Raw genomic sequence first — 53,175 nt, forward strand, 5'->3', positions numbered from 1 at the left:
AAGGACAATAGGTCGATTCACGTGCCTCATCATCGATATTACCGACATAAACGTATTTTAATCCAGCCTCTTTACCGATCTCGTAAGCACGGCGAAGGGTTGAGGAAGGGGTACGGGGGGTATCCATCATCTTATACATTGGATGAAATCCGCTGATATGCCATGGCATAGAGGGATCAAGAGAAGCCTGAAACTGAGCGATAGCACGTATCTCTTCATCCGAGTCGTTCAGCCCCGGGATCAGAAGGGTCGTCGTTTCGATCCATATCCCTTTTTTATGGGCATATTCGACCGTATCCAAAACAGGTTTGAGCGATCCGCCGCAGATATCTTTGTAAAACGATTGCGTGTACCCTTTTATATCGATATTCATCCCGTCCAAAAAAGGTGCTATCGTATCGATTGCTTTGTGAGTCTCATACCCGCTGGTCACATAGATATTTTTCAATCCCGCTTCGTGAGCAAGTTTTGCGGTATCGTAAGTATATTCGAAAAAAACAACCGGCTCGTTATAGGTGTAGGCGATGCTTTGGCACTCGTGTTCCAACGCAAAATCGACAGCTGCTTTAGGGGAAAGGGGACGTCCGAAAATTTCGTGACGATGCTCTTTCGGATATTGGGAAATATCGGCATTCTGACAAAATTTGCACGAAAAATTGCACCCCACCGTTCCGAACGAAAAGACGCTTGTCCCCGGTAAAAAATGAAACATCGGTTTTTTTTCGATCGGATCAATATTGACGGCGGCCGCAAGGCCATACGTGAGGAGGTAGAGTTCACCGTTTTCAACTTTACGGATACCGCAGATACCGTACTCACCTTCGGAAAGTTTGCAATGCTGATTGCACGCTTCACATGCGATTCGTCCATCGTCAAGTTTGTGTGAGAGCCACGCGATCGATGACACGGCTATTTCACTTTGATCTGTTTTACCGACTCGCCCTTGGACTCTTTTTTCGGTAAAGTGATCTCTAACACACCGTCTTTATTTTCGGCATGTACATTTTCAGCATCCACATTTGAGGGCAAAGTAAAGCTACGGGTAAAACTCCCAAAACTGCTTTCGCACTGATAATAGTCCTCTTTTTTGACCTCTTTTTTGCTCTTTCTCTCCCCTTTGAGAGTCAAAACACCATTTTCGACTTTCACACTGATGTCCTCTTTTTTGACACCCGGAAGATCGACGTCGATGTGGTAGGCAAACTCCCCTTCTCGCGTGTTGACAGATGGAGTGAAGCTCGAAAACACATCTTTTGTTAAATCGGATGAGAATGCTTCACCTATGCGTTTTTCCAACGAACGCAACTCTTTAAACGGATCAAATCGTGTTAACAACATAACAAATCCTTTACGAGTGATTTTGCAGAGAAGCAACCGCACATTTCAGTCAATCTCTGCTTCTTGTTATTCTAGTTCTGTACACATTAAAAGATACATTAAAAAACAAATTAAATGAAAATCTATCGTAAACTTAATCCCACTTTCCCTTTGGCAATATCCACCTCGACAACACGGATAGAAGTGAGTTGTTGATTGACACTGAGCACTTCGAGCGGATGGGATATTCGCTTTTCCGACATCTGGGAGATATGGATCAATCCGTCGTTTTTGAGTCCGATATCGACGAATGCTCCGAAATCGGCAATGTTGCGCACGACGCCCGAGACGATAGACCCCTCTCGAAGCTCTTTGATGTCGGTGAGATCGGAGCGAAACATAATCGGCGGCAAGCTCTCACGGGGGTCAAATCCCGGTTTACGTAACTCCGCGATAATGTCACTAAGTGTTGCTTCCCCTACTCCCAACTCTTGCGCAATTCGAGGAATTTGATCTTTGGTGATCGATGGGAGATCATGCCGTTTTAAAAGGGTATTCGCCGCCGCATAGCTCTCAGGGTGAACCCCCGTGTTGTCCAATACACTATTACCGTCTCGTATCCGAAAGAACCCCGCACATTGCTCGTAGGCTTTTGCCCCCAGCCCTTTAACTTTGAGAAGCTCCTGCTTGGCTTTGAACGCCCCGCTCTTTTCGCGGTGTTCCACGATTGCGCGAGCAACTTTTGCCCCCACTCCCGCAACGTAGGAGAGGAGTGATACCGAAGCGCTGTTGGGGTCGACGCCGATGCGGTTGACCAAATCTTCGGTGACACTGCCGAGCTTCTTCTCCAGTAGCTTTTGATCGACGTCGTGCTGATATTGCCCCACCCCTAGCGATTTGGGATCGATCTTCACCAATGCCGCCATCGGATCGCGAAGTCGCTGAGCAATCGAGATCGCTCCGCGTATCGTGACATCGAGCTGCGGATACTCCTCTTGGGCGATTTTGGAGGCGGAGTAGACCGATGCCCCCGCTTCGGAGACGACGGTATAAGAGAGGTTGAGTCCCTCATCGCGGTTTAGCCTCGCGAAAAACTCCTGCGTTTCCCGCGACGCCGTTCCGTTACCGATAGCAACGGCATTGATCCCATAGCGCGCTGTAAGTTGTTTCACGACCTTTGCACTCTTCTCATAGTCACTTTGCGGCGGGGTAGGATAGATCACCGCATGATCCAAGTACATACCATTCTCATCCACTACGGCGAGTTTACACCCCGTCCGATAGGCGGGATCAGCTCCCAAAATGGCACGTTTCGTCACCGGTGGTGAACCCAGAAGCTGGGAGAGGTTTTTGCCGAATGTATTGATCGCTTGGATATCCGATTTCTCTTTAATCATCGCGTGCACTTCCCGCTCCAATGAGGGAAAGAGTAGCCGTTTGAAGCCGTCAATATAACTCGCCAACAGCAGACTCTGCGAACTTTTGGCACTGCGTGGAATACGATAATTTTTAATCGTATTCTCCACCCGATCCATATCGAGGGTAATCTTGACGTTCAGCTCTTTTTCGCTCACCCCTCGCATAATCGCGAGATAACGGTGAGAAGGGATGGAAGCTATCTTTTCGCTCTTTCCTGCGAGCTTGGCAAATAGTCCCTCCTCACTCATCCCTTTAGTGGCTTTGATCTCAAACGAGGAATAATCCAGTATCTGACGTCGCCAGTGGTCGCGCTCTCTTGGGTCGTCACTGTAGCGCTCCGCGAGTATGTCCTGCGCACCTTTTATCGCATCCTCACGCGTTGTGACGGAGCCTTTGACAAAACTCTCCGCACGTTTCGACAATTCTCCCAACTCTAACTGCGCACGTTCCAGCAGATCGGCCAATGGCTCCAATCCCGCCGCAATAGCGGCACCGGCACGGGTGTTTTTCTTCTCTTTAAAAGGGCGGTAGATGTCTTCGACCTCTTGGAGCGTTGCAGCGTTGCTCAACCGTGTACGCAAGTCGTTATTCAACTCGGAGCGCTCCGCGATGAGACGGGAAACCTCCTCTTTTCGCTCCAGCAGTTTTTTCGAATAGCCGTAAATGCTCTCAAATTCCCGTAACTGCTCATCGGTAGCACCCCCTGTCATCTCTTTACGGTAACGGGCGATAAAAGGGATCGTGGAGCCCTCTTCGAGGAGTTTCAGGATATTGGTAACGGTTTTGGCAGTGAGTCCCGTTTTTTGGGAGAGCAGATCAATCAAAGGGTTCATTGGTTTCCTGAACCTTTTGCATTTTTGGCGGCGAGTTCTCGGGCTTTGTCTTTTTTACTCTTCCCTTTCCCCTTGATCGGATCGGGTCCTTTGACTTTGGGCGGAGGAGTCCCTACGAGTTCAAACCCCTCGATCTGCTCACGCGGTAGTTTAATGGAGGAGCGTTTTTCGATCAAGGCAAAATGATCCCTCTCGGCGAATCCGATAAACGAAATCGCGAGACCCGATTTGCCCGCACGACCCGTCCGTCCGATACGGTGGATATAATCAGAGGGGGAGCGGGGAAGATCGAAATTAATAACGCAGGTGATATCATCGATATCCAAACCGCGCGCGGCGATATCGGTGGCAAAGAGGATACGAATTTTTTTCGCTTTGAATTGCTCCAACACATAGGTGCGATCGGCTTGGAGGAGATCGCCGTTAAACGAGTCCGCCGAAAAGCCGTATTTGCGAAATTTCGCGGCGATATTGTCGGAGGCTCGTTTGTTCGCCATAAAGACCAACACCTGTTCCCATTTTTCGGTTTCGAGGAGGTGGCGAAGCAACGGCCCCCGATTTTCAGGATTCACCTCGATAACGCGCTGATGGATGCTTTGTACCGTCGGCAGCTCTGCTTCGAGTGTGACATGGATCGGGGTTTGAGTGATTTTGGAGGCAATTGCTTCCATCTTCGGCGGATAGGTCGCGGAGAAGAGGAGGTTTTGACGCTTCGCGGGGATCGATTCTAAAATTAGCTCTAACTCTTCGGCGAATCCGAGGTCGAGCATCTTGTCCGCTTCATCGAGGACAAAAAACTCCAAATGCGACAAATTCATCTGCTTTTTTTTCAAAACGTCGAGAAATCGCCCCGATGTTGCGACAAGAATGTCGCACCCCTGTTGAATCGCGTAGAGCTGATCGCCGATACTCTCACCTCCGATGACACTCACCACTTTCGGTTTTGTCGGAAGATAGTTTCCCATACTCTCGAACGTCTGCGCTACCTGCAGTGTCAATTCCCGTGTCGGAGTGAGAACAAGGGCTTTAATTTTCCCTTTCCCCTCGCCGCGCGTCTGTGACCAAAGCTCTAAGATCGGTAATACGAAACTCGCACTCTTACCGCTTCCCGTCTGTGCACGGGCAAGTACATCTTTGTGCTCTAAGACGAGAGGGATCACTTTTTCCTGAATGGGAGTAGGCTCAGTGTAGCCGTTTTCGCTCACCGCACGCTGAAGGGGAGATGAAAGAGAGAGTTGTGAAAATAGCATAAGGGGTCCTCGTAAATAGTAAAAAGAAGTATATTTTGTATTAGTAGTCAAGCGGGTTAAAAACTCATTCACTCTTGTGCTATACTCGTTTTATGAAATACATTTACAATAAAACCCGTTTTAGTATTACCAAAATAGGTCTTGGTGGACGATGAAGGGATTCGTTTTTCTCTTTCTGGTCTTTAATCTTTTTACGTTTTTAGTCTTCGGATACGACAAATATTTAGCCCGTACCAATCGTCCACGGGTCCGTGAAAAAACACTCCTGAATTTAGCACTGATGGGCGGAAGCGTCGGAGCCGTATTCGGTCAAAAGATCTTTCGCCATAAAACAAAAAAATCCCGCTATCGCTTTTGGATTATTTTAGTCGTCCAATTTGCTCTATTTGAACTGATGTGGTATTACGCTCCGGTGTTGGCTCAAATATTCCGAAGTTTGTGGGCATAGGAAACTCATACAGCATGATTTAAACCCTTTCTTAGCCATTGACACTTTGACTAGCCTACCGACAGATGCTGAAGCCAAAATTTGATCGTAAAAACTATAATTCGATAGCCTTTTATGCTGCCTATCGTAACTCCGCGCACAATTCTTCATTCTAATAAGTTATATAACTATCGCTATTTCACCGCTATTTAGATTCTATATACTTCCCCGCAGATAAGCTTAAAAAGGATAACCATGACCACTAAATTAAAAATTGACGGTGTAACCTATGATGTTACTGTTGATGACGAAACACCTTTATTGTGGGTACTTAGAGACCATTTGAACCTTACCGGAACCAAATATGGATGCGGCGCTGCTCAATGCGGGGCATGTACTGTTTTATTAGACGGAAAAGCGATCCGAAGCTGTGCAACCTTTTTAAAAGAGATCGGCGATAAAGAGATCATGACGATTGCCAATACAACCGATCCTCTTCTGAAGAAAGTACAAGAGGCTTGGGTTGAAGAAGATGTTCCTCAATGCGGTTATTGCCAATCAGGACAAATCATGAATGCGACAGGTTTGCTAAAGGCGAACAGCAATCCTACCGAAGAAGAGATTTTAGCTGAGATGAATGGCAATATCTGTCGATGCGGTACCTATAACCGTATCAAAAACGCTATTAAAAAAATAAATGCAGGAGCTTAATCATGGGACTCTCACGAAGAACTTTTCTTAAAAATACCGCCATTGTCAGTAGCGCTTTTATCGTCGGATTTTATTTACCGGTAAAAGCCCGTGCCGATGAAGCAACCAAAGAGACGTTGCGCCCTAATGCCTTTATTCAAATTGATCCAGACAACACCATTACCTTTTTGATGGGTCAAGCTGAAATGGGTCAGGGAACGTATACAGCTCTTGCAATGTGTATCGCCGATGAGTTGGATGCGGCTTGGGACGCGGTTCAATTCAAAGCAGCCGATATTGACCCTGTCTATAATTCTGTCTTCGGGCCATGGATGCTGACGGCAGGTTCCACTTCCATCAGTACCAAACAGCTCGAAATGCGTAAAGTCGGTGCTGCCGTCAATGAAATGCTCAAAAAAGCGGCTGCAAAAAAATGGAATGCGGCTCTCTCAGATATCAAAACCAAAAACTCCCATGTTATCAATCTAAAAACAGGGGATAAGTTCACCTATGGTGAGTTGGTCGCAGATATTAAAACAATGAGCATTCCGGAGAATCCTGAGCTAAAAGCACTGAAAGATTGTTCACTCATCGGTAAACCTACCCGAAGACACCCGAGCGAAGCATGGGCAAAAGTGACAGGACAAACAGAATTCGGAATCGATGTGAGAATGGACAATCTCAAATATGCAGCCGTTTTGCATCCGGCCGTTTTCGGGGCCACTATCGTGAGTTTTGATCCCTCAGAAGCACTCAAACGCGACGGGATTTTAAAAATTAAACAAATTCCGACAGGTATTGCCGTTATCGCAGAACACTGGTTCCAGGCAAAAGAGGCATTAAATCATATCCATGTTGTATGGGACAAAGGGGAGTTTGCTAATGTCAGCAGCGACGATTTACGAAAAGAATATGATACTCTTTTAAATACGCCGGGTGCTTCTATGCGTCATGATGGCAATACGGCAAAAGCGTTCAAAGAAGCGCATAGCATCATCTCAGCAGATTATGAATTCCCATTTTTGGCCCATGCTCCGATGGAACCGTTAAATTGTACGATTCACCATACAGGGGAGAGTGCAAAAATGTGGACCGGAGGACAAGTACAAACTGTCTATCGAAAAGTTTGTGCAGATATATTGGGTCTTAAGCCTGAGGATGTGGAATATAACAATACCTTTTTGGGTGGAGGATTTGGACGTAGAGCTGCGGCAAACGCTGATTATATCAAAGATGCCGTCTACACCGCAAAAGACGAAGAGTGGCCGATTATGACGCTCTGGACCAGAGAAGATGATATTCGCATGGGGAACTATCGTCCTATGTATAAAAATAAAGCCCGTCTCGCGCTGAACAAATATGGTGATATCACTGCCTTTGAAGCCAAAGTTGTCGGACAGCCGGTTGTCAAAGATACGATACTCGGATTTTTATTTAAAGACGGAGTGGATTGGGCGCAATGGGATGGACTTACCGATCATCCGTATTCGATTATGAATCATGATATGCAGGCCCATTCACCGAGTTCTCCGATTCCCGTATTATGGTGGCGTTCGGTAGGACATACGCAAACGGCTCCTCTCGTGGAAGGTATCGTGGACGAAGCGGCGCATAAAGCCGGAATCGATCCTATCGCCTACCGAATCAGCATGTTGGATGATTTACGATGCATCAAATTATTATTAGACGTCCAAAGAATTTCCGATTGGAAAAATCGTAAAAAAGAGAAAAATGTCGGTTACGGTGTTTCAATCGTCAAATCATTCGGCTCTATTGTGGCACAGGTAGCAAAAGTCAAAGTTACAAAAAATGATTTTAAAGTTGAAAACGTATGGTGCAGTGTCGATTGCGGTTTTGCGCTCAATCCGCTTAATATTGAGAACCAAATGATCAGCGGAATCAATTTCGGACTTGCCGCGACAAAATACAGTGAAATTACGATCAAAAACGGTGAAGCGGAACAAAGCAATTTTTATGATTACCTGGTGACGAGAATTTCCGATGCTCCTGAGATCAAAGTGAGTATCGTCAATTCAGGAGAAAAAATCGGCGGTATAGGCGAGACGGCAGTTCCTCCTATCTTCCCGGCAGTAGCCAATGCGATATTTGATGCGACGGGAAAACGATACCATTCACTGCCAATTAAAATAAGTTAGGCATATCATGTTTGCTCACAAAGATTTTATCAAGTTCCTACAACAATCTAAAAACGATAAAAAAGATATCGTCTGTATCAATGTCTTGGATACGGAAGGTTCCGTTTATCGTAAAAGCGGTGCGACTATGATGGTAAATTCCGACGGCGAATTCATCGGTGTCGTCAGCGGAGGCTGTTTTGAAGAGGACATAGTCCATTGTGCCAAAGAAATCCTCTCAAAACACGAAGGCAAGTATGTCGTCCATGACTTGCGAATGAAAGATGAGACATTGGACAGTTGGGGTAAAGGGGTTGGATGCAACGGGCTGATCAAACTATGGATGGAGCCGTTTTATTACACTCAAAACTACGGTGCGATCGGTATCGCACTGGAGTATGCTTTAAACAGAACCAAGAAAACCCTGATCCGTTCCACAGAGCAAAAGGGTTTTTACGGGTTTTCATCCGAAGAGCGCACAGAAGAGATCTTTTATGATGAAGAATCGCACCTCCGACTCATTTATCAAAAAATTAATTCCCCTTATCGATTATTGATTTTGGGAGCAGGACCGGGAAGTGAACCGTTACTCTCCATGGCAAATACGCTTGGGTGGCAAACCTCTATCTGTGATACAAGAACGTCAAATCTTACCCATGTACATTCCGCCGATGAAACACACTTGTTAAATAACTGCGAAGAGGTAGATGAGATTTTAGAACGAGATTTCGATGCGGCTGTCGTTATGAGTCATAATTTTAACAGCGATGCCGTCTATTTAAAAGCATTGCTTGATTCAGAGGTCTCCTATATCGGTATTATGGGACCGCAGAAGAGAACGAAAAATATTATTGATTCTTTCAGTCAATTTGGCGAGAGTGTTTTTATGGATCCGAGATTGCATAATCCCATCGGATTGGATTTAGGCGGAGAGTCACCTGAATCCATCGCCTTATCTATCTGTGCTGAAATTGAAGCACATCGAAACCGATCTACTCCGATGTCACTGAGAGAGAAAAAAAGGGTAGCAATCCATGCTAACTAACCATCATCTTGAGATTCTTGTTATGGCGGCAGGAACGTCAAGTCGCCTAGGAGAGCCCAAACAGCTATTAGAACTGAACGAGCATACACTTTTGTGGCATGCTGCGGTTCTGGCATTGGAATTTACACCCAATGTCACTGTTGTATTAGGACATAAACATGAACAATGCAGTGACTCTATCAACAATCTCCCTGTAAAAACAGTCGTTAATACACGTTATGAAGAGGGGCTTGGAAGTTCTATTGCCTGTGGTGTTTCGACATTGGAGGAGTGCGATTGCGTTTTGATCATGCTCTGTGACCAGCCCTTAATCCCGCGAATACATTATAAAAAATTGATAGAAACGTCTAAAGAATTTCCGGATTTGATCATAGCATCACACTACGATAAAAGATCAGGCGTACCCGCCGTCTTTCCAAAACACTATTTTCCCGCACTTCGAGAATTAAAAGGAGATAAGGGAGCTAAAAGCTTACTGGAAACAAATATCTATCAATATATTCCTCTGAGTAACAATGAATCAAAAGATGTTGATACCCAAGAGGATTGGGAGAGAATACGATCTGATTTTTCATAGTCTCCCCTCGATGATCGCATACTCTTCATCGGTAAAGATTCTCGACTTCGTGATAAACTGATACCCCAAATCGATCTCTAATGAAAACGAGTTTCCAAAAGCACTTTTTTCCTCTTTGACATCGATAGTAATCTGAGAATGTCTAAAATATTCAAATTGGTCTTTGTCGATAAAAAATTCGCATCCGCATATCTCACCGAGTTTTACATTTCTGCTGGGGACATAAAAATCACCTTTCTTGTAGCACATCGGAGCTGTTCCGTCACAGCAACCGCCGCTTTGGTTAAAAACCAATTCACCATTCTCTTGTTTTAATTTTTCAATGACTTCTGCGGCTTCGGGTGTAACGGATAATCGTTCTATGTTCATTTTATACCCTCTGTGCAGGATCAAAACAATTTTGATCCCGCTCGAATTTTTCTGCTATCGATTAAAAAAATCCCATAGCGCTTTTGTTGTACGACGTTAAGATATTTTTCGTGTGTCGGTACGAGTTCAACATCATCATGTGCGTCTCTCTGCCGAGGCCCGATTTTTTGTATCCGCCGAATGATGCGTGTGATGGGTACATATGGTAGCAGTTCACCCAAACACGGCCGGCTTCGATTCCTCGGCTGATTTTATGCAATTGATGCGCATCGCGTGACCATACCCCTGAACCCAATCCATAGATGGTATCATTAGCAATGGCTAATGCTTCTGCTTCGTCTTTAAAGGTGGTGACGGCAAGTACAGGCCCGAAAATCTCTTCTTGGAAGATTCTCATTTTATTGTGCCCTTTGAATACGGTCGGTTGGATATAAAATCCGTTCGGATACGTTGCAGACTCATACACCTCTCCACCGATGAGACACTCAGCCCCTTCTTCTTTACCGATTTTGATGTATTCGAGGATCTTCTCTTTTTGGTTGAGTGAGCATTGAGCCCCCATCATGTTGGCGACATCCAAAGGATTTCCTAATTTGATCGCTTCCATTCGCTCTAAAACACGCTTCATAAACGGCTCGTAGATCGATTCTTGGATCAATGCGCGTGAAGGACACGTACACACTTCACCGGAGTTAAACGCGAATAGAATCAACCCTTCAATCGCTTTGTCAAAGAACTCATCATCGGCAGCCATAATTGATTCGAAGAAAATATTCGGAGATTTACCGCCCAATTCCAACGTTGTAGGGATGATATTCTCGGTTGCATACTGCATGATCAGCTGACCTGTAGTCGTTTCACCGGTAAACCCGACTTTTTTAACATCCGGATGCGTTGATAGATATTTACCGATTTTTCCGCCGGCACCGTTGATAATATTGACGACCCCTTTTGGAAGGACATCTTGGATCGCTTCCATCAACAATAGAATGGACATAGGGGTAGCGGAAGCCGGTTTCATAACGATACAGTTACCTGCCGCCAATGCCGGAGCCAATTTCCATGCCGCCATCAATAACGGAAAGTTCCAAGGAATGATTTGTGCGACAACACCGTACGGCTCATAAATCTCTTGAGAAATCGTCGTTTCGTCGATATCAGCCACCGTACCCGACTCGGCTCGGATCACAGACGCGAAATATCGGAAGTGATCCACAACCAAAGGGATATCCGCGAACAAAGTTTCTCGAATCGTTTTACCGTTATCCAAAGTCTCTGCAATCGCTAACGCTTCCAAATTGGCTTCGATTGCATCGGCAACTTTATTGAGCATAATACTTCGCTCTACGACGGAAGTATGTTTGTACGACTGAAATGCTTTATTTGCGGCTTGAATTGCCAGTTCGACATCGGCTTCATTTGATCTTGGAATTTTTGTTAAAACTTCACCGTCAACGGGAGAGATATTATCAAAATACTCGCCACTTTGTGGAGCTACCCACTCTCCAGCAATAAAGTTCTCATATTGAGATTTGTAAGTCGGTTTTACGTATGCCACTTTTTTTCCTTTGATTCAATTTTGTGAAGAAACTTGGCGGAAGTCTTAACCCGCAGTTTTTTCTCTGAGCATACTTTATACTACTTCTATAGCTTGAAAATAGCAAAGGGTTTTAGCTATTTTGATGCTATTTTGATTTTATATACTTCACTTAGGTATAAGTATGAATAAATGGTTATATTAGTCGATTCTAAAGGAATAGTATGTTCGGTCTTTTTAACTCTAAGGATACGCGTAAAGATGTGACAGCTCGAGGTGAGAAGGGGATGATTTCGATCACCTTGCGAGAAAACGATATTAAGAACGGAAAACTTGATCGTCTTGAAATTACACCGAAAGTGGTTATCGGTTTCGTCTCTTCGGCACTTAATTTTTCCACGATATCTTCTCTATTAAAACAAACACTTCCACCCGATACGACCTTGATTCTCTCAACAACAGCCGGAGAACTGTGCAGTTTTGACAAATCCGATCCTATCACCAATCTCTACTCCCAATCGAATGTAGGAACGGGTGATAATATTGTATTAATGTTGTTTGCCAAAGAGATGATTAGCGATGTTTATGTCGCTTCTGTTCCACTAAAAAGCGAAGATATCGGGTCAAGTTCCAAAAATGCCGCGACCCGAGTTTCAGCTATTTCCAACGAGCTTCGACAAATTCACGTACCCTTTAAAATGAACCATGAAGATACGCTTGGCTACACACTGATTGATGGCCTTTCTGCCAGTGAAAGTTTCTTGATGGAAGCCGTTTATAATGTTGGTAAATTCCCTTGTCTGCTCGTCGGCGGAAGTTCGGGCGGAAAACTTGACTTTGAAAACACCTATATTTTTGACGGTACACGTGTATTAAGACACCATGCCGTCATCACATTTATTAAATTCACACCGGGCTATCGATTTGGGATTTTCAAAAGTCAAAACTTCAAAAAATCGGCCGTAAAGTTTACGGTATTAGCCGCTGATCCGATTAAACGGATTGTTTCTGCTTTTATAGATACCAAAACCAATGCGCAAATCAATGTCATCGAAGCATTATCCACTCATTTCGGTTGCTCTCCACAACAGCTTGATGTGAAACTGGCAAATTATACTTTCGGGATAGAAATAGACGGTGAAATTTATGTTCGATCGATTGCTTCAATTGATAGAACTGCCGGTGTCATCCATTTTTACTGCGATATCGAAGCGGGTGAAGAACTGATACTGTTGGAAAAAACAGACTTCGTTCGAACCACTTCAGAACATTATTCGGAATTCAGCTATAAAAAGCCCAAAGCTATAGGGGCCATTTTCAACGACTGTATTTTACGTCGCTTATTTAATACAAATGAACTCAATAGCCTTCGTTCATTTCAAGACATTCCGGTAGCAGGCTTTTCGACATTCGGTGAACTTCTAGGTGTTAATATTAATCAAACACTAACCGCGATCTTTTTCTACCGGATCGGCAATGAACCTTTCCATGATGAATATATCGATAGTTTTGTTCAAAAATATGCCGGATTTAAAAGCTATTTTCTCCTACGAAAAATTAATCGTCAGAATATGATCGATAACATCAACAAGGCTATGTTGAGTCAGATGAAAGAGAGCATGCCTGTTATTGAAACCATTGGAGATACCATCAATCATGCTGTTGATTCGATTGATACTATTGGAAAACAACTCTCAACGGTACAAGATCAATTTTCAGTTTTTTCCATTCATATGGAAAAAAGCAGTGTAGATAATGCAAATCTCTCTTCGGATGTAGAAAATCTTACGAATAATGTTCGTGAAATACGTGCGGTTCTCAGTGTTATATCCGATATAGCAGACCAAACAAACCTTCTTGCTCTGAATGCCGCGATTGAAGCTGCCCGTGCAGGAGAACACGGCCGTGGATTTGCAGTGGTTGCAGATGAAGTACGTAAACTGGCCGAACGAACTCAAAAGAGTCTCTCCGAAACCAACATATCCGTTAACACGATTATTCAGGCTGTTGAAGGAATTAGTGAAACGATGAAAAATGTGAGCACAGGGCTTACGACTATGTCATCAAAAAGTTTAGTACTCTCTAACGAAATGGAAGTTCTCTCAGATAAAAGCCTAAGTATTTCCGACGAACTTCGATCTCAGTCACTTTTAACGCAACAACTCAATAATGAGCTCAATAAGCTTCAAGTGTATGAAAAAACATTAGACATCTTAAATGGATGAATGGATACCCGCCTGCGCGGGATTATTCACCTTAATCATTTAGGTCGTTCAACCATATAGCCTATTGATCGAATATTGATAATCATATCTTCTTTCAAAACATTTTTGATTCGGTTTAACTCTGCCCTTATTGTGGCATTATCGATCATATCATCATTCCAAACATAGTCTCTAAACATGTCATACGTCACGATTCTGCTTCTATGCTGAGACAAAAGCTCTATGATTTGAAGTTGTCTTTTCGGCAGAATCTGGGGTTCGTTGTTAAACAGCAGCGTCATCGTTTCACTGTCAAAACTATACGATTTAGAGAGCCTTTTATGCGCTTGCGGAACTTGTCTGGATTGTAATATTTTATCGATTCTAAGACTTAATTCTTTCAGATGAAACGGTTTTTTCAAATAATCATAACAACCTAAATTAAAAGCTCTTGATATATCTTCAATATCGATTAGCGCTGAGATAAAAATCGTAGGAATCTGTATTTTCTCATTATGGGTAGTCTCTAAAAGAGTTAACCCATCCATACCGGGGACATTGATATCCAGAAGCAGCAAATCAAAATTACTGTTATGAATCTTCTCCAATCCTTGTGTCCCGTCTTTAACCAACTCCACAACATGCCCTGTGGCCTGTATGTATTTCGATATGGCTTCGCCCAGCATAATATCGTCTTCGACTAATAAAATCTTCAAAGGTATGCCTCCTTAAATTCATAGGTAAATGAAGTCTCTTCTTGCGTGGAATGCAATTCAAAAGCGACATTCTCATTATTACAAATCTCTTTTACGAGATTTAGCCCCAATCCAAATCCTTCTTGCTGAGAACTTTCTCGGTAAAATTGCTCGAATATCTTATGAGGATTTGCTATCTCCGAAGATTTGCTTTTAAACGTAACTTTACACGTACTTTGATCATGTTCAATCACAACGTAAATTGGCTCATTCTCTTTCGTATATTTGATGGCATTGGTCAGATTGTTATCGATGATCCGTTGCAGCTGAGATTCATTAAAATAAATGATGAACTCTTTTTCAGGACTCGTAAAAACAAAACTGACATTCGATTTTTTGGCCACAATATTAAAAAACTCAATCCGGCTTCTTACATAATCCACTAAATCAATCGTATGCTTCGTATATTCGATCGTCTTGTTAATGAGCAAATACGACAAATCATCGTATATGGTACAGACATTTTTCATCGCCGCTTCGATGTTACACAGGTATGGATTTTTACCGTATTCCGCTTCGTAAAGTTCAACATTGCACATGATAATACTCAGCGGAGTATTGGTTTCATGTACTGCGTATTTGATAAACAGATCTTGAGATTTTAATAAACTCTGAGAATAGAGCTGTTCCTCTTCCAACTTCTTTTTCTGCTGTTCATAGTCGTCCGCTGATTGTGATATGAGATGAGCCAATGCACCGACGGTTATGGCATAGTCGTCATTTTCCAAAGGGATCGTTTTTGGCTTATTTTCAAGGGCAGAGCACTCTATGCAATCGGATTCGCATAAGCCGACGACAGTGAAGGTTTGGTTGAGCAGTTCATTGTGCCCTTCATGATGATAAAACTCGGCATAGCTGAAGAATCCTACTGTCGGTGCGTTCTTAACAAAAGGCTCCATTTCTATATTAATCAGACTGGGCATATACCTTCTGCGCGCCATACACGAATAGACAAAATAGGTTTGCATATTTTTACAGGGTGCCTGATACGTGTTGTCAAACGATTGCTGGATAATCAGTTCTGCGTTTCCGAATCCCAGCCGTACCTTATCTCCGACATTGAGATTCCCGGCAAAACTCATACTGCCGTCATTATGCTTGGCAATAACGGCGCGTGCGACTTTCAAACCGTTTTTATCCACAATCAATGGAAATTCAATCCCTGTTTTCGGGAGCGCCTTTGCGACCTCTTCCCCTAAATATTTTTTGTAAAAATCGACGGCCGGCATACCGGAAATCTTATACACCCGATTTTCTCTGATTTCATCAATCGTATGCTCAATTCCGATGGGAGACCAGTCAAATTTATAATTGTTGTAGACACTTAGCTTATCCGAATGCAAAGCAACACCGACAGCACCTTGTGCAAGAACCGTTTCGTTTTCACAAATATAGGTCTGAACAAATTGACCATTGTCTCCAGCCATTCCCCCGCAGACCATGACGGTATCGTTAACGGATTCAATCCCTTTTAAAAACACTTCACCGTTGCTGGTAGTACCGTCGGTAAAGAGGATCAGCAGTTTTGTGTTGGGTTTAATAAGCTTTTTTGCAAGATCGACTCCGTTTTGAAAACAATCTTTTCCATTCACCGATGCGCTGGTAATTTCTGTTTTGCTAAAGGTAGAGACTGCGATGATCGTTGAATGGGTTAAAATATCGCTATTGTTGATTTCCCCGTCCGTGGTCGTACCGATAACGACACTGAAAGGAAGTCTTTTTTTAATTTGTGCCGAGGCTTCTTGGAGTATCTCTTTTCCATCACCGCAAAAGATTTGAACTAAAATATTCTGTTCATTTTTTATCTCATCCAACCACTGTTGCTGCGATAAATCCGTATACTCAAATGTGTAGGTTTTCATGGCCTTTATTCTATCAAAAATATTAATAAAATAGAGACATTTTCGATGAATTTAATATAATCTATTCATATAATTTGCCTAAATTAAGCTATTTGAACTGTTTATAGCTTTGAGTGGAATTATTGAGTAATATTTTTCAAAAATTGCAAGATTAATCGAACACCTGCGCCGCTGGCACCATAGGGATTATACCCCCATATTTTGTGGGCATACGATGCTCCTGCCATATCGAAATGGAGCCATTTTTTCTTGTTCTCATCTTTGATAAACCGGTCTAAAAAGAGACTCGCTGTTATCGCACCGCCGTTTCGTGAAGAAGCGGTGTTAACCATGTCGGCAATCTCACTGTCGAGATCATTCTCAAAATATCGGTTGTAAGGCAAAAATCCGACTAACTCGCCGCTTTGCACTGCTGCCGTATTGATTTTATGCTTTAAGATCTCATTGTGTCCCATTACCGCTGTAGTATGACTCCCTAACGCGATAATAGAGGCTCCCGTAAGGGTAGCAAAATCAAAAATATAATCAAAATTTTCGATCTCGTCCTGAGCATAACAGAGACAGTCTGCTAAAACCAATCGACCTTCGGCATCCGTATTTTTCACTTCAATACTCATACCGTTTTTAGCCCGCAGCACGTCATCGGGTTTATAGGCGTTGCCTCCTATCATGTTCTCTACTGCACCGATAATCCCATGCACTTCACACTCAATATCCAGTGCTCTCAACGCGCTCATCACCCCTAATACAGCGCTCCCGCCCGCTTTGTCGCACTTCATGGAGACCATAGAATCGGCCGATTTGAGACTCAATCCCCCACAATCATACGTCAGCCCTTTACCCAATAGGACAATTTTAGCCTTTGGATTTTTAGGGCGGTAGGTGAGGTGAATGAGTTGTGACTCATGTACGGATGCCCTTCCGACACTCAGCATCGCATTCATCCCCATTTCATGCATTTCATGTTCACCCAGGATTTTGCATTCCAAACCGTCTCTTTTAGCAAAATATTTTGCGTCCAGTGCCATGATATGCGGGTAATAGTCCTGCGGCGGCGTATTAACGATATCTCTGACAAAATTAACATTGCGGCATATAATTTCAACCTCATGCAGCAGTTCTTCGAGGTGATTTTTGCTGTACATACTGCCGCTGTAGGCAATAAAGATCTTTCTCTCTTGATGCTTTTTTGACTCATGTTTGTATTGGGTGTAGTAATAATCACCCAAAATAAGCCCTTCAGCCAATGCTTTCACATCCAGTTTATCCTGATAGTGTTCTAATGCTATAAAGAGTGTTTTGAAACTGCTTTTTTGTATGGATTGAATCGCTTTTGCCGCACTGATTTTGAGATCTTCTGCGCGGAGCGAACGGCTTGCCACATACAAAATACTCTGATGAATATCCAAATAAGTCGTCCCCTCTTTGAGGCTGAATCCTGCTTTGGAGAGCATTTTGGTCTGGTCCGATTTTGCGGATAGCGTTGTTATAAACGATAGGGTTAAACTCTCTTTGGGCTGCTTGTTGGTGAGTACTATTTGCATGATGAATCCAATCTGTTTGCAATGATGTTCATCGAATTGATTTTGTTTCGGTACAGCGGTTGCTTATCTGAGTTGATGCTCTCCTCTACTTTGGTTGTTACAACATGATGAAAACCGGATTTGTCACAGACGGGATCCGCTTCATGCATATCTTTGGTCAATGCATAGGCTTGACATCGACATCCGCCGAAATCTTTCTCTTTTTCATCACACGTTCTGCATGGCTCCCTCATCCATGAGTCCCCTCGGAAATAGTTAAACGCTTCCGAATCGTTCCATATCGCTTCAACCGAATACTCTTTAACATTGGGAAAGGTGAGCGGAAGGGTATTCGCCGTGTTGCACGGAAGTGCCACTCCGCTTGGATTAATGGTCAAAAAAGTCGAACCCCATCCGTTCATACACGCTTTCGGGCGTGTGGCAAAATAATCCGGTACCACAAAAAAGACTTTCATATCTTTTCGATTTTCTCGGTAGTGATTCGTGATCGCTTTGGCCTCAGCCAGCTGCTCTTTAGTCGGAAGGAGTGCATTGATATTTTCAAGCGCCCAGCCGTAATACTGGATGTTGGCAATTTCAAGGTAGTTTGCCCCCAGACGCTCCGCCATTTCAATGATATCACCGATCTGATGGATATTTTGGCGTGTAATACACGTGTTGACAATCAACTGAAGTCCATTATCTTTACACGCTTTGGCAAAAGCCATTTTGTCTTTAAAAGCGTTTTGATTGTTCGTTATCAGTGTGGTTGTATGCTCATCGGATGATTGAATACCCAACTGCACCGTCTTAAGCCCTGCTTCTTTGAGTTTAGAAACAATACTGATATCGGCTCCGACCCCAGAGGTAATCAGATTGGTATAAAACTTTAACTCATTGGCTTTTTTGACAATTTCGAGAAGATCTTTGTTCAGCAGAGGTTCACCGCCTGAGATACCCAGCTGAACGGCTCCCATAGCCCGTGCCTCTTCCATGACTCGAAACCAGTCCTCTTTGCTCATAGAGTCTTTCGTATTGGCAAAATCAAGCTGATTGTAGCAGTAGGTACACTCCAAAGGGCATTTATGTGTCAGCTCCAGCAATATCCATAAAGGGGGGCTAACGGTTTTATTATTAGGCTTCATGATAAATTACCCAATTGCGAGACATCGCTTCATCAAGAAATTCCATAACATCGGATTCAATCGCTTGATTCGAAAATTTCTCTACCAATGTTGTGATGATAGAGTCACACGAGTTCGCACCGTCACATAAACTCATAATCTCCCCTGCTGAGAAGCTGAGTTGCACCATCCCCTCAGGATAGAGCAAAACATAACAGCTTTGTTTCTCTTCATATTGGAGTTGAAAGTGACTATTCACTGCAAGAAATTTTTCGCGTTGCATGACAATCCTTAATATTAAAATACGGCGGTCGTTTAAGCTCATACGCAAGATAGAGGGCATCTACCATCGTCCACAAAATATCCAATTTGAACTGCAAGATTGAGAACGCTTTTTCTTGAAGCTCTGCGGTATTGAACTCCTCCAGCGTCAGTGCCAATCCGTGCTGTACGTCACGTCTTGCTTCCGTAAGTCGTTTTTGAAAATAACGTAACCCGTTTTGATCGATCCATGGATAGTTTTTAGGCCATGTATCAAGGCGCTGCTGATGTATTTCAGGTGCAAACATCTCGGTTAATGAAGACATCGCCGCCTCTTTCCAGGGTGCATGTTTCGCAAAGTTGACGTACGCATCGACGGCAAATCTGACCGAGGGCAACACATATTTATGACTGATAAGATCTTCTTTATTCAGCCCTACCGCCGTACCCAAATCGAGCCATGCTTCGATTCCGCCGCCGACACTGTCATGATCATTAATTCTGTCAATCCATTTTCGTCTATCTTCGATAGGAGGGTTGTTGGACATAATCGCCGCATCTTTGATCGGTATCATTGTTTGATAATAAAATCGGTTGGCTACCCATCCTTGAATCTCTTCTTTCGTACATTTACCTTCATACATGCGGATATGAAAAGGGTGATAAATATGGTACATACTCCCCATTGCTCTTAATGCTTCTTCGAATTCTTTTTTACTGAGGGGCGTTTTCATTTTTGTCCTTTAATTTAGTTTTTTGGGTCTTAAATCTCGATATGCATACCATCATATGAGATTTCTATATTGTGGCGTGTAAGCTCTTGATACTCTTCGGTGGTATCATCCAAAATCGGATTGGTATTATTAATATGAATTAATATCTTTCTCGGTTTTTCGAGCGTATCTAATGTTTCAATTAGCCCCCCTGCCCCGCTGAGCGGTACATGCCCCATATCGGTTCCCAGTTTCGTGGAGAAGCCATTTTTGATCATTTCATCATCCGTCCAAAGCGTCCCGTCTATCAAAAGAATATCCGCTATGCGCATCTCATCGATAATTGCTTGTTGCAATACGCCAAGCCCCGGAAGATAAAAGAGCCGCTTTCCGCTTTGCTTATTAATAACCACCATCCCGATATTATCGCCGGCTCTGGGTTTGTCACGATATATTGAATACGGAGGTGCGTTTGAAATCAAAGGAACCGCTCTGAAGGTGTAACTCGGCATAACCGGAATCTCAAAGCTAGTCCCATCGGTTGCTACCTCATGATAATGAGTTCCTCCCCCATCCCAATGGGTCAGCATTTTGAAAAGAGGAAAAGAGGTATTTAACTCTTCGTGTACCTCTTTGGTACAGTAGACTTCGTGAGGGCACCCTTCTCTAAGCATTAAAAGCCCTGTTGTGTGATCAATCTGAGCATCAATAAAAACGATTGCTTTGATCTTTGTTTCTCGTCTGAGCGTTGGGTGCAAAAAGGGGGAATTATGAATTTGTTCTAAAATGTCCGGTGAAGTGTTAAAAAGTACCCAGTTCTCACCGTCTTCACTGATCGTGATCGAGGATTGAGTGCGGCGTTTGATAGATGTTTTGCCTGCTCTGTACCCCTTACAATTGTCACAATTGCAGTTAAACTGAGGAAGACCGCCGCCGGCACTGGAACCTAATACCTCTATTTTCACCTTCTATCCTTTTCTATTATTAACTAAACTTATATACTATAGCCTCAATTAATAACAGAAACGGGCAAAATGATTTGCCCGCTCTTATCATTGTTGCTACGATTATTCGTGGCAGATGTACATAGTTACTTCAAATCCGAATCGGTTATCCGTAAATGACGGTTTTTCCCATTTCATAGCAGCCTCCTTTTTTTTATTTGTGTAGTTTAAATACGTGAACCATTCCACCTTGTGAAATGTGTTTAATGGATTTAGCAACATCTCCGCCCCATAAAGGTACAGCTCCGCCCCAACCTGATACTACAGAGACATATTGCTCACCGTCTTGTTCCCAAGTGATCGGTGATCCAACGATTCCTGAACCCACTTGGAACGAATACAATACTTTTCCGGTTGCGTCATCTAACCCGAGAAGTTCACCTTCCGGTGTTCCTGTAAATACGATTCCGCCGGCTGTTGCAAGTACTCCACCCCATAATGGAGCTTTATTCTCGTATTTCCATTTGATTTTACCGGTTTTAGGATCGATTGCTTTAAGCGCACCGATGTGGTCTTGATATACAGGTTTGATGGTAAAACCAGCACCCATGTATGCAGCACCTTTTTTATACGTTACCGGTTGATTCCAGATGTCCATACCCCACTCATTTGCCGGGACGTAGAAGAAACCTGTATTTTGTGAATACGCCATTGGATTCCAGTTTTTACCGCCTAAGAATGATGGAACGGTAAATACGGTCTTCCCTTTTTCGCCATTGACCGGTACACCGGGACGATTTTCTTCGATAACAACAGGTTTCCCGTCTTTACCAATCTCTTTTGCCCATGAAATTTTGTCAACAAACGGCGAAGCGCTGATGAATTTACCGTTTTCACGATTTAAGACATAGAAGAAACCGTTTTTATCGGCAGTTGCACCGGCTTTTACCGTTTTGCCTGAAGCATCTTTATAGTCAAACAAGACAAGCTCTGACATACCGTCAAAATCCCATCCATCGTTAGGCGTGGTTTGGTAATGCCATACAATTTCACCGGTACTAGGATTAATCGCAATTCTGCAAGCAGAATATAAATTGTCTCCAGATCTCTCATGAGAGTTCCATGGAGAAGGGTTCCCCGTCGGTACATAGATAAGATCAGTTTCAGGATCATACGTTACACCGTTCCACGGAGCCGCTCCGCCGTGTTGCCACTGATCGCCTTCCCATGTTGCGTTTAAGGTTCCGCTGATACCATTTTCTTTACCGTTAAGGTATCCCATGTGTCCCTCAACCGTTGGTCTGCTCCACACAATCTCTCCGGTTTTTGGATCACGGGCTTCAACTCTGCCGACAATACCGAATTCCCCACCCGATACACCGGTTATAAGAAGACCTTTAACAATCAAAGGTGCTGCTGTAAATGAATAACCGTCTTTATACTCTGCAATGGTTTTCTTCCATACAACTTTACCGGTAGCGCGATCAAGTGCTACAAGTTTAGCATCCAACGTTCCAAAGATTACGAGGTTGTCAATAAGAGCTGCCCCTCTGTTGATAACGTCACAGCACGGTAAGATCGCATCCGGAAGTTTTGCTTCATAAGCCCAGATTTCTCGTCCGGTTGCAATATCCAGAGCGTATAAACGTGAATACGATCCTGTTACATACATAACACCGTCTTTAACCAACGGTTGTGACTCTTGCCCACGCATTTTTTCACCGCCGAAGCTGAAATTCCATACCGGAACAAGATCTTTGATGCTCTTTTTATTGATTTGTTTCAATGTCGAGTAACGTTGCCCTTTTTGCCCTAAACCGTACGTAACAACATCACCTACAGTTTTATCATCATTGAGGATATCATTATATGTTACGGGATTAAATGAAGCTTTCACTCCACCTTTTTTTGCATTGTTAGTTAGACCTGTGCCCTGAGCAGCACAACCAATAAGAAAGGCAGCAAGTGTTACTGCAATCTTAGTAGTTAGCATTTTACTCTTTGTCATTCTCTACTCCTTCAATTTTAATTTAGCAACAAATTTAGGAAAATCTGTCATTGCCAAAAGTATACATAAGAAAAATAGCCTGAAATTAGCGATGCTAAATTTTAACTTTTTTTCAAAACCTTTTTTGACTTATATCCCATAAATGCGAGGCTTAGTGCCACTATGAAATAGAAAAAAATAATATAAAAGTTGGACAAATCGTATTTTAAATAGAGCGTAAAGCGGATAGATTCAACAATATACGTAAATGGATTGAAGGAACAGACGGTGTATAAGAAAAGCGATGAATCTTTTATCTTCCATAATGGATAGAGTGCAGAGCTCAAAAAGAACATCGGAAAAATAACAAAATTCATAATAGCCGCAAAATTTTCCAGCTGTTTGATAACCGATGAGATAAACAGTGCAAACGCGTTAAGGATAATCGATGTGAATAAAATAACCGGTATCGTAAGCACTATAGCGGTAATACTCAGCTCTATTCCATAAAAATAAGCGACGATTAAAAACGTTATCGCCTGTATCGTTGAGACGATGGCGGTTGCAAACATTTTACAAAAAAGCAAAAAATTTCTATTAATATAAGAAGTCAGTAATATTTTCATACTTCCCATCTCTTTATCAATAATCATGGTTAAAGAGCTTTGCATACCGTTGAAAAGCAAAATCATCCCCACAAGCCCCGGAACGATATAGGTTTCATAGGTTATATAGGACTCATAGGGGGGAATGATGGCTAAACCCAGGGCCGATGTAAAACCTGCTGAAAAGATAAAAAGCCACAATAAAGGGCGAACGAGTGCCGAAAAGAATCGGCTTTTTTCTTTTAAAAAGCGTAATAGCTCTTTATAAATGATCCCTTGGGCACAATAAAAATAGTTACGCATCAGGATTCTCCCTCGTCAAATATCTGAAGGTTTGGGTTAAGTCCGCTTGATTGTGCTCGGCTATAATCGCATCAACCTTGCCGGTTTGAAGAATCTTTCCTTTGTGAATAATGGCCAACGTATCACTCTCTTGAACCTCATCAAACAAATGGGTGATCCATAAAACAGAGAGCTCCCCTTTTTGAACTTTTCGGCGCAAATAATCCAGAATATCAAAGCGGCTTTTCAAATCGAGTCCAACCGTTGCTTCGTCCAGTAAAAGAAGTTTCGGTTTGTTAATGAGGGAGCGTACGATTTCAACCCGTCGTCTGTGTCCGCCGTTGAGTTTTTGCACCTTTGTATCCAGTTTTTCATCGAGGTCAAGATTGCTCAGTTCCTCTTTGATAGAGGCGATGGTCTCTTTAAAACTCAACCCTTTTAACGCACCGTAGTAGTAAAGATTTTGTCGGACGGTCAAATCCAAATCCAGCGTCGGTTCCTGAAAAACGATACCGATATCTTTAAGCGCTTTGCTGTAATTTTGTATCGTGTATCCATTGATCTTTATTGAGCCGGATTGAAGGTTCAAGAGTCTGGTTAGAAGAGAGAATATAGTCGATTTGCCTGCCCCGTTCAGTCCGAGCAAGACAGAAAAAGAGGCTTCTTCGATGGAAAATGAGATATTTTTAAGAACCATCTCCTTATCGTATGTGTGCGATACGTTTTCGAGCTCTAAAATATGTGTTTTCATCTTAGTTCGTCGGAATAACCGCTAGACCCCAAGGATAACGGCCTACTTTAATACTTTTGAGTACTTTTAGTCCATTAACATCGATCACAGAGACATCACCGCTAACACCGTTGGTCGTGTAAAGCTGCTGTTCATTCTCGACAAAGGCCATTTGCCATACCCGTTTACCGACCAATAGATATTTAATCACTTTAAAGGTTACAGCATCGACAACCGCGACATGATTCGCTGGCCCCAGTGCGACAAAAGCGTATTTGCCATCGCTGGTAAGTTTTATACCGACCGGTTGAATTTGATCTTTAAAGATTCCCGGTATTTTAAAGTTGATTTTTGCAATGCCCTTTTTTGACGCTGTATCGACAACCATAACCGTTCCCCCTATCTCTGAAGAGGCCCAAACCTTATCACCGCTTTTATTAAATTCTATATGTCTCGGTCTTTGGTCAACAAGTGTTGTATGCACGATTTTTTTCGTTTTGGTGTCAATCCAATGTAAAAAATTTGATGTCTCTGTTGTTACGATTGCAAGCTTTCCATTAGGGCTTACGGCCATACCCTCAGGTTCTATCCCGACCTCAATCTGTTTTAATACGCTTCTTTTCAGTGTATCGACAATCGTGACCAGTGCATCATTCTCATTCGCGATATAAAGCTCTCTCCCATTAGGATGCAAAGCAAACTGTTCCGGGTCTTCACCCGATGGCAGATTTGCAATCACTCGTTTGCTTTTGATATCCAGTATTTGTACGGTGTCATCATCACTGGCACACACATACAGTTGAGTTTTAGATTTATCGAGGAGAATCCCGCGCGGTCTTTGTCCAACACGTATCGTTTCGGTGACTTTCTGAGTTTTTGAGTCTATAACGGAAATCGAATTGTCTTTCTCATTGGATACGAATACCGTATCTGCCTGAACTCCAATACTGAGCAATAAAATGGTTGAGAGTGCAGTTTTTTTCATAAAAATCCCTTATGACTGATGTTGAAAATATTATACAAAATGTAAATAGCTCGAAAATAGCTATACACACGCTATTTATTTTTCCTATAATTGTCATACCATGATTTTCAGGAGATCAACTATGCGCTATGCACTACATTTACTGATTACAATCTTATTGTGTACCATCTCGCTGAGCGCTACAGATATGAGTGTCAAGATGCTGTATTTACATCAAAAAGTAAAACATCCTCCGGTCCTCTCAAATATCATCGAAAAGCCGGATGACTTGGGTTTGGCCGGGGCAAAAATGGCACTAGAAGACAGTCAAAAAAGTGCTCAATTTATGAATCAGAAGTACTCTTTGGATACGAAAGTATCGTATAAAGAAGATGAGCTCTTAAAAGCTTTTGAGAATTACGTAGACAACGGCGGTCGCTATGTGGTTGTAAACGTTCAAATCTCCCTCTTTCTAAAACTTATGAAGCACCCAAAAAGTAAGAATGTTCTTATATTTAATACCGGATTGAATGATACCAGCCTGCGAATGTACTACTGCAACAGTAATCTTTTGCATACTATTCCAAGTGATGCGATGCTGTATGATGGATTAATGCAATTTCTTGTAAAGCGAAATTTCAAAAAAATCTTCTTGCTCCAAGGCAAAACAGTCAAAGACAAACATATTGCTATTGCCATCCGAAGAGCTGCCAAAAAATTCGGTGCCACAATCGTAAAAGAGAAAATTTGGAATAACACAACAGATATTCGCAGAAAAGCGGAAGATGAACTCCCGGCATTTACCCAAAGCGATGACTATGATGTTATCGTTACGGCAGATTATTTTGGCGATTTCGGAGAATTTGTCTATTTCAACTCGTGGTTACCCCGTCCGGTAGCCGGTACTCAGGGGCTTACGCCGGTAATGTGGCATAAGAGTATCGAGCAATGGGGGGCGGCACAAATGCAAAACCGCTTTGAAAAACACGCATCACGTTGGATGGAGTCTGAAGACTTTGCTGCGTGGGTCGCAATCCGAACCATTGCAACATCCCTCATGCACACGAACACAAGCGAAGTTAAAGCGAATATTGCCTATATTCGTTCAAATGAATTTGAGTTATCAGCCTATATGGGGAGAAAACTCTCTTACCGAAACTATAATGGACAGTTGCGAATGCCTATCTCTTTAGTTCATCCAAAAGCGCTTATTTCCACCTCGCCGCAAGTCGGTTTTTTACATCCGATAACCGATTTAGATACCCTGGGTATCGCGGCATCTGAGATGAAATGCAAACGAAAATAATCTTTTTTCTCTATCTCTTCTTAGCAGGAGAACTCAATGCAGAGAATATTCGTACCGAAACACCCGAATATATCTCCTATAAAGTTAGCGATAGATCATTTGAAGAGGTGCAATTACGCATCAGCAATGAACTGCAAGTCAATGCATTTAACATCGTATACGAAATAAATATAGCAAAAGCCTTAGAAGCGGTATCCAAAAGTTTAGACAAACAACCGCTTCTAAAAAATGCGATCAGTATAGGTTTTTGTAAACCCTCTGTCAGTTATCAGCTCGTGGCTAAAAGTATCGATACTCTGCTGTATTGTCCATTGAAGCTGGTAATTTTTCAGCCACAAGATAGCTCGGACATTACGGTCTCTTTTCTAAAAACACCGAGACTGAATAATCAAGTGGATCCGAAAAACGTGGATGAGATGATCGAAAATATCATTTCATCCGGTTTGGATCAATAGGTTCCATAAAGCTTGTATATCTTATCTGGATACAGGATATAGACCTTTTTTACCGCTTCATTGTTTTGGCTGGCAGGCAGGCTGAGTCCGATTGCCCCTGCGGGTTTCTCCTTCATAAACTTTTTAATAGCCTCCGGCGGGACATTCCCCTCAAAAACATAATCACCTAAAATTGAAGTATTGCAAGATTGAAGTTCTTTTGGAATACCTATATCACTTTTAAGTCCTTTAATATCCACTATCGACATAATCTCCGGCTTAGCTATGCTCATTTCTATCTCACTTAGCCACGATGCAGGGCATGAGCTTGTGACAGGTTTATAGATTTGCATTTTGAGGTCTTCCGCATTGGCTAATGAGAACATCAATAGTATGAGCGTTCTTTTTTTCATAATTTTCCTTCTAAAATATTGGGATGCAGGGATAATATATTCTCTTTTATCACGTCTACCTGTGTAGGATAAAGCGTATCAAAACAGTGGTTTTCGTTGATGTGGGTCATAATGTTTCCGGTAACTTCACCGCCTAAAAAGAGAATTTTTTGTGAAAGCGAAATCGCTTCGTCAAGATCATGGGTAACCAAAATCACCGCAGGATTAAAACTTTTGCAAAAGAGCATCAAATCATTTTGTAGCGCAAGAGAGGTAGGTCTGTCCAGAGATACAAACGGCTCATCCAGTAAAATGAGCTTGGGACGGTTGATAAAAGCTCTAACAAGAGAAACTCTTCGAGCCATACCGCCGGAGAGATTTTTGGGGTAGGTATTGAGGGTATGTTCTAATCCTACCATACGCAAAAGCTTAAGTACCTCCTCCTGATCGCCGACTTTATCCACAACAGCAATATTTTCTCTGACGGTAAGCCACGGCAAAAGCCTAGGCTCTTGAAACATCATCCCGATGGTATCTCTGTCGATGTCAATCGACCCCTCAAAATCGTTATCCAAAGAGGAGATGAGCCGGAGCAGCGTCGTTTTTCCGCATCCCGATGGACCGATAATAGAGATAAATTCTCCTGATTTAAGGCTAAAACGTATATCTTGAAGTATCTCTTTCTCAGCATACTTTTTACGAGTGATATCTATGTTAAGCATATTATCTCCACTTGGATATTTGCGTATCGATAGGTCTAAAAATAAAACTTTCGATCAAAAGAATGATAATGATGAAAGAAAATGAATAGGCCAGTATCGAAGTGATATCAAAAAACTGAAAAAACATGGAAAGCTGAAATCCGATCCCATCGCTTCTACCTAATAGTTCGACCACTAGGACAATTTTCCAGATCAATGAAAGACCGTTTCTCGCACTTGCAATGATATAAGGGTAGAGTTGTGGGATATAAAAGACAAATAGCATCTTGTATCGGGATACTTTATAAATGTAGGCAACTTCAATCAGTCTTTTATCGATGGCTTTTACCCCTTCTCGTATGTTGACGATGACGGTTGGTACTTTATTGATGACGACGGCTAAAATCGCTGCAACATCGCTCAATCCAAACCAGATATAGCAGAGCATAATAACCACCAGTGCGGGCATATTCAGCCCCAATACGAGGAGAGTATCAAGCGCTGCATCAATTTTTTTGAAGTTACCCATCAACAGACCAAAAGCAATCCCAAGAGGCATGGCAATGAGAAAAATCATAGCAACGCGGTACAAAGTAATACCGAGATGATGCAGAAGTTCTCCACTGGAAATGTGCTCAATCAGGCTACTCAAAACATTTACCGGCAATGGAAGCATAGGAGAATCAGAGAGGAGTGCTGTGACATGCCAAAGTGCAATAAGGAAAAAAACAGATCCTACGCGCAGATACAGAAGATTGAGCATCTCTATTACCGCACACCATTAGGTTTATAGGGCCAAAACATCGTTTTATCAAAATGTTTGGAGTCACCAACGAGGCTTTTACCACCGGTTTTTTCCAAAATTGTATATATTTTTTCAATTCCATTTATTTCATTTTGGGTGAACTTATCAGGAATTCCTTCACGATACCCCTTTTTTAACGCTTCAAAAGCGGCATCGTCTTTAACGTGCATAAAGGGTCGTAGTGCATTCCATGCCGTGTCATCGTTTTTGAGTATTTTATTCGCCTCATGCGAAGCTTGTAAAAAACCGTTGATCATATTTTTATTCTCTGCCGCAAATGGCCGCTTGAATACCCATCCTGTAAAGGGGATATCTTGATTGTTAATGCCGAAGCTTCCTAAAACTTCCCGAACCGAGGATATGGGAGTCATCCCTTTTTCATCCAGTAATACATTGTAGTGCCAAAAGTTGAGTACAGCGTCTAAACTTCCATCCGACAACTTAGCATTCAGAATCGGAGGTGCGGCAAATACGATCTCTGCATGGCTTGAGAGATCAATCCCCAGTTTTTGTTGAGCATACGCTTTGTAAAGTAACCAGCTTTTATCCATCGCCCCTCCGGCGACACCCAGTTTTTTCCCTTTTAAATCACCAAGAGTACGGTAACGTGAATTATTGGTATAGATTCCTCCGAGTCCTGTGGAATAAGGGTAAAAATAGAGGGAAAACTTAGGGTAGTTTTGTCGGTTGACCCAGACCCAGTCATTGACGATTACATCGACACTATCGGCTTGAAAAGCGACGGCAACACCATCTTTAGACGCTAGTTCTTTAATTTCAAGATCAAATCCGTATTTCTTGTCCAGCCCTCGTGACTTTATCGTCATCAATTCCCAATTAACGGTTCCATATGCCAAAACGCCAACATTAAGCTGGTTATTGCTTCCATACAGTAGAGATAAATAGAGCAACAGTAAAACAAAAATTTTCATAAATAACCCTCCTACTTCTATAATATTTCCAAATCATTTTAGTACAGGTTTATAGCTTGAATATAGCAGTAAAAATTTCTTTTTTAACGCTATTATCAGGCTATTTTCATACTTTATAATTTCCAAATCACAAAAGATTAGAAAAGGAGTTAGTATGAAAAAATCTCATACGCTTGGAGTGGTAGCATTGCTATCAGCAACATTATTAATGAGTCACGGAAACGTAACCCCTCAGCCGGTAGATACTAAAGGTTTGGCACCCTTAGGAGCAGCTTGGCTAGAAAAGAACCCTTACGAAGGAAATGCAAAAGCCATTGAAATTGGTAACCATGCTTACGCAGAAAACTGTGCTCGCTGTCATGGATTGGACGCAATCTCTGGCGGTGTTGCCCCGGATCTTCGCTACCTTGATAGAGGAGAAGAAGGCGATGCATGGTTTATGGAGAGAATTCGCGGTGGAGCTGTCCGAAATGGCAATGTCTATATGCCTCCATTCGAAGGTGTCATTAATCAAGAAGCTATGTGGTCAATTCGTTCATATTTGATGACTGTTAAACCTGACTAATTTGTCATGAAACTTCTAGCGGTCATCATTAGTACACTAATCATTACTCTTTGCTCGTATGCACGGAGTACTGAGGATATACAATCCTGCGGTGAGATCGTCATAGCAGTCTATAATGACTTTCGTCCCTATTCGTATATGGAGAACGGTGAAGCCAAAGGGATTGATGTTGAGATCGGCAAACATATTGCTGCATCCCTCAATGTTAAGCCAAAATGGTACTTTACAGAGGCTGATGAGAATCTCGATGATGACCTTAGAAATGTGGTCTGGAAGGGAAATCCTGTTCATAAAACGCGTGCCGATGTTATGCTGAGGATCCCCTATGACTATGATTATATGCGACAAGTAGATGCTACGAGCGGAGAGCTTCAAACAGAAATGGTTGCTATAAAATCACCCTACCATGCGGAAAAATGGGTTATTGTTACCCATAAAGATGTCATACCGAAGGTTAATACGTTGGGCATATTTGCCTATCACACCATAGGTGTGGAGTTAGATACCCTTCCGGATAAACATCTCTCCATGAAAAATGGAGGGTTACTCAGAAAAAATGTTAAACGCTACGCTAAGTTTGACGATGCCGTCTTGGATTTTAAAGCCGGAAAAATCGATTCCCTGGCAGGCTTAAAATCTCAAGTAGAGTTTTTACTTGATTACAATAATAATCAGGATAAATACACTATGACCAATGAGGTTTTGGGGATAAAATCCATTTGGGATATAGGTATAGCCGTTCGGAGTGATTATCGTGACTTAAGCTATCACATCGATGGCGTAATCACAGAGTTGCATGAGAACAAGATCTTAGAAAAAATATTCGACACCTATCATGTAACCTATACTAAACCTATTTCCTACGGACCTTAAAGGAACATGCATGTCTTCAACCCTATCCAAACTTCTAATCTTTATTCTCCTGCTCACTGTAAATGCACAAGCAAAAAATCCGATTTATTCACCCACTTTTGACGATATGCTCCAAAAAACACTTCATGGCGCAAACTACTCTTTTGATGATATAAACATCACCATAGATGTCCCGAAATTTGCAGACAACCCTGCCCATGTACCCATAATTATCGATGCTTCCAAGATCAAAGATGCAAAAAGGATGATCGTATTCGCCGATTTAAACCTCATTCCTGAGATTATGGATGTCAAACTTTTAAACCTTAAAGCCATTTTCTCTTTTAGTATCCGTGTTGCCCAAGAAACACCCATACGCGTACTCGTTGAAGATACAAACGGATTATGGCATATCGGCAGTGCGAACATCAAAAGTTTTGGCGGCGGATGTTCACCAAGTACACCGGAAGAGAGTAAAAAGTTTGCCCTACTTTTGGGTAAACACAAAAGTCATACACTGCGACAAAACAAAACCTACATCATAAAATTTTCGATATTCCATCCTATGGAAACAGGGTTAATGTTCGGAACCAACCCCTTTTACATCAAGCATCTTGAGTTATACAGCAACAAAGAGTTGCTTGCAACGATGGAGCTTACTTCAGCAATCAGTCAAAATCCGACTATGGTTTTTGAGACGATGGGTGGGGATGGTACTTACACTATCGAGTTAGAAGACAGTGATGCAAACAAGTACCATATTTCCACTAAAGTAGATAACTAACCACTCTAGAAATTATAGTTCATGCGAACAAGAAAACGATCATACCCACCGTTATAGAGTCCGTCTTCGGAGGTATTGTTGTTTTTGTCATCAAGTCTCGCATAGTTTACTTCGACACTAAGGGCTTTATTGATCTCATAACTTGCGATTAAATCAATCTCTTTCTCTCTCATATCTGCCGGTGCACTTTTAAAACCTGCATAGATAGCGGTCAATGTCAGACCTTCCAATCCTACCTCTTCCATATCCAACTCTGCACTGAACAAATACGCTTTTATATCTTCGAAATGATCAAGATTCATTTCTTCCGTATCAACCAGATAGGCTCCATTACCAAGACCGCTGATGATAAATTTTCCCGTACCATTGGAAGCTTCGTTATACGCTGTGCCGAGAGTGAGCATACCGATATTCAGATTTGCACCGATTCCATAAACAGTGCCATCCACGCCCGAACCATTCTCTTCATTGAATTTCATCCATTGTCCTACGAATTCTACTCCATTGGTTTCGTTGAATAAAATTGTGTAGCTTGCGTCAGTATAAAAAATATCCGTGAGTTTATCGATCCCGTAATACCATCCTTGTAATTCGAGATTCTCAACACTCTCGTTAATGATACCGATAACAGCTGCACCGTTACTATCAGTAGTAACCTTTTTGAATTTAGAAATGTCATCCTCCGAGTCGTATCCGGCCCATCGTGTAATGTATCCTCCGAGGAGTGTTGTTTCATCTACCCCTTTGTACGTCGCTATCGCTGCTTCAAAAGTATTCGGGTGCATACGGATATCATCAGTATCAGCGAATGGAGTATCGATAAGCTGGCGACCGACACGCAAGCTAACATCATTCGCACTGTAATCGATATAGGCTTCACCGACATAAGCGTATGATTTGGTATCTTCTGCAAATAAATCAGGATTTGCTTCTCCCGCATCGAAATTCCCGGTTGCAAAATGGAGTTTTTGACTTACATATGCCCCTGCACCCAATTTAATATTATTCCATGCCGCACTCTCGTATTTGAGTATGCCACCGATCGAAGTACCATAGGTATCTTCATCCACTTCATTGTTCTGGCTTACATATACCGCACGAATCTCTCCGCTTGCTTTCCCCGCTACAAATGCCTCATCAATACTTGAAGCATTCAATGCTACTGTAGCCGCTAAGCTCATTATTACCGCTTTTTGCATGTAATTCCTTACTGTTTTTTTATTATTAGATAAGTATATAGAATGAAAATAGCTCTGAAATAGCCGTTTAATAGGGGAATACTCAGTATGATTTTTGTTTTTGATTAGTAATACTGAAGAAAGACGGAGCACCTAAAGGGCCCCAGACTTTCTCCCCTTCTTCTCATCATTACCTTATTGACGTCGACGAAACTTCACTATAGGTTCAAAACTTTTCATAAAAAGGAGGGTTCATCCCCGAAGGGATGAAAGTTGCATACTGATTCTTAGAAGTTAAGAGTCAAACGTGCTTGAATAGAGTTAAATTGTGAACCGCTATTTTGATCATCAGCATCCGTAGAGATGTACGCCAAAGTAGTGTCCAATGCCCCAAAAGATTTTGTTGCAGACAAAGCAAGCTCTTTCATATCTTTATTGGTTTTATCGATACTTACGTTTGTATAGTAAGCACCAAATTTAGCGATATCCTGTACATTATATTGTGCACTCAAATTCCATGATTCTGCATCAGGAGTACCTACATATCCATAGTTCCAAAAGGCTTCCGTATACAATTTTGATTGAGCTTTTACCGTGTTATTTGTAGCAAGGTTAGCAACTTTAAAAACACTATCTTTATCTATGTCTGAATAGGCGGCAGATACTTTAAAATTTTCGAGACCTTCATATCCAACTTTGAATGCATACCCTTTTGAGTCATGAACACCTTGATATACACCTTTTGGACTAATTTCGGTGTATTGAGCACCCAATGTTAGACCTTTAACCATATCGCTATTAAGATCGCCTTGTAACCAGAAAGCATCTGCAGCATTGACAACATTGTAATACCATGCTTGTGCTGTAAGCGGTTTGTATGAGTTGTTGATAAGAGCAAATACATTGGCACCTTTTGCTCCGTGTGTACCGAATGTTCCATTCGCACCCACAATCCCATCGAGACCAATACCTGAAGTATTATCAGCAATACCAGTGGCACTGTTGACCGTTGAAGCATCTGCAGTATATCCAACAGCATTTACACCATTACTGTGTCCAGCATATACAGCAACCAAAGTTGTATCGGGAATATCTTGGTTGATAAGAACAAAAGCTTCATAGCTATTCGGAGCAACAGACCACATTTCACTAAATGAAAGAGGTGAATCGAGCAGCATACGACCTGCTTTCACAGTTGTATTACCATACTTCGCGGCAATCCATAGTTCACCGATCCATGCTTCATCAGAAACATCATTACCGGCACCCGAGTTAGTAGCTGTATGCGCACTTGACCATGTATTACTGACCAAATTGTTTTCAAGACCAAGCGTACTGATCGCATACCCAGTCACACCAAAAGTGACATTCTTCAGAAGCTCTCCCGTTACACCCAGACGAAGAGCAGCATCTGCTGCACTTGATGCTTTACTAAAAAGATCATTTGGATTTTTATCGTCCGTATTGTAGTAAAGTTTAGCATCACCGCTTACCTTTACATTGTCGAATGCGAATGCATTTGCTCCGAGCAATAGTGCTGCAGCTAGACTCATGCCTACCACTTTTTTCATATCATCTCCTTCAATCTATTGATTTTCATTAAATAAACAATATCTAATATATAGATATTATTAATACAATTCAAAATCTTGGGATAAGTATATAGAATGTAAATAGCGTTGAAATAGCGATAAATAGAAACTTTTATCGCCAGCATGGATGTGATGGAAAGGATGAAATGAGAGTGATTCCAAACAGGTTAGAATCTATTAAATAGGGAGTTTTAAGGTGTAAACAACGTGTATTTCATTTTCAAAATAACAATGAAATACCTTTATCAGCTCAATCTCTAATGCTAAAATTCTTTAGTGTCGATACTTTTTATTTTTTCAAAGACTGATCAACTGTAGCCATTAATGCAATAATCTCTTCTCCCCATCGTCCAACACCATACTGTATTGCAAGCTCAATAAGAAACGTATGCTTAATCTCGATAACTTTAGAAATGATCTCATCGCAATTTTGGATTTTAAACTCTTCACCCATATGGATGAGATGTTTCCGATCAATGGATGAAATATTTTTGAGATTGAAAAGCATTTGATGGTGTTTGTTGTAAGTGAAGGTCAGATCGTATGCCGGTGCCGCCCTCCACTTACCGCTTTTATCCATAAGATACGAGATATTACGGCTATGATCATCTTTGTTTCCGTAAACGATATTAAAGATCATGATCCGATAAAGGTTAACCATATCTTCATGGGGAATATTGAGCTTTAGCCCTACTCGAAAAGCGTTCATATAATCGAATGTCGTCTCGGCAGGATTATGATGCATCAGTCCAGAGAGTGAATGCATGTGAAATCGTTCAACCCCATTTGAAGTTTTTTTAATATCGAATCGCTCAACGGCGAAATGAACGCCACCATCCGTTTCAATGAGTGACGTCTCAGGCATACTAATCCCGCATTTTTTTGCACATAGCGCATAGATATGCTCAGTGATTGTCTTGGATATCTTTTCTTCCTCATAGGGTGTGGCAATACCGCGATTGGCTCCATATATGAGATTATCGAATTTGATGATGGAGTGGGTAAACCCATCGGGAATAGTTTCCCCTTTCTTACCGACAAATATCTCTTTGCTCTGATAGTTAAGTCCCACAATCGCTTTTGGTCTGGCACCGGAGGCTGCCGAGCTGGATATGGCGATAATTTTTGCCAATGAGAGTTCTGCTTTACCGCTTAGAGCCATTTTGGTTTGTTCGTAGAGTTCTTTTGCTTGAAGTACAACCCCGTCACCATCATTCTCCTTCAATATCGACGGTTCATACGTCAGGGCGCCCATCGTATTATCACCAATAAATTGCAAAGTTTCCATCACCGAAGGGTGATATTGAAAATGCTGAACAAAAAAATCGTTGAGATATTCTTGACCGTATTGCCCAGGAAGGCTGTCATTGATTAATCCCGGTAAGCCGTGTTGAAATGCAAGATGGGAAAAATCGTAGAGTTTGTTTTTCTCTTTGAGTTGGATAGGAGAAAAAGGCAGATCAGTATTCGGAGAAAGGGCAAATAGGTTTTTACCGTTATGCTCAACCAGTTTGCCGATTGTCTCGCCCCATGCTTTTACGGATAATTCCATAGTACTTTGCCCTGCCCTTACCACTTGATTTTCAGATTTTCATTCTCATCGATTAAAAGAGCTTCCAGTTCACCGATAGAATACAATCCTCTTAGCGTATCGACAAAGTTATTTAAAGAGATAAGTCCTGTTTTTTCAAACCGTGCATAGGTGCTGAACTTCACTCCGATATGCTCGGCAAATTCTTTCTGAGACAGTCCAATCTTCTTGCGCTTTGCTTTCGCACGAGAAGCTAATTCCGTGACAATCTCTTTAGTCGTTGCAAGTTCAAATGGTGTCATAGATGTCCAATAAATAATATATTAACGATATTGTAGTATTATTTAGTAAAATCGTCAATATATTAATTAAAAATAAACAAATTTGATATTAAAAAATATATCTGATTTTTTCATTATGTCGAATTTTTGAATTATTTTGGAGTGATTTAAATAAGAGAGTGGTACCAGTGGCCGGACTCGAACCGGCACATATCGCTATACCGGATTTTGAATCCGGCGTGTCTACCATTTCACCACACTGGCATGTGCTTGAAGAGGTGGAATTATAGGTTTGGTTTGCTTAAAACTACGTAAAAGAGCTTTTACTAATCATTTTTCCTTTTTTGCCGATAATAGAGTATGGAACTTTTATTGCTTAATAGACATAAGCTTACACAAAAGGATTTGACGTGAGAATTACATCAAGCTCTTACTATAATAATATTTATGCTGAAAATAATAAACTAAACAAACAATTATTTGATGTCAACAAACAAATTTCATCCGGTATGAAAATTCAATATGCCCATGAAGATCCGGGTGTATTTATTGATACGTTGCGTTTGGATGATGAAATCACGACACTGGGACAAGTTAAAAGCAGTGCGCAAAGTGCTTATAAAATATCAACCCAAACCGATACAACAGTGGGTGAGCTCGTCAAAACGCTCGAATCCATGAAAGTCAAAATGGTTAATGCGGCCAATGCGGCTCACTCTGACAGCAGTATGCAAGCCATCGCAAAAGAATTACGCGGACTCCAAAATCATCTACTAACATTAGCCAATACCTCTATCGGCGGGCAATACCTCTTCTCTGGAACGGCTACTTCAGTTAAACCTATCGGAGCCGATGGAACGTATCAAGGAAATGATCAAGATTTGGAAGCTTTCTTGGGCTCAGGGATCAAACAAAAGTACAACATCAGCGGATCACAACTTTTTTTAGGGGATGAAAGCAAAATCAATCGTACTATCAGTGCTAACATGCCGCAGATGAGTTTAAATGATTTATACCCCGATATAATGGAAGACCCGGGTGTTTCACGAGACGCTTCACAAGAGACGTATATTAGCAGTTCGAGTACAATTCGTGATCTCATGGGGGATAATGATGCCGATTCGACCAATGACGCTGCGAGACAATCGTATTTTTATGTTCAAGGAACAAAAAGCGATGGGGAGAGTTTCAAAAGTAAAATCACTCTGAACATGGATGATACTATGGATGATCTCATGCAAGAGATCGCTGATCTATATGGAGACAATCAAGTCAATGTTTCACTCAATGCACATGGGCAAATTGAAATTACTGACAAAAAAACGGGTTCAAGCAAGCTCGATTTTCACATGGTTGGTGCGGTTGATTTTTCAGGTGGTGCTGCAGCCAATATTACCGATATCGATGCTCTTCATGCAGGTTCTACCGATTTTGAAACCGCAGCGGTTACCACACCCGGTCTGTATGTAAAAGAATTTACAAAAAGCGGTTTAGACACCCCTGCAAGTGTTCTTAATACAATTGAAGGGGTCAATTACGATCGTACCAATTTTGAGCAAGAGGGTGCAAAGCTTCTCTCTAACATTTCGCAAATTGACAAAACAACCAATTCCTATGCGACGCCTACCAGTAAACTGGTTGATGTAGCAGGTGTTAGCAGTTTGAATACGCAGCAGCTTATCATTGAGGGCGTTGATATTACGGGTACAGCGTTTACCGCGCAAATTGATTTAGCCACAGCAGGTTCAACGTTTTCTTTAGACGGCGGTACAACCAATTTTAGTATCTTTAATACAGACAGCACACTGAGAAGTGCAGTTGATGCCGATGAAATGACCTATCAACAACTTTTAGACGTTGTAAATATGGCGATGAGTGGGAATCTACCCGCCACAAATACTGCGGCAGACTACGACGCCGCAATTACTACCGCCAACACCCAATCATCTACAACACTTGATTATGCCGGAAAAATGGTTTTTGAAGACAAATTGAATACAGTAACCGGAGCATCCCTATCAATTTATGATGCAGCTTCAGATGATTACAGCACTACAACCGGAAATATCTTAACGTTTAATGCCAACAGTGCCATCACTATTCGTGATCCTAAAACTGATTTTTTTACCCAAATTGAAGCAATAATCCGTTCCGTTGAAGAGGGGAAAACACGCTCCGATGGTTCGGATACATCCGATCCTCGTAATCTCGGTATCCAAAATTCGATTCAAATGATGGATGATTTGAGTGATCATGTCAGCCGTCTGCAAACGGAAGTTGGATCTTATTCTCAAGTATTACAAGCATCATCGGATCGTACCGCTATGCTCATTATCAGTACGAAAACACTTCAATCGGATATTATTGATACCGATGTGGCTGAAGCAACCCTACGCATGCAGCAGTTAAGTCTCAACTATCAAGCAATGCTTTCAAGCATCTCTAAAGTTTCACAGCTTTCTCTCGTCAATTATTTATAGCAATCTGCAATAAAAGGGGTTTCTCTCCCCTTTTTTGCTATAATCTAACTACTTTTCAACCTGATTCAAGGATCTACCATTTTACGCGACACATTATTTATTACCGGCTTTGGTATTTTATTTTATTTAGGAATTGCAACCATTATCGGTGATGCTTCCATTATCGGTGCCTATGGTGCATCGTTTGCACAGACGAATGTATATGTGTTTGGATATGTTGCCTATACCTACTTGTTACTTCTCATGGTTCCACTTTTTTATTGGTATAAATTTGATGGCGAAATGCATCGTCGCTATGAAATGACAGGGATTTTTGCCTTGCTCTTTTTTGCTTTGCTCTTTTTCCAAGCTATTGTTGTCGAGGGGATGTATCGCGGGGCATTCGGCGGAGCTATTGTTGACTTTTTATCCATCTATATCGGTTCATTCGGGCTTTGGATACTGTGGCTGATGATGGTCACCGTCTCGATTGTACTGGTAATGGAGCAAAGCCTTTCGGAATTAGCTCAACCACTCAAAGAGTATATGGACAAACCTCTAAATGCTCCCAAACCATCCCAAAATACACAATCTTCCCCTGTCGTTAAAAGTATCCCTATTGAAGAACCCTCGTATACTTATCCAGAGAGTAACTATACTGATCCTTATCCTTCATACGAAGAAACACCTAGCCCTGTTAACGATACTTTCACACCACCACAAGCATTGGAGCCTTCAGCCTTTCTTGAAAGTCCATTAGAAGATTCATCCGTTTTAGAAACACCTTCGCTGCAGATGGATACCCCGAAAGAATCCACCATTCTCAGCATGGCAAAAAAAGTAAAAGAATCAAAACAGCACGCTCTTGTGGTCGATGAGCTTGAAGAAAATAAAATGCTATTGGATCAAATTGATAAAGGTTTCAGTGAAAAACCAAAAAACTTCAAACTTCCATTGGTTGAATTCTTTCAAAATCCTCCCAAAAAACAAACCTTGGTCGATGAAGCAGAACTCGATGATAAAATCCGAGATCTAATCGAAAAACTGGGACATTTTAATATCGACGGTGACGTTGTACGTACTTATGCGGGACCTGTCGTCTCGACTTTTGAATTTAAACCTGCCGCGAATATCAAAGTTTCCAAGATTTTGGGTCTCCAAGATGATCTTGCGATGGCACTCAAAGCACAAACCATCCGTATCCAAGCCCCGATTCCGGGAAAAGACGTCGTAGGAATTGAGATACCGAATAAAACGGTAGAGACGATTTTCCTGCGTGAAATGCTAGAGAGCAAGCTCTTTCAAGAAGCGGCATCTCCTCTGACACTGATATTGGGTAAAGATATCGTTGGGAATCCGTTCATCACCGATTTAAAAAAGCTCCCCCATCTCCTTATCGCCGGAACAACCGGAAGCGGTAAAAGTGTTGGGATCAATTCTATGATTTTAAGTTTACTCTATAAAAATTCACCCGACCAACTCCGTCTTTTGATGATCGATCCAAAGATGCTTGAATTTTCAGTTTATAACGACATTCCTCATCTTCTAACCCCCGTTATCACAAAACCCAAAGAGGCGATCTCAGCCCTCAATAATATGGTCAGTGAAATGGAGCGTCGTTATCAGCTGATGAGCGAAACACGTACCAAAAATATTGAAAATTATAATGAAAAAGCAAAAGTAGAAAAACGTGATCCGCTTCCCTATATTGTAGTTATCATTGATGAGCTTGCCGATTTGATGATGACCAGTGGAAAAGATGTTGAGTATTCTATTGCTCGTTTGGCCCAAATGGCACGTGCTAGCGGTATCCATCTCATCGTAGCTACCCAGCGTCCGAGTGTCGATGTCGTCACTGGACTTATCAAAGCCAATCTACCCTCACGTATCAGTTATAAAGTAGGACAAAAGATTGACAGTAAAATCATTCTCGACGGTATGGGTGCCGAGTCCCTCCTCGGACGCGGTGATATGCTCTTTACCCCTCCGGGTATGAGTGGATTGGTACGACTTCATGCACCTTGGAGCACTGAAAGTGAAATCGAAAAAGTAGTTGATTTCCTCAAATCGCAACGTGCGCCTGAATATGATCGCCGTTTCTTAGCTGATAATGGCAGTACCCTAAAAGGTAGTAATGAAAATATCGATAACAAACCGCTAGATGAACTGTATGAAGAGGCTAAAAACATTATCCTTATGGAGCAAAAAACCTCTATCAGTTACCTCCAACGCCGACTTCAAATCGGATATAACCGCTCTGCTACGCTGATAGAACAACTTGAAAACAACGGTATTCTTTCCGCGCCAAATTCCAAGGGTAATCGCGATATCATCGCCAATGACCCTTTTTAATTCTCCTTTCGGAGAATCTTCCTATTTTTCTCAATTTGTAACGCTTTTTTCTCCTCTTTCCCCTGCTTTATTTTTTAATGCTCTATAGTAAAATCATATATGTTACAATACTACACATAATCAAGCTCTTTAATTAAAACAATTGAGTAATTTAGTAACACTACGATAAAACTCTTTTTTACTTCTGATATAATCATTCAAAATTAACATGCACAGGAGTCACTATGGCTTTTATGGACGAATACAAAGCACACGTAGCGGAACGCACAGCACAGGGAATCCCCCCATTTCCTCTTACAAAAGAGCAAGTTACCGAGTTGGTAGCACTCATCAGCGCGACAAGTTCTAAAGACGGTGAATTGGTTGAAATGTTGGCAGAACGCGTCAATCCGGGTGTTGATGATGGCGCATACGTTAAAGCGGCATTTTTACATCAAGTCGTCCAAGGTGAAGTTAAAGCTTTTTTGAGCGACAACAGCGATATCAACAGTGACAATCACAAAAAAGCGGCGATCAAAATCCTCGGTAAAATGGTGGGAGGCTATAACGTAAAACCTCTTATCGATGCACTAAGTAATGATGCTATCGCTAATGAAGCGGCACATGAACTCAAACATACTCTTTTGGTATACGATGCGTTCAATGATATCGTTGAACTCTCATCTACCAATAGCTTCGCAAAAGAGGTTCTTCAATCATGGGCGGATGCTGAGTGGTTTACATCTAAAAAAACATTGGCTGAAAAATTCAGCGTTGTTGTTTTCAAATTCCCGGGTGAAACCAATACAGATGATCTCTCTCCGGCGAGCGCGGCATTTACCCGTTCCGACATCCCGCTTCACGCAACAACCATGTTGAGTGCAAAAATGCCTGAAGGTATTGCTAAAATCGCTGAACTCAAAGAAAAAGGGATGCAAATCGCCTACGTCGGTGACGTAGTCGGAACCGGTTCTAGCCGTAAATCGGCTGCCAACTCGGTTCAATGGCATATGGGTGATGATATCCCCGGTATCCCGAACAAACGTACCGGCGGTGTAGTAATCGGTAGCATTATCGCTCCAATCTTCTTTGCAACCTGTGAAGACTCCGGTGCATTGCCGATCGAAGCCGATGTTAGCCAAATGGAAACAGGCGATGTACTCGATATCGATACAAAAGCGGGAACTATCACTAAAAACGGTTCTGTTATTGCTAATTTCACCCTTCGTCCGAACACGATCGAAGATGAAGTGCGTGCAGGCGGACGTATCCCTCTTATTATCGGTCGCGGTTTGACGGCTAAAGCACGCACGGCGCTCGGAATGACTCCGGCAACCATTTTCGCAACCCCTATCCAACCAGCCGATACCGGCAAAGGGTACACTCTTGCACAAAAAATGGTGGGTAAAGCGTGTGGTATGGAGGGTGTACGTCCTGGTATGTACTGTGAGCCGATCACAAGCACTGTAGGAAGCCAAGATACTACCGGACCTATGACACGTGATGAGATCAAAGAACTCTCTGCTCTCGGTTTCTCGGCAGATTTTGTACTTCAGTCATTTTGTCATACAGCGGCATACCCGAAACCATCAGACGTGAAATTGCACGCAACGCTTCCGGCATTTATCAGTTCACGCAGCGGTGTCGCTCTTCGTCCGGCGGATGGGGTTATCCACTCATGGTTGAACCGTATGGTCCTCCCGGATACCGTTGGAACAGGTGGTGATAGCCATACTCGTTTCCCAATCGGTGTGAGTTTCCCTGCGGGTTCAGGTCTTGTAGCGTTCGCAGGTGTTACGGGGGCGATGCCTCTTGAAATGCCGGAATCGGTATTAGTTCGCTTTAAAGGGGAGATGCAGCCGGGTATCACACTTCGTGACCTCGTTAATGCCATCCCTTACTATGCAATCAAAGCGGGTCTTTTAACGGTTGAGAAAAAAGGGAAAAAGAACATTTTCAACGGACGTGTATTGGAGATCGAAGGTCTTCCGAACATGAAAGTAGAACAAGCGTTCGAACTCTCCGACGCATCGGCTGAGCGTTCAGCGGCGGCGTGTACCGTCCGTCTGAACAAAGAACCGGTAATCGAGTACCTAAAATCCAACGTAACGTTGATCGAAGCGATGGTTGCTGATGGGTATGAAGATGCTCGTACATTGCAACGTCGTGCCGATAAAATGAAAGAGTGGTTGGCCGCTCCAACATTGATGGAGCCGGATGCCGATGCGGAATACGCGGCAATCATCGAAATCGATCTTAACGACGTTAAAGAGCCGATCTTGGCATGTCCAAACGATCCGGATAACGTTAAGTTGCTCAGCGATGTTGCAGGTACTGAAATCAACGAAGTATTCCTTGGCAGCTGTATGACCAACATCGGTCACTATCGTGCGGCAGGTGAAGTAATGCGCGGCGAAGGTAAAATCGCTGTTGAAAAATTCTGGATCGTACCACCGACCCGTATGGATGAGCAGCAACTCATCAACGAGGGGTACTACGACGTTTATAAAGCAATCGCAGCACAAACCGAAGTTCCGGGATGTTCACTCTGTATGGGGAACCAAGCGAGTTCACGCGAAGGTTCAACCGTATTTTCAACATCAACTCGTAACTTCGATAACCGTTTAGGAAAAGGGACTCAAGTTTATCTCGGAAGTGCTGAGCTTGCATCCGTATGTGCTAAACTTGGACGTATCCCAACCGTAGCGGAATACATGAGTATCGTTCCTGAAAAATTGGCAGGAAAAGCGGATCAAGTGTATAAATATCTTAACTTTAACGAAATCTCTTCGTACACACTTCAAGCACGTAACGTTGCGGAAGAAAAATACGGCGTTACCATCAAAGCGGTATAATTTTAGTCCGTTCGCCCTGAGCCTGTCGAAGGGCTCATGGTTCGACAAGCTCACCACGAACGAAGAAAACCTCAATACTACGCTATAATTTCCTATCTATAATACAAAGCGACACAATGTCCTCATTCGACCCCTTAGCGTTACGCGCACCTCTGAAAGAGGCATTAAAACGCCTTGAATTCACCACAATGACCCCGATTCAGTCCACTTCTCTTCCTGTCATTTTAGACAAAAAAGATTGTATTGCTCAAGCAGCAACCGGAAGCGGAAAAACTTTGGCTTTTGGTTTGGGAGTTTTGAACCCGATTAACCCAAAATCATTCGGTATCCAATCCCTTATCCTCTGCCCTACCCGCGAACTTGCCGAACAAGTGGCAAAAGTACTCCGTTCACTCGCTTCTGAAATTGGCAATATCAAGATTCTCACCCTCTGCGGCGGTGTCCCAATGCGTGGACAGCTCCATTCACTCAAACACGGAGCCCATATTATCGTCGGTACTCCGGGGCGTGTTTTAAAACTTCTTCAAATGGATGCCTTTGATACGGCACAAATACAAACCGTAGTTTTGGATGAAGCCGATCAAATGATCGATATGGGATTTATCGAAGATATTACCTCGATCTTGGGTTTTACTCCCCCATCACGCCAAACTCTCCTTTTTTCAGCTACGTTTCCCGATTCGATTCAAACGATCACATCGGAGTTTATGAAAGCTCCGGTTATGCTTCAAACTGCACATACGATCAGTAAACCGAAAATCGAAGAAATAGCCTATCTGTGTAACGACAAACTCCCCGCAATCGCAAAAGTACTCCATCTTCACGGAATTACCAATACGATCATTTTCTGTAATACCAAAGTGGATGCAAATGCTTTGTGTGAGGATCTTAACCGTATAGGAATACATGTTCTAACACTGCACGGTGATATGGAACAGTTTGACCGTAATGAAGCGATCATCCAATTTCGTAACTTAAGTGCCCCTATTCTCGTCGCAACTGATGTCGCGGGACGAGGAATCGACATTGAAGGTCTTGATGCCATCATCAACTACGAAGTTCCTATCCAAAACGAACGCTATACCCATCGTATCGGAAGAACCGGACGTGCCGGGAAAAACGGTATTGCCATCACACTTGTTAACCACCACCAGTATGAGCGCTTCTTGGATTTAAAACGCCCTATCACCCCAATAGAGCTTCCTGATATTCGAGAAAGGTTTTCCATTGAGACGTTGATGCGCACTATTTGTATCGATGCAGGAAAAAAAGAGAAACTACGCGCAGGTGATATCGTCGGCGCACTTATCAATGAATGTGGATTAACACAAGTAGAGATTGGGAAAATTGATCAACTCGATCATCTCAGCTATGTAGCAATTCCTCGTAACAAAGCAGAAAATATTTATCAAAAATTTGTAAATCGTCCCATAAAAGGGAAAACATTCAGGAAATGGCTGTTAGACTAACATAAACTGTTTATATTATTTTATTATACGTACGAGGATTGTAATGGCAAACCAGGAATTAACATTTGGAGACGAAGAATTTATCGTTTCCAAAACCGATCTAAGCGGTAAAATCACCTATGGAAATTCACTCTTTATTAAGATGTCGGAATATTCGGAACTTGAGCTCATTGATAAGCCCCATAACATATTGCGTCATGAAGATATGCCCGCTGTAATTTTCAAATTACTTTGGAACCGTATCAAAGCAGGTCAAGAAATTTTCGCCTATGTCAAAAATAAGACAAAAAATGGAGATTATTATTGGGTATTTGCCCATGTGACCCCCTCTTTTGATTCGAATCGATCCATCAGCAACTATCACTCCGTGCGGCGCAAGCCCTCTCAGAAAGCATTAAATGTGATCAAGCCACTTTATTCTATGCTTCTGCAAAAAGAACGAAATGGTGGAGTAAATGCATCTGAAGCAGCACTCAATGAATTATTAAAAGACAAAGGTATCAGCTATGACGAATTTATCCTCTCTCTCTAAAGTTCAATACGCCAATATTGCGTCAATCATTTTATTTGTCGTTGCGTTAATTATCGAAATATTTTTATATGGCTGGAGTTGGATACGTCTGATCAATATTGCGAACTTTGCGTTGGCTTGGTTCGTTTTTATCAATATACGAAAAACCCAAGAGACTATCAGTGAAGTCGCAACCGTCATCAAAGGGGCAGAAAAAGGAAATCTAGAAAACCGTATTTCTCACATTAAAGATTACGGTGAGCTCAATGATCTATGCTGGAATACCAATAATATGTTGGATCAGACCGAAGTATTTATACGTGAAATCAGAGCCAGCGTGGAAGCATCAAGCCGTGATGAATTTTACCGTCATATTAATCTTCAGGGACTGCAAGGAGAATTTAAAGAGGCCAGTGCATTTGTCAATAAGGCAATTTCTTCCATGCACTCCACCTATTTACATATCCAAAAATCGGTACTTAACAGCACTATCGGACAAATTGGTTCAGGTGTCGGCGGAGGCTTAGAAGTCATCCAAAAAGATCTTCAAAATACCATTATACGACTTGGAAACATCACCAAAATCAGTCAAGCCACCTCAAAAAACTCTTCTGAAACAGTTGAGGAACTCGAAGAAATTATTATGAAACTGAGCCGTCTCATCGAGTTGGTACAAATCTCTGCAGATGCAATCAATTCACTCAATGAAAAAACCTCTGAAATTACCTCCGTTGTCAATTTGATTAAAGATATCGCCGATCAAACGAATCTGCTAGCCCTTAACGCTGCGATCGAAGCAGCACGAGCCGGTGAACATGGTCGAGGATTTGCCGTCGTTGCCGATGAAGTTCGCAAACTGGCTGAGCGTACCCAAAAAGCAACCGGAGAAATCGCCATTGCGGTTCAAACGCTTCAACAAGAGACGACTGAAATACATAGTAATGCTGAAGACATGAATGACATCGCCAGTGAGTCCAGTAGTGCCATCGAATCGTTCCGCTTTACCCTTAATACCTTTAACAAAGATGCTCAAACCACAGCCCGACAAGCAACCGTTATTGAAAACACAACCTTTGTCACATTGGCTAAAATCGATCATATTATGTTTAAGTCCAACGCGTATAAAACTATTGTTCACGGCCAAATAGAACAGTCGTTCAGCGATCATCACAGCTGTCGTCTAGGCAAATGGTATGAAACCGGTTCCGGAAAAGAGAGATTTTCACATCTGGCGAGCTTCAAAGGAATCGAAGCACCGCATGCCATAGTTCATAATATGGTACATAGTAATTTAGTATACGTCGAAAAAGAAGATCAAACTATCTATCATCAAGACAGCATTATTGAAAATTTCAAAGCTATGGAGAGTGCCAGCCTTTTACTCTTTGGTTTGATGGATAATTTAATCCAAGAATCTGAAGAAGAAATTTGCCTAAAACGTTCTTAATTGAACGTTTTACGAGTGAAAATATCCAGCCAATATCTGCTTTCCAATTTCGACACCCGGTTGATCATACGTACTAATTTCCAAAAGTGCTCCGCTAAGTGAGGTGAGTAACTCATAATAGAGAATCAACTCTCCCACAGAACCTTCATCGATTTGTTTCCATGCAATCTCATCCACACTGACACCGCTTTGTAAAACACTTTGCATCGTTGCTTGACATTGAGCATTAATGAGTTCATTAAAACTTTTACCGTTTACAAAATCACTTTTTTCCAAATGCTTGAGAGAGAGTTCAGGAATCATCAAATGATCTTCCGAATGTTCAATATGCATGAAGGTAACCGTTTTATTCAAAGGTCCTTCAATAATCAACTGCAAAAAGGAGTGCTGATCGACTGATCCGATCAAAGAGATAGGCGTTAATCCTACCCGCTCACCCCTCGTATTACGCTTACCCAATGATTCACCCCAGAGTTGAACCACCCATTTACCAAACTCTTCAAACGTATCGGAATAGGCAAATAATACATTCATGGGGTATTGATCACTGTGGGTCACATAGAAAGCCGCTTTTTGGAGCATATGATCTTCTTCACGATTCCAGAACTGCTCTAAAAAACTTTCTGCTCCTTTGAGTATAGCTCCCGTATCAAAACCGGCCAAGGTGAGAGGAACCATCCCGACAGCACTGAGAACCGAAAACCGTCCACCGACGTTTGCGGGAATCACAAAACGTCGAAGTTTATTTTCATCCGCAAAATGTGAAAGAATAGAGTCCCCATCACTGACAATGTAAATCTGATCAGAGTTTTCCAAAGGCAATTCAAAACTCACGATGAGCCGCTTGAAGATAGAGAGGGTTTCGACCGTTCCGCCCGATTTTGAAATGACAATAAAAAGAGTGCGGAACTTATCAATTTGCTTCATCTCCTGCATAATACTGATAGGATCAGAATTTTCAAGATAAATCAATTTTTTAGCATTTGGAGTACTGGGACGTAAAAGTCGTTCAATCGCTTTTATCCCCAAAGATGATCCCCCGATCCCAATTATGGCAATCGTATTAAAGCGACGATCGGTATCATGATAGATCGTTTTTAGCTCTTCAACAATCAATTGCGAAGAACGAGGAAGATGATAGTACCCAATCTCTCCGGAATCTGCTTCGTGACGAACCGCTTCAAACCCTTTTTCAAGAGTTTGAGGGTCAAGCCCGCTGCATTCGAAATAGTTTGAGTACTTAAGCATTAATGTGTACCGATAAGAACGGTCATGTCAACAAGACGACTACTGTATCCCCACTCATTATCATACCAAGCCAATACTTTCACGGTATGTCCATCCACAACACTGGTCATATCCGGTACATAAGTGGAACTGTAGGTTGAACCAACAAAATCACAGGATACACGCTTATCATTATCCACTTCAATCAGACCGTTAAAAGCACCTTCTGCTGCCGTAGTAAATGCTGCATGAATATCCTCTTTAGTCACCTCTTTTTTGAGGTTAACAGTCAAATCGACAACCGATACATCCGGTGTCGGTACTCGCATCGCATAACCATTGAGTTTGCCGAGCAATTGAGGCATAACTTTGCCGATCGCTTTTGCCGCACCGGTAGAGGTAGGAATCATATTGAGCGCCGCAGCACGCGCGCGACGAGGATCTTTAGAGTGTTTAACATCCAAAATATTTTGATCGTTTGTATAAGAATGAATCGTTGTCATAAGCCCATTTTCGATACCGAATGCATCATCCAAAACTTTACAAATCGGCCCTAAACAGTTGGTCGTACAGCTGGCATTAGAGATAATCGCTTCTCCTTTGTACGCATCTGAGTTAACTCCGTAAACGTATGTCGGAGAATCGTCTTTCGCAGGTGCTGACATAATGACTTTTTTGATCCCGTTTTTCAAGTGTTTTTGACAGCTCTCCTGATCCAAAAAGACACCCGTACACTCAATAACCACTTCAGCTCCCGTACTGCCGAAATCAACTTTGTCGATATCGCGTTCACGGAACATACGAACGTTTTTACCTGCGATTGCTATGGTGTTTTCATCGATTACTTTTGCATCGATACCGCGATGTACACTGTCAAATTTCAAAAGATATTCAAGCATTTCAGGCTTTGCCGTCGTATTCAATGCTACTAATTCAATGTCACTGCGTTCAGCAATAATCTTAGCGACGATAATTCCAATTCTTCCTGTGCCGTTGATTGCCACTTTGAGTGCCATAGAGACTCCTGAAAATAATAAAATAATATGATTGATTTTAACGAAAAAACTTTAAAAAGATGGTTATAAAGAGGAAATCTAAGCCCTTTTTAGGAGGCTTAGACAAAATTAATAGCTGTAGGTGACGGTAACCGGAATCTGTTTCAATGCGCTGTTGCTCTCAACACTGATTTCTCTTCCCTTAAATTTGGCGTAATTGATATAGCCATCCACTACTTGACGGGTTTTTACAGTTGTAATATTCTCACATTTGCGAACGGTTTGATACGTTGTTGAAGAAGGGGTATTGTACTTGCTCCCTACGTTTTGACCGGCTAGCGTTCCGAGCACCGCTCCACCGACGGTTGCCGCCGTTTTACCTTTTCCGCCGCCGACTTGATGTCCTAGAACACCGCCTAAAGCACCTCCGACAACAGCACCGATAACATCATTGTTCGTTCCACCCGAACTGACTTGCTCTTGTACGTCGTAGCACTTTTGGCTCGGAACCTCTTCTTGAATCGTTGAATAGCTAGGAGTTGATCGTATCACGTTAACGTATTCAACCGTCGAAAAATTCTCCGCCATTACCGCTGAAGTAGAAAAAAGCACCGATAAAGCAACAGGTAAAATGATCTTTGACATTTTAATATCCTTTGTTAATTTTCAGTATTGTAAATAGTATTTGTTAATCAATTGTGAATTGCTTAATTATTTTCCGTACAAAAGAGCGTTTATTTTTTCGTAAATATCTAATATCTCACTTTTTTTCTCAAAAAAACTGTTTTTATTGGCGATCAGATGGGTGGTTGATTCCATAATTGTTTCAACCACTTCCAAGCCATTTTGTTTCATCGTACTACCCGTTTCGACGACATCGACGATCATATCGGCTAACCCGACAAGAGGTGCAAGCTCAATAGAACCGTAGAGTTTGATAATATCGGCGGCTACCGCACGTTCGGCAAAATAGCGCTTGGTAATGTTCACCATTTTGGTCGCGACTTTTATTTCGCTTTTGGTAAAGTCCGGTTTTTCCCCCGCACGCATCCCGATCGCAACACGGCATTTTCCTTTTTGCAAGTCCAAAAGGCGGATCACATCCAACCCCTGCTCTTCAAGAGTATCGAGACCTACGACACCGATATCGGCTGCTTGGTGATAGACATAGGTTGCAACATCCTGATTACGTACCAACAAAAATTTAAAATTTTCGGTCTGAAGGATCAATTTGCGATCATCAAATTTAAAACTGCTTCCGAAAATCGTTTCAAATATTTCCAACGTATCTTCGGCAATTCGCCCTTTTGGGAGTGCGACACTTAGCATTTAACACCTTTTTCTATCAACTTATTCATCCCCTGGAAGATCAGATCTTCCCTCACAACTGCCTCGGGTAAAAAACGAGACAACAGATGTGCGTCTCCTCCTGTCAAGAAAATGGGTTTTCCAAGACGCTCAATCTTTTCAATCAAAGGAGCCAAAAAACCGACCGTGAGTGCATCAGGAGTATTTTTCGCCATTATAGTCAAATCAACCTCAAAGTTAAATGACACGTTTAATGCAGGAGAGAGTCTTGAATACGCTTCCTGAGCTGCACGAAGCCCTAACGCAATAAATCCGCCCTGATAGAGACCATCTTGCATCAAATCAACCGTTATGGCACTCCCCGCATCGACGATAACCCCCTCATCAACCGCTTCACACACCATTATCCGATCAATTCCCATTGTGGAATAGTATTTATCCCAGTCGATAAATGCTCGCAGATCATGCCAATTCATGAGATCACAAATACGTTCATTCAGAGAAGCATTAACACTGACATAATAGACATCATCTTGAAGTGTCACGGGATTAAAATCAGCTACACTAAGCTTGGTACGTTTACCATCCATGAACAAATCAACCGAGGTATTGCCGATGTCGCATAATATCATGCTGATATTATAGCTTAATACCTTATGCGCAATAGAAAAGTCCGAAAATAGGCACTTTAAAAGCATTAAAATCAATACAAAGTCGGTTGCTGACAAACCGAAAACATACCAATTTGGCAACGGTTGCCATGAAGATTGCCACAAACTTTCTTTTTTAAATTCAGCTGTTTTTATTATAAATTCACACAACCTAAGCCGAGTGATTTTTACTCCAGTGTTTACTGGCTTTCATGGGATATTGTGACAGAAATGCTATGCACATAAGCACAATTCCGTTAAATTACTTATCTACAATCCTCCTGTCAACAATAGTATCATTATTTATTAAACTATATTTTTATTCCAACCCAATCGTGTTTTCAATATCAGAAGGATAAAAATCTTCTTTTTTAAGACCTGTTTTTGAAAAATTCGCACCATTACAACTTGCATATTTGAAGTTTGGATTATGAATTTTTGCTTCACGAAAAGAAGCTTCATAGATTGTTGTATTGCTAAAATTTGCATCAATTATTGTTGCATTATTAAAAATTGATCTTCTCATACTAATTCCTCCAAAATTAGTCTGAATTATTTTTGCATAACTAAAATCAACATTATCACAAGTAGATCCAGTAAAAACAGTCCCTGTTAAATCTACCTTTGATAAATTCATATTTGAAAAGTTTGTATTTTCAAAAATTTGAAAACTTAAGTCTAACAGGGGCAAATCATGGGTTTGCAACATTCGTAAATAGTATATAAATAACTTATCACAATTACTTTCTATTAAATTTTTTTCTTTGTTAAGTGCCTGCAATAAATTCCAATATCCGAAAAAAGTAAATAATGAGCTGTCAATTGATGAGAATTCTGACTCATACGGAATAAAATCATAAGATAGTAATTCATACATATTTTCTTTTAAAAGTATAAATATTGCAGTTTTATCACAACTTTGATCTGGAATGACCCCCAAAAACTAGACACTTTTTAATTCGTTAATTTCGTCGATAATAATCGGCATGGAATACGATTAGGAGAGATAAATGGCAA

At 41.8% G+C, this 53,175-nt stretch carries 49 protein-coding genes, 1 tRNA gene and 1 pseudogene; 18 read left to right on the forward strand and 33 right to left on the reverse strand.

The window, feature by feature from the left end:
* The 4 genes from amrS to A3G19_RS11485 form a co-directional block, all read right to left on the reverse strand.
* Positions 1–907, reverse strand: a 907-nt coding sequence (gene amrS, locus A3G19_RS11470; protein ID WP_294872997.1) for an AmmeMemoRadiSam system radical SAM enzyme, incomplete at its 3' end; no start/stop codon positions are given.
* Between the two features lie 2 nt (positions 908–909).
* Entirely contained in the window at positions 910–1,338 is a 429-nt protein-coding gene (locus A3G19_RS11475; RefSeq protein WP_294872999.1) for an Hsp20/alpha crystallin family protein, read from the reverse strand.
* A gap of 122 nt (positions 1,339–1,460) precedes the next feature.
* Positions 1,461–3,569 (reverse strand): Tex family protein, encoded by a 2,109-nt coding sequence (locus A3G19_RS11480; RefSeq protein ID WP_294873002.1) that lies wholly within the window; start codon positions 3,567–3,569, stop codon positions 1,461–1,463.
* Complete coding sequence (locus A3G19_RS11485; protein WP_294873005.1) at positions 3,566–4,819, reverse strand: DEAD/DEAH box helicase; 1,254 nt, start codon at positions 4,817–4,819, stop codon at positions 3,566–3,568. The genes A3G19_RS11480 and A3G19_RS11485 overlap by 4 nt, the downstream gene beginning before the upstream one ends.
* A 151-nt stretch (positions 4,820–4,970) precedes the next feature.
* Here A3G19_RS11485 and A3G19_RS11490 point away from each other — a divergent pair, with 151 nt between their 5' ends.
* The 5 genes from A3G19_RS11490 (at position 4,971) to A3G19_RS11510 (ending at position 9,693) form a co-directional block, all read left to right on the forward strand.
* Positions 4,971–5,267, forward strand: a complete 297-nt coding sequence (locus A3G19_RS11490; RefSeq protein ID WP_015653488.1) for a DUF1294 domain-containing protein — start codon at positions 4,971–4,973, stop codon at positions 5,265–5,267.
* A 234-nt stretch (positions 5,268–5,501) separates the two neighbouring features.
* Positions 5,502–5,957, forward strand: coding sequence for a (2Fe-2S)-binding protein (locus tag A3G19_RS11495; protein WP_015653487.1), 456 nt, complete (start codon positions 5,502–5,504; stop codon positions 5,955–5,957).
* A 2-nt stretch (positions 5,958–5,959) separates the two neighbouring features.
* Entirely contained in the window at positions 5,960–8,092 is a 2,133-nt protein-coding gene (locus A3G19_RS11500; RefSeq protein ID WP_294873009.1) for a molybdopterin cofactor-binding domain-containing protein, read from the forward strand.
* 7 nt (positions 8,093–8,099) lie between these two features.
* Positions 8,100–9,116, forward strand: a complete 1,017-nt coding sequence (locus A3G19_RS11505) for an XdhC/CoxI family protein (protein ID WP_015653485.1) — start codon at positions 8,100–8,102, stop codon at positions 9,114–9,116.
* Positions 9,106–9,693 (forward strand): nucleotidyltransferase family protein, encoded by a 588-nt coding sequence (locus tag A3G19_RS11510; RefSeq protein WP_294873010.1) that lies wholly within the window; start codon positions 9,106–9,108, stop codon positions 9,691–9,693. Before A3G19_RS11505 ends, A3G19_RS11510 begins: the two co-directional genes overlap by 11 nt.
* Here the strand turns inward: A3G19_RS11510 and A3G19_RS11515 are convergent.
* Positions 9,688–10,062: a DUF779 domain-containing protein gene (locus tag A3G19_RS11515; protein WP_294873012.1), complete on the reverse strand. Its 375-nt coding sequence runs from the start codon at positions 10,060–10,062 to the stop codon at positions 9,688–9,690. The genes A3G19_RS11510 and A3G19_RS11515 overlap by 6 nt on opposite strands.
* 61 nt (positions 10,063–10,123) lie before the next feature.
* The gene (locus A3G19_RS11520; RefSeq protein WP_015653482.1) at positions 10,124–11,620 is read right to left on the reverse strand and encodes an aldehyde dehydrogenase family protein; all 1,497 of its coding nucleotides are present in this window, start codon (positions 11,618–11,620) and stop codon (positions 10,124–10,126) included.
* Between the two features lie 203 nt (positions 11,621–11,823).
* Between A3G19_RS11520 and A3G19_RS11525 the strand changes: the two genes are divergently transcribed.
* Positions 11,824–13,824 (forward strand): methyl-accepting chemotaxis protein, encoded by a 2,001-nt coding sequence (locus tag A3G19_RS11525; protein ID WP_294873013.1) that lies wholly within the window; start codon positions 11,824–11,826, stop codon positions 13,822–13,824.
* 35 nt (positions 13,825–13,859) lie between these two features.
* On the opposite strand, the gene A3G19_RS11530 is transcribed toward A3G19_RS11525, so the two are convergent.
* The 12 genes from A3G19_RS11530 to A3G19_RS11585 form a co-directional block, all read right to left on the reverse strand.
* Positions 13,860–14,519 (reverse strand): response regulator transcription factor, encoded by a 660-nt coding sequence (locus tag A3G19_RS11530; RefSeq protein ID WP_015653480.1) that lies wholly within the window; start codon positions 14,517–14,519, stop codon positions 13,860–13,862.
* Entirely contained in the window at positions 14,516–16,420 is a 1,905-nt protein-coding gene (locus A3G19_RS11535; RefSeq protein ID WP_294873015.1) for an FIST N-terminal domain-containing protein, read from the reverse strand. The genes A3G19_RS11530 and A3G19_RS11535 overlap by 4 nt, the downstream gene beginning before the upstream one ends.
* Positions 16,421–16,539: 119 nt before the next feature.
* Positions 16,540–17,964: a leucyl aminopeptidase gene (locus tag A3G19_RS11540; protein ID WP_015653478.1), complete on the reverse strand. Its 1,425-nt coding sequence runs from the start codon at positions 17,962–17,964 to the stop codon at positions 16,540–16,542.
* Positions 17,955–19,088, reverse strand: coding sequence for a pyrroloquinoline quinone biosynthesis protein PqqE (pqqE, locus tag A3G19_RS11545; protein WP_015653477.1), 1,134 nt, complete (start codon positions 19,086–19,088; stop codon positions 17,955–17,957). The genes A3G19_RS11540 and pqqE overlap by 10 nt, the downstream gene beginning before the upstream one ends.
* Positions 19,078–19,350, reverse strand: coding sequence for a pyrroloquinoline quinone biosynthesis peptide chaperone PqqD (gene pqqD / locus A3G19_RS11550; protein ID WP_015653476.1), 273 nt, complete (start codon positions 19,348–19,350; stop codon positions 19,078–19,080). Before pqqD ends, pqqE begins: the two co-directional genes overlap by 11 nt.
* Positions 19,319–20,062 carry a pyrroloquinoline-quinone synthase PqqC gene (gene pqqC / locus A3G19_RS11555; protein WP_015653475.1) on the reverse strand — a complete coding sequence of 248 codons (744 nt, stop codon included), beginning with the start codon at positions 20,060–20,062 and terminating at the stop codon, positions 19,319–19,321. Before pqqC ends, pqqD begins: the two co-directional genes overlap by 32 nt.
* Before the next feature lie 29 nt (positions 20,063–20,091).
* On the reverse strand, positions 20,092–21,006 hold the full coding sequence (gene pqqB / locus A3G19_RS11560) for a pyrroloquinoline quinone biosynthesis protein PqqB (protein WP_015653474.1): 915 nt from the start codon (positions 21,004–21,006) through the stop codon (positions 20,092–20,094).
* Between the two features lie 102 nt (positions 21,007–21,108).
* Entirely contained in the window at positions 21,109–21,183 is a 75-nt protein-coding gene (gene pqqA / locus A3G19_RS11565) for a pyrroloquinoline quinone precursor peptide PqqA (protein ID WP_015653473.1), read from the reverse strand.
* Positions 21,184–21,199: 16 nt separating this feature from the next.
* Complete coding sequence (locus tag A3G19_RS11570; RefSeq protein ID WP_015653472.1) at positions 21,200–22,993, reverse strand: methanol/ethanol family PQQ-dependent dehydrogenase; 1,794 nt, start codon at positions 22,991–22,993, stop codon at positions 21,200–21,202.
* Positions 22,994–23,094: 101 nt separating this feature from the next.
* Positions 23,095–23,880, reverse strand: coding sequence for an ABC transporter permease (locus A3G19_RS11575; RefSeq protein ID WP_015653471.1), 786 nt, complete (start codon positions 23,878–23,880; stop codon positions 23,095–23,097).
* Positions 23,873–24,610, reverse strand: coding sequence for an ATP-binding cassette domain-containing protein (locus A3G19_RS11580; RefSeq protein ID WP_015653470.1), 738 nt, complete (start codon positions 24,608–24,610; stop codon positions 23,873–23,875). The genes A3G19_RS11575 and A3G19_RS11580 overlap by 8 nt, the downstream gene beginning before the upstream one ends.
* Position 24,611: 1 nt before the next feature.
* Positions 24,612–25,574, reverse strand: coding sequence for a PQQ-dependent catabolism-associated beta-propeller protein (locus A3G19_RS11585; RefSeq protein ID WP_015653469.1), 963 nt, complete (start codon positions 25,572–25,574; stop codon positions 24,612–24,614).
* A 121-nt stretch (positions 25,575–25,695) separates the two neighbouring features.
* Between A3G19_RS11585 and A3G19_RS11590 the strand changes: the two genes are divergently transcribed.
* Together A3G19_RS11590 and A3G19_RS11595 are read left to right on the forward strand one after the other, a co-directional pair.
* Positions 25,696–26,859, forward strand: coding sequence for an ABC transporter substrate-binding protein (locus tag A3G19_RS11590; RefSeq protein WP_294873017.1), 1,164 nt, complete (start codon positions 25,696–25,698; stop codon positions 26,857–26,859).
* Positions 26,844–27,314 carry a DUF302 domain-containing protein gene (locus tag A3G19_RS11595; protein WP_294873020.1) on the forward strand — a complete coding sequence of 157 codons (471 nt, stop codon included), beginning with the start codon at positions 26,844–26,846 and terminating at the stop codon, positions 27,312–27,314. Before A3G19_RS11590 ends, A3G19_RS11595 begins: the two co-directional genes overlap by 16 nt.
* On the opposite strand, the gene A3G19_RS11600 is transcribed toward A3G19_RS11595, so the two are convergent.
* The 4 genes from A3G19_RS11600 to A3G19_RS11615 are packed head-to-tail and all read right to left on the reverse strand — an operon-like array spanning position 27,308 to position 30,123.
* Positions 27,308–27,706: a DUF411 domain-containing protein gene (locus A3G19_RS11600; RefSeq protein ID WP_294873022.1), complete on the reverse strand. Its 399-nt coding sequence runs from the start codon at positions 27,704–27,706 to the stop codon at positions 27,308–27,310. The two genes, A3G19_RS11595 and A3G19_RS11600, sit on opposite strands and share 7 nt — an antisense overlap.
* Positions 27,703–28,407, reverse strand: coding sequence for an ABC transporter ATP-binding protein (locus A3G19_RS11605; protein WP_015653465.1), 705 nt, complete (start codon positions 28,405–28,407; stop codon positions 27,703–27,705). The genes A3G19_RS11600 and A3G19_RS11605 overlap by 4 nt, the downstream gene beginning before the upstream one ends.
* Position 28,408: 1 nt before the next feature.
* A complete protein-coding gene (locus A3G19_RS11610) occupies positions 28,409–29,149 on the reverse strand; it encodes an ABC transporter permease subunit (protein WP_015653464.1) in 741 nt (246 codons plus the stop codon).
* Between the two features lie 5 nt (positions 29,150–29,154).
* Positions 29,155–30,123 (reverse strand): hypothetical protein, encoded by a 969-nt coding sequence (locus tag A3G19_RS11615; protein WP_294873024.1) that lies wholly within the window; start codon positions 30,121–30,123, stop codon positions 29,155–29,157.
* A gap of 154 nt (positions 30,124–30,277) precedes the next feature.
* Between A3G19_RS11615 and pedF the strand changes: the two genes are divergently transcribed.
* From pedF to A3G19_RS11630, 3 genes are read left to right on the forward strand one after another with little or no spacing between them, the layout of a single operon-like run.
* Positions 30,278–30,688, forward strand: coding sequence for a cytochrome c-550 PedF (gene pedF / locus A3G19_RS11620; protein WP_294873027.1), 411 nt, complete (start codon positions 30,278–30,280; stop codon positions 30,686–30,688).
* 6 nt (positions 30,689–30,694) lie between these two features.
* On the forward strand, positions 30,695–31,561 hold the full coding sequence (locus A3G19_RS11625; RefSeq protein WP_291750947.1) for an ABC transporter substrate-binding protein: 867 nt from the start codon (positions 30,695–30,697) through the stop codon (positions 31,559–31,561).
* Positions 31,562–31,571: 10 nt separating this feature from the next.
* A complete protein-coding gene (locus A3G19_RS11630) occupies positions 31,572–32,324 on the forward strand; it encodes a thiosulfate oxidation carrier protein SoxY (protein WP_294873030.1) in 753 nt (250 codons plus the stop codon).
* Between the two features lie 5 nt (positions 32,325–32,329).
* On the opposite strand, the gene A3G19_RS11635 is transcribed toward A3G19_RS11630, so the two are convergent.
* The 5 genes from A3G19_RS11635 to A3G19_RS11655 form a co-directional block, all read right to left on the reverse strand.
* Positions 32,330–33,523 carry an OprD family outer membrane porin gene (locus A3G19_RS11635; protein WP_294873034.1) on the reverse strand — a complete coding sequence of 398 codons (1,194 nt, stop codon included), beginning with the start codon at positions 33,521–33,523 and terminating at the stop codon, positions 32,330–32,332.
* A 266-nt stretch (positions 33,524–33,789) separates the two neighbouring features.
* A complete protein-coding gene (locus A3G19_RS11640; RefSeq protein WP_294873037.1) occupies positions 33,790–35,073 on the reverse strand; it encodes a hypothetical protein in 1,284 nt (427 codons plus the stop codon).
* A gap of 310 nt (positions 35,074–35,383) precedes the next feature.
* Positions 35,384–36,646 (reverse strand): HipA domain-containing protein, encoded by a 1,263-nt coding sequence (locus A3G19_RS11645; RefSeq protein ID WP_294873039.1) that lies wholly within the window; start codon positions 36,644–36,646, stop codon positions 35,384–35,386.
* Positions 36,647–36,663: 17 nt separating this feature from the next.
* A complete protein-coding gene (locus A3G19_RS11650; protein WP_015653456.1) occupies positions 36,664–36,927 on the reverse strand; it encodes a helix-turn-helix transcriptional regulator in 264 nt (87 codons plus the stop codon).
* A gap of 159 nt (positions 36,928–37,086) precedes the next feature.
* Positions 37,087–37,170: transfer RNA gene (locus A3G19_RS11655), tRNA-Leu, on the reverse strand.
* A gap of 146 nt (positions 37,171–37,316) precedes the next feature.
* On the opposite strand from A3G19_RS11655, the gene A3G19_RS11660 reads away from it, so the two are divergent.
* The 7 genes and pseudogenes from A3G19_RS11660 (at position 37,317) to A3G19_RS11690 (ending at position 47,978) form a co-directional block, all read left to right on the forward strand.
* Positions 37,317–39,386: a flagellin gene (locus A3G19_RS11660; RefSeq protein WP_294873041.1), complete on the forward strand. Its 2,070-nt coding sequence runs from the start codon at positions 37,317–37,319 to the stop codon at positions 39,384–39,386.
* Between the two features lie 63 nt (positions 39,387–39,449).
* Positions 39,450–41,717, forward strand: coding sequence for a DNA translocase FtsK (locus tag A3G19_RS11665; RefSeq protein ID WP_294873055.1), 2,268 nt, complete (start codon positions 39,450–39,452; stop codon positions 41,715–41,717).
* Between the two features lie 224 nt (positions 41,718–41,941).
* A complete protein-coding gene (gene acnB, locus A3G19_RS11670) occupies positions 41,942–44,551 on the forward strand; it encodes a bifunctional aconitate hydratase 2/2-methylisocitrate dehydratase (RefSeq protein WP_294873043.1) in 2,610 nt (869 codons plus the stop codon).
* Positions 44,552–44,667: 116 nt separating this feature from the next.
* The gene (gene dbpA, locus A3G19_RS11675) at positions 44,668–46,020 is read left to right on the forward strand and encodes an ATP-dependent RNA helicase DbpA (RefSeq protein ID WP_294873044.1); all 1,353 of its coding nucleotides are present in this window, start codon (positions 44,668–44,670) and stop codon (positions 46,018–46,020) included.
* A 43-nt stretch (positions 46,021–46,063) separates the two neighbouring features.
* Positions 46,064–46,552, forward strand: a complete 489-nt coding sequence (locus A3G19_RS11680; protein ID WP_015653451.1) for a PAS domain-containing protein — start codon at positions 46,064–46,066, stop codon at positions 46,550–46,552.
* A 622-nt stretch (positions 46,553–47,174) separates the two neighbouring features.
* Positions 47,175–47,585, forward strand: a pseudogene (locus tag A3G19_RS11685) (methyl-accepting chemotaxis protein); the annotation flags it as partial.
* Between the two features lie 48 nt (positions 47,586–47,633).
* On the forward strand, positions 47,634–47,978 hold the full coding sequence (locus A3G19_RS11690) for a CZB domain-containing protein (RefSeq protein WP_291750966.1): 345 nt from the start codon (positions 47,634–47,636) through the stop codon (positions 47,976–47,978).
* A 9-nt stretch (positions 47,979–47,987) separates the two neighbouring features.
* Here the strand turns inward: A3G19_RS11690 and A3G19_RS11695 are convergent, their stop codons facing one another.
* The 6 genes from A3G19_RS11695 to A3G19_RS11720 form a co-directional block, all read right to left on the reverse strand.
* Positions 47,988–49,226 (reverse strand): glucose-6-phosphate isomerase, encoded by a 1,239-nt coding sequence (locus tag A3G19_RS11695; protein ID WP_294873046.1) that lies wholly within the window; start codon positions 49,224–49,226, stop codon positions 47,988–47,990.
* Positions 49,226–50,221, reverse strand: coding sequence for a type I glyceraldehyde-3-phosphate dehydrogenase (gene gap, locus A3G19_RS11700; protein WP_015653448.1), 996 nt, complete (start codon positions 50,219–50,221; stop codon positions 49,226–49,228). Before gap ends, A3G19_RS11695 begins: the two co-directional genes overlap by 1 nt.
* A gap of 108 nt (positions 50,222–50,329) precedes the next feature.
* Positions 50,330–50,845: a glycine zipper 2TM domain-containing protein gene (locus A3G19_RS11705; protein WP_294873049.1), complete on the reverse strand. Its 516-nt coding sequence runs from the start codon at positions 50,843–50,845 to the stop codon at positions 50,330–50,332.
* A gap of 66 nt (positions 50,846–50,911) precedes the next feature.
* Positions 50,912–51,529, reverse strand: a complete 618-nt coding sequence (gene hisG / locus A3G19_RS11710) for an ATP phosphoribosyltransferase (protein ID WP_015653446.1) — start codon at positions 51,527–51,529, stop codon at positions 50,912–50,914.
* Entirely contained in the window at positions 51,523–52,140 is a 618-nt protein-coding gene (locus A3G19_RS11715; RefSeq protein ID WP_294873051.1) for a type III pantothenate kinase, read from the reverse strand. The genes hisG and A3G19_RS11715 overlap by 7 nt, the downstream gene beginning before the upstream one ends.
* A 337-nt stretch (positions 52,141–52,477) precedes the next feature.
* Positions 52,478–53,098 (reverse strand): pentapeptide repeat-containing protein, encoded by a 621-nt coding sequence (locus A3G19_RS11720; RefSeq protein WP_294873053.1) that lies wholly within the window; start codon positions 53,096–53,098, stop codon positions 52,478–52,480.
* Positions 53,099–53,175 lie beyond the last annotated feature (77 nt).

It is taken from the genome of Sulfuricurvum sp. RIFCSPLOWO2_12_FULL_43_24 (genome assembly GCF_001829605.1).
Lineage (GTDB): Bacteria > Campylobacterota > Campylobacteria > Campylobacterales > Sulfurimonadaceae > Sulfuricurvum.

Bases quoted from the DNA above. Each gene is read 5' to 3' on its own strand.
- A3G19_RS11475 (WP_294872999.1), bottom strand. From the start codon at position 1,338: ATGTTGTTAACACGATTTGATCCGTTTAAAGAGTTGCGTTCGTTGGAA.
- A3G19_RS11480 (WP_294873002.1), bottom strand. From the start codon at position 3,569: ATGAACCCTTTGATTGATCTGCTCTCCCAAAAAACGGGACTCACTGCC.
- A3G19_RS11485 (WP_294873005.1), bottom strand. From the start codon at position 4,819: ATGCTATTTTCACAACTCTCTCTTTCATCTCCCCTTCAGCGTGCGGTG.
- A3G19_RS11490 (WP_015653488.1), top strand. From the start codon at position 4,971: ATGAAGGGATTCGTTTTTCTCTTTCTGGTCTTTAATCTTTTTACGTTT.
- A3G19_RS11495 (WP_015653487.1), top strand. From the start codon at position 5,502: ATGACCACTAAATTAAAAATTGACGGTGTAACCTATGATGTTACTGTT.
- A3G19_RS11500 (WP_294873009.1), top strand. From the start codon at position 5,960: ATGGGACTCTCACGAAGAACTTTTCTTAAAAATACCGCCATTGTCAGT.
- A3G19_RS11505 (WP_015653485.1), top strand. From the start codon at position 8,100: ATGTTTGCTCACAAAGATTTTATCAAGTTCCTACAACAATCTAAAAAC.
- A3G19_RS11510 (WP_294873010.1), top strand. From the start codon at position 9,106: ATGCTAACTAACCATCATCTTGAGATTCTTGTTATGGCGGCAGGAACG.
- A3G19_RS11515 (WP_294873012.1), bottom strand. From the start codon at position 10,062: ATGAACATAGAACGATTATCCGTTACACCCGAAGCCGCAGAAGTCATT.
- A3G19_RS11525 (WP_294873013.1), top strand. From the start codon at position 11,824: ATGTTCGGTCTTTTTAACTCTAAGGATACGCGTAAAGATGTGACAGCT.
- A3G19_RS11535 (WP_294873015.1), bottom strand. From the start codon at position 16,420: ATGAAAACCTACACATTTGAGTATACGGATTTATCGCAGCAACAGTGG.
- A3G19_RS11540 (WP_015653478.1), bottom strand. From the start codon at position 17,964: ATGCAAATAGTACTCACCAACAAGCAGCCCAAAGAGAGTTTAACCCTA.
- pqqE (WP_015653477.1), bottom strand. From the start codon at position 19,088: ATGAAGCCTAATAATAAAACCGTTAGCCCCCCTTTATGGATATTGCTG.
- pqqD (WP_015653476.1), bottom strand. From the start codon at position 19,350: ATGCAACGCGAAAAATTTCTTGCAGTGAATAGTCACTTTCAACTCCAA.
- pqqC (WP_015653475.1), bottom strand. From the start codon at position 20,062: ATGAAAACGCCCCTCAGTAAAAAAGAATTCGAAGAAGCATTAAGAGCA.
- A3G19_RS11570 (WP_015653472.1), bottom strand. From the start codon at position 22,993: ATGACAAAGAGTAAAATGCTAACTACTAAGATTGCAGTAACACTTGCT.
- A3G19_RS11575 (WP_015653471.1), bottom strand. From the start codon at position 23,880: ATGCGTAACTATTTTTATTGTGCCCAAGGGATCATTTATAAAGAGCTA.
- A3G19_RS11580 (WP_015653470.1), bottom strand. From the start codon at position 24,610: ATGAAAACACATATTTTAGAGCTCGAAAACGTATCGCACACATACGAT.
- A3G19_RS11585 (WP_015653469.1), bottom strand. From the start codon at position 25,574: ATGAAAAAAACTGCACTCTCAACCATTTTATTGCTCAGTATTGGAGTT.
- A3G19_RS11590 (WP_294873017.1), top strand. From the start codon at position 25,696: ATGCGCTATGCACTACATTTACTGATTACAATCTTATTGTGTACCATC.
- A3G19_RS11595 (WP_294873020.1), top strand. From the start codon at position 26,844: ATGCAAACGAAAATAATCTTTTTTCTCTATCTCTTCTTAGCAGGAGAA.
- A3G19_RS11600 (WP_294873022.1), bottom strand. From the start codon at position 27,706: ATGAAAAAAAGAACGCTCATACTATTGATGTTCTCATTAGCCAATGCG.
- A3G19_RS11605 (WP_015653465.1), bottom strand. From the start codon at position 28,407: ATGCTTAACATAGATATCACTCGTAAAAAGTATGCTGAGAAAGAGATA.
- A3G19_RS11610 (WP_015653464.1), bottom strand. From the start codon at position 29,149: ATGCTCAATCTTCTGTATCTGCGCGTAGGATCTGTTTTTTTCCTTATT.
- A3G19_RS11615 (WP_294873024.1), bottom strand. From the start codon at position 30,123: ATGAAAATTTTTGTTTTACTGTTGCTCTATTTATCTCTACTGTATGGA.
- pedF (WP_294873027.1), top strand. From the start codon at position 30,278: ATGAAAAAATCTCATACGCTTGGAGTGGTAGCATTGCTATCAGCAACA.
- A3G19_RS11625 (WP_291750947.1), top strand. From the start codon at position 30,695: ATGAAACTTCTAGCGGTCATCATTAGTACACTAATCATTACTCTTTGC.
- A3G19_RS11630 (WP_294873030.1), top strand. From the start codon at position 31,572: ATGTCTTCAACCCTATCCAAACTTCTAATCTTTATTCTCCTGCTCACT.
- A3G19_RS11635 (WP_294873034.1), bottom strand. From the start codon at position 33,523: ATGCAAAAAGCGGTAATAATGAGCTTAGCGGCTACAGTAGCATTGAAT.
- A3G19_RS11640 (WP_294873037.1), bottom strand. From the start codon at position 35,073: ATGAAAAAAGTGGTAGGCATGAGTCTAGCTGCAGCACTATTGCTCGGA.
- A3G19_RS11645 (WP_294873039.1), bottom strand. From the start codon at position 36,646: ATGGAATTATCCGTAAAAGCATGGGGCGAGACAATCGGCAAACTGGTT.
- A3G19_RS11650 (WP_015653456.1), bottom strand. From the start codon at position 36,927: ATGACACCATTTGAACTTGCAACGACTAAAGAGATTGTCACGGAATTA.
- acnB (WP_294873043.1), top strand. From the start codon at position 41,942: ATGGCTTTTATGGACGAATACAAAGCACACGTAGCGGAACGCACAGCA.
- dbpA (WP_294873044.1), top strand. From the start codon at position 44,668: ATGTCCTCATTCGACCCCTTAGCGTTACGCGCACCTCTGAAAGAGGCA.
- A3G19_RS11680 (WP_015653451.1), top strand. From the start codon at position 46,064: ATGGCAAACCAGGAATTAACATTTGGAGACGAAGAATTTATCGTTTCC.
- A3G19_RS11690 (WP_291750966.1), top strand. From the start codon at position 47,634: ATGTTTAAGTCCAACGCGTATAAAACTATTGTTCACGGCCAAATAGAA.
- A3G19_RS11695 (WP_294873046.1), bottom strand. From the start codon at position 49,226: ATGCTTAAGTACTCAAACTATTTCGAATGCAGCGGGCTTGACCCTCAA.
- gap (WP_015653448.1), bottom strand. From the start codon at position 50,221: ATGGCACTCAAAGTGGCAATCAACGGCACAGGAAGAATTGGAATTATC.
- A3G19_RS11705 (WP_294873049.1), bottom strand. From the start codon at position 50,845: ATGTCAAAGATCATTTTACCTGTTGCTTTATCGGTGCTTTTTTCTACT.
- hisG (WP_015653446.1), bottom strand. From the start codon at position 51,529: ATGCTAAGTGTCGCACTCCCAAAAGGGCGAATTGCCGAAGATACGTTG.
- A3G19_RS11715 (WP_294873051.1), bottom strand. From the start codon at position 52,140: ATGATATTATGCGACATCGGCAATACCTCGGTTGATTTGTTCATGGAT.